Origin of the sequence: Streptomyces sp. MAR4 CNX-425 (assembly GCF_048656465.1) — a bacterium.
Lineage (GTDB): Bacteria > Actinomycetota > Actinomycetes > Streptomycetales > Streptomycetaceae > Streptomyces.
In genome coordinates, this window is record NZ_JBMDLF010000001.1 from 967,726 (window position 1) to 1,023,304 (window position 55,579).

General features: G+C 73.8%; 50 protein-coding genes and 1 pseudogene (1 of these 51 cut by a window edge). 23 read left to right on the forward strand and 28 right to left on the reverse strand.

What is annotated here, in order from left to right:
• Positions 1–83 precede the first annotated feature (83 nt).
• From ACHZ99_RS04200 to ACHZ99_RS04215, 4 genes are all read right to left on the reverse strand, one after another.
• A complete protein-coding gene (locus tag ACHZ99_RS04200) occupies positions 84–614 on the reverse strand; it encodes a DinB family protein (RefSeq protein ID WP_420302933.1) in 531 nt (176 codons plus the stop codon).
• Between the two features lie 69 nt (positions 615–683).
• Positions 684–1,289 (reverse strand): hypothetical protein, encoded by a 606-nt coding sequence (locus tag ACHZ99_RS04205; RefSeq protein WP_420302934.1) that lies wholly within the window; start codon positions 1,287–1,289, stop codon positions 684–686.
• 64 nt (positions 1,290–1,353) lie between these two features.
• The gene (locus tag ACHZ99_RS04210) at positions 1,354–2,388 is read right to left on the reverse strand and encodes a LacI family DNA-binding transcriptional regulator (protein ID WP_420302935.1); all 1,035 of its coding nucleotides are present in this window, start codon (positions 2,386–2,388) and stop codon (positions 1,354–1,356) included.
• Positions 2,385–4,859, reverse strand: coding sequence for a glycoside hydrolase family 2 protein (locus ACHZ99_RS04215; RefSeq protein ID WP_420302936.1), 2,475 nt, complete (start codon positions 4,857–4,859; stop codon positions 2,385–2,387). The genes ACHZ99_RS04210 and ACHZ99_RS04215 overlap by 4 nt, the downstream gene beginning before the upstream one ends.
• A 194-nt stretch (positions 4,860–5,053) precedes the next feature.
• Here ACHZ99_RS04215 and ACHZ99_RS04220 point away from each other — a divergent pair, with 194 nt between their 5' ends.
• Together ACHZ99_RS04220 and ACHZ99_RS04225 are read left to right on the forward strand one after the other, a co-directional pair.
• Positions 5,054–6,376 (forward strand): ABC transporter substrate-binding protein, encoded by a 1,323-nt coding sequence (locus tag ACHZ99_RS04220; protein WP_420302937.1) that lies wholly within the window; start codon positions 5,054–5,056, stop codon positions 6,374–6,376.
• On the forward strand, positions 6,340–7,257 hold the full coding sequence (locus ACHZ99_RS04225; protein WP_420303199.1) for a carbohydrate ABC transporter permease: 918 nt from the start codon (positions 6,340–6,342) through the stop codon (positions 7,255–7,257). The genes ACHZ99_RS04220 and ACHZ99_RS04225 overlap by 37 nt, the downstream gene beginning before the upstream one ends.
• A gap of 23 nt (positions 7,258–7,280) precedes the next feature.
• Here the strand turns inward: ACHZ99_RS04225 and ACHZ99_RS04230 are convergent.
• Positions 7,281–8,483, reverse strand: a pseudogene (locus ACHZ99_RS04230) (RNA-guided endonuclease InsQ/TnpB family protein); the annotation flags it as partial.
• A 161-nt stretch (positions 8,484–8,644) separates the two neighbouring features.
• Between ACHZ99_RS04230 and ACHZ99_RS04235 the strand changes: the two are divergent.
• Both ACHZ99_RS04235 and ACHZ99_RS04240 read left to right on the forward strand, forming a co-directional pair.
• Positions 8,645–9,475: a carbohydrate ABC transporter permease gene (locus tag ACHZ99_RS04235; protein ID WP_420302938.1), complete on the forward strand. Its 831-nt coding sequence runs from the start codon at positions 8,645–8,647 to the stop codon at positions 9,473–9,475.
• Positions 9,476–9,605: 130 nt separating this feature from the next.
• Positions 9,606–10,571 carry a hypothetical protein gene (locus tag ACHZ99_RS04240; protein WP_420302939.1) on the forward strand — a complete coding sequence of 322 codons (966 nt, stop codon included), beginning with the start codon at positions 9,606–9,608 and terminating at the stop codon, positions 10,569–10,571.
• A 40-nt stretch (positions 10,572–10,611) separates the two neighbouring features.
• Here the strand turns inward: ACHZ99_RS04240 and ACHZ99_RS04245 are convergent, their stop codons facing one another.
• The 3 genes from ACHZ99_RS04245 to ACHZ99_RS04255 all read right to left on the reverse strand — a co-directional run bounded on the left by ACHZ99_RS04245 (position 10,612) and on the right by ACHZ99_RS04255 (position 16,108).
• Entirely contained in the window at positions 10,612–11,532 is a 921-nt protein-coding gene (locus ACHZ99_RS04245) for an NADP-dependent oxidoreductase (RefSeq protein WP_420303200.1), read from the reverse strand.
• A 212-nt stretch (positions 11,533–11,744) separates the two neighbouring features.
• Positions 11,745–13,676, reverse strand: coding sequence for an OmpL47-type beta-barrel domain-containing protein (locus ACHZ99_RS04250; protein WP_420302940.1), 1,932 nt, complete (start codon positions 13,674–13,676; stop codon positions 11,745–11,747).
• The gene (locus ACHZ99_RS04255) at positions 13,673–16,108 is read right to left on the reverse strand and encodes a ThuA domain-containing protein (protein WP_420302941.1); all 2,436 of its coding nucleotides are present in this window, start codon (positions 16,106–16,108) and stop codon (positions 13,673–13,675) included. Before ACHZ99_RS04255 ends, ACHZ99_RS04250 begins: the two co-directional genes overlap by 4 nt.
• Positions 16,109–16,306: 198 nt before the next feature.
• On the opposite strand from ACHZ99_RS04255, the gene ACHZ99_RS04260 reads away from it, so the two are divergent.
• Complete coding sequence (locus ACHZ99_RS04260; RefSeq protein WP_420302942.1) at positions 16,307–17,311, forward strand: multicopper oxidase domain-containing protein; 1,005 nt, start codon at positions 16,307–16,309, stop codon at positions 17,309–17,311.
• Between the two features lie 239 nt (positions 17,312–17,550).
• Positions 17,551–18,852, forward strand: a complete 1,302-nt coding sequence (locus ACHZ99_RS04265) for a hypothetical protein (protein ID WP_420302943.1) — start codon at positions 17,551–17,553, stop codon at positions 18,850–18,852.
• A gap of 60 nt (positions 18,853–18,912) precedes the next feature.
• On the opposite strand, the gene ACHZ99_RS04270 is transcribed toward ACHZ99_RS04265, so the two are convergent.
• From ACHZ99_RS04270 to ACHZ99_RS04280, 3 genes are all read right to left on the reverse strand, one after another.
• Positions 18,913–19,371, reverse strand: coding sequence for an SRPBCC family protein (locus ACHZ99_RS04270; RefSeq protein WP_420302944.1), 459 nt, complete (start codon positions 19,369–19,371; stop codon positions 18,913–18,915).
• 86 nt (positions 19,372–19,457) lie between these two features.
• Positions 19,458–19,778: an AzlD domain-containing protein gene (locus tag ACHZ99_RS04275; RefSeq protein ID WP_420302945.1), complete on the reverse strand. Its 321-nt coding sequence runs from the start codon at positions 19,776–19,778 to the stop codon at positions 19,458–19,460.
• A complete protein-coding gene (locus ACHZ99_RS04280) occupies positions 19,775–20,608 on the reverse strand; it encodes an AzlC family ABC transporter permease (protein WP_420302946.1) in 834 nt (277 codons plus the stop codon). Before ACHZ99_RS04280 ends, ACHZ99_RS04275 begins: the two co-directional genes overlap by 4 nt.
• A 91-nt stretch (positions 20,609–20,699) precedes the next feature.
• Between ACHZ99_RS04280 and ACHZ99_RS04285 the strand changes: the two genes are divergently transcribed.
• Positions 20,700–21,260 carry a helix-turn-helix domain-containing protein gene (locus ACHZ99_RS04285; protein ID WP_420302947.1) on the forward strand — a complete coding sequence of 187 codons (561 nt, stop codon included), beginning with the start codon at positions 20,700–20,702 and terminating at the stop codon, positions 21,258–21,260.
• 4 nt (positions 21,261–21,264) lie between these two features.
• Here the strand turns inward: ACHZ99_RS04285 and ACHZ99_RS04290 are convergent, their stop codons facing one another.
• Positions 21,265–22,056 carry a TNT domain-containing protein gene (locus tag ACHZ99_RS04290; protein ID WP_420302948.1) on the reverse strand — a complete coding sequence of 264 codons (792 nt, stop codon included), beginning with the start codon at positions 22,054–22,056 and terminating at the stop codon, positions 21,265–21,267.
• A 151-nt stretch (positions 22,057–22,207) separates the two neighbouring features.
• Complete coding sequence (locus tag ACHZ99_RS04295) at positions 22,208–22,870, reverse strand: arsenate reductase ArsC (protein WP_420302949.1); 663 nt, start codon at positions 22,868–22,870, stop codon at positions 22,208–22,210.
• A gap of 164 nt (positions 22,871–23,034) precedes the next feature.
• On the opposite strand from ACHZ99_RS04295, the gene ACHZ99_RS04300 reads away from it, so the two are divergent.
• Positions 23,035–23,466 carry an SseB family protein gene (locus ACHZ99_RS04300; protein ID WP_420302950.1) on the forward strand — a complete coding sequence of 144 codons (432 nt, stop codon included), beginning with the start codon at positions 23,035–23,037 and terminating at the stop codon, positions 23,464–23,466.
• Positions 23,467–23,492: 26 nt separating this feature from the next.
• Here the strand turns inward: ACHZ99_RS04300 and ACHZ99_RS04305 are convergent, their stop codons facing one another.
• From ACHZ99_RS04305 to ACHZ99_RS04320, 4 genes are all read right to left on the reverse strand, one after another.
• A complete protein-coding gene (locus ACHZ99_RS04305; RefSeq protein WP_420302951.1) occupies positions 23,493–23,939 on the reverse strand; it encodes a DUF7144 family membrane protein in 447 nt (148 codons plus the stop codon).
• Positions 23,940–24,076: 137 nt separating this feature from the next.
• Entirely contained in the window at positions 24,077–24,661 is a 585-nt protein-coding gene (locus ACHZ99_RS04310; protein WP_420302952.1) for an ion channel, read from the reverse strand.
• A complete protein-coding gene (locus tag ACHZ99_RS04315) occupies positions 24,658–25,455 on the reverse strand; it encodes a family 1 encapsulin nanocompartment shell protein (protein WP_420302953.1) in 798 nt (265 codons plus the stop codon). Before ACHZ99_RS04315 ends, ACHZ99_RS04310 begins: the two co-directional genes overlap by 4 nt.
• Positions 25,452–26,489 carry a Dyp-type peroxidase gene (locus tag ACHZ99_RS04320; protein WP_420302954.1) on the reverse strand — a complete coding sequence of 346 codons (1,038 nt, stop codon included), beginning with the start codon at positions 26,487–26,489 and terminating at the stop codon, positions 25,452–25,454. The genes ACHZ99_RS04315 and ACHZ99_RS04320 overlap by 4 nt, the downstream gene beginning before the upstream one ends.
• 271 nt (positions 26,490–26,760) lie before the next feature.
• Here ACHZ99_RS04320 and ACHZ99_RS04325 point away from each other — a divergent pair, with 271 nt between their 5' ends.
• The gene (locus ACHZ99_RS04325) at positions 26,761–27,564 is read left to right on the forward strand and encodes a mechanosensitive ion channel family protein (protein ID WP_420302955.1); all 804 of its coding nucleotides are present in this window, start codon (positions 26,761–26,763) and stop codon (positions 27,562–27,564) included.
• A 215-nt stretch (positions 27,565–27,779) separates the two neighbouring features.
• Here the strand turns inward: ACHZ99_RS04325 and ACHZ99_RS04330 are convergent, their stop codons facing one another.
• Positions 27,780–28,154 (reverse strand): DUF6401 family natural product biosynthesis protein, encoded by a 375-nt coding sequence (locus ACHZ99_RS04330; protein WP_420302956.1) that lies wholly within the window; start codon positions 28,152–28,154, stop codon positions 27,780–27,782.
• Positions 28,155–28,349: 195 nt separating this feature from the next.
• Between ACHZ99_RS04330 and ACHZ99_RS04335 the strand changes: the two genes are divergently transcribed.
• A complete protein-coding gene (locus ACHZ99_RS04335; protein WP_420302957.1) occupies positions 28,350–29,336 on the forward strand; it encodes a glycoside hydrolase family 6 protein in 987 nt (328 codons plus the stop codon).
• 60 nt (positions 29,337–29,396) lie between these two features.
• Here ACHZ99_RS04335 and ACHZ99_RS04340 read toward each other — a convergent pair whose 3' ends face one another.
• On the reverse strand, positions 29,397–31,121 hold the full coding sequence (locus ACHZ99_RS04340) for a tetratricopeptide repeat protein (protein WP_420302958.1): 1,725 nt from the start codon (positions 31,119–31,121) through the stop codon (positions 29,397–29,399).
• A 304-nt stretch (positions 31,122–31,425) separates the two neighbouring features.
• On the reverse strand, positions 31,426–32,118 hold the full coding sequence (locus ACHZ99_RS04345) for a haloacid dehalogenase type II (RefSeq protein ID WP_420302959.1): 693 nt from the start codon (positions 32,116–32,118) through the stop codon (positions 31,426–31,428).
• A gap of 265 nt (positions 32,119–32,383) precedes the next feature.
• On the opposite strand from ACHZ99_RS04345, the gene ACHZ99_RS04350 reads away from it, so the two are divergent.
• Positions 32,384–33,400, forward strand: coding sequence for a lytic polysaccharide monooxygenase auxiliary activity family 9 protein (locus ACHZ99_RS04350; RefSeq protein WP_420302960.1), 1,017 nt, complete (start codon positions 32,384–32,386; stop codon positions 33,398–33,400).
• 408 nt (positions 33,401–33,808) lie between these two features.
• Here the strand turns inward: ACHZ99_RS04350 and ACHZ99_RS04355 are convergent, their stop codons facing one another.
• Positions 33,809–34,432: a TetR/AcrR family transcriptional regulator gene (locus ACHZ99_RS04355; protein WP_420302961.1), complete on the reverse strand. Its 624-nt coding sequence runs from the start codon at positions 34,430–34,432 to the stop codon at positions 33,809–33,811.
• A 113-nt stretch (positions 34,433–34,545) separates the two neighbouring features.
• On the opposite strand from ACHZ99_RS04355, the gene ACHZ99_RS04360 reads away from it, so the two are divergent.
• Together ACHZ99_RS04360 and ACHZ99_RS04365 are read left to right on the forward strand one after the other, a co-directional pair.
• Entirely contained in the window at positions 34,546–35,034 is a 489-nt protein-coding gene (locus tag ACHZ99_RS04360; protein ID WP_420302962.1) for a nuclear transport factor 2 family protein, read from the forward strand.
• Positions 35,031–35,282: a heavy-metal-associated domain-containing protein gene (locus ACHZ99_RS04365; RefSeq protein ID WP_420302963.1), complete on the forward strand. Its 252-nt coding sequence runs from the start codon at positions 35,031–35,033 to the stop codon at positions 35,280–35,282. Before ACHZ99_RS04360 ends, ACHZ99_RS04365 begins: the two co-directional genes overlap by 4 nt.
• 153 nt (positions 35,283–35,435) lie before the next feature.
• Here ACHZ99_RS04365 and ACHZ99_RS04370 read toward each other — a convergent pair whose 3' ends face one another.
• A complete protein-coding gene (locus ACHZ99_RS04370; protein ID WP_420302964.1) occupies positions 35,436–37,055 on the reverse strand; it encodes a carbohydrate binding domain-containing protein in 1,620 nt (539 codons plus the stop codon).
• 182 nt (positions 37,056–37,237) lie between these two features.
• Complete coding sequence (locus ACHZ99_RS04375; RefSeq protein WP_420302965.1) at positions 37,238–37,780, reverse strand: MarR family winged helix-turn-helix transcriptional regulator; 543 nt, start codon at positions 37,778–37,780, stop codon at positions 37,238–37,240.
• A 96-nt stretch (positions 37,781–37,876) separates the two neighbouring features.
• Between ACHZ99_RS04375 and ACHZ99_RS04380 the strand changes: the two genes are divergently transcribed.
• The 3 genes from ACHZ99_RS04380 to ACHZ99_RS04390 are packed head-to-tail and all read left to right on the forward strand — an operon-like array spanning position 37,877 to position 40,653.
• Positions 37,877–39,310, forward strand: a complete 1,434-nt coding sequence (locus tag ACHZ99_RS04380; protein ID WP_420302966.1) for an MFS transporter — start codon at positions 37,877–37,879, stop codon at positions 39,308–39,310.
• Between the two features lie 57 nt (positions 39,311–39,367).
• Entirely contained in the window at positions 39,368–40,165 is a 798-nt protein-coding gene (locus tag ACHZ99_RS04385; protein ID WP_420302967.1) for a thymidylate synthase, read from the forward strand.
• Positions 40,162–40,653 (forward strand): dihydrofolate reductase, encoded by a 492-nt coding sequence (locus tag ACHZ99_RS04390; protein ID WP_420302968.1) that lies wholly within the window; start codon positions 40,162–40,164, stop codon positions 40,651–40,653. The genes ACHZ99_RS04385 and ACHZ99_RS04390 overlap by 4 nt, the downstream gene beginning before the upstream one ends.
• Positions 40,654–40,942: 289 nt before the next feature.
• On the opposite strand, the gene ACHZ99_RS04395 is transcribed toward ACHZ99_RS04390, so the two are convergent.
• The 3 genes from ACHZ99_RS04395 to ACHZ99_RS04405 all read right to left on the reverse strand — a co-directional run bounded on the left by ACHZ99_RS04395 (position 40,943) and on the right by ACHZ99_RS04405 (position 43,702).
• Positions 40,943–41,827, reverse strand: coding sequence for a DUF4232 domain-containing protein (locus tag ACHZ99_RS04395; RefSeq protein WP_420302969.1), 885 nt, complete (start codon positions 41,825–41,827; stop codon positions 40,943–40,945).
• Positions 41,828–42,018: 191 nt separating this feature from the next.
• On the reverse strand, positions 42,019–43,002 hold the full coding sequence (locus ACHZ99_RS04400) for a hypothetical protein (RefSeq protein WP_420302970.1): 984 nt from the start codon (positions 43,000–43,002) through the stop codon (positions 42,019–42,021).
• A gap of 85 nt (positions 43,003–43,087) precedes the next feature.
• Entirely contained in the window at positions 43,088–43,702 is a 615-nt protein-coding gene (locus ACHZ99_RS04405) for a class I SAM-dependent methyltransferase (RefSeq protein WP_420302971.1), read from the reverse strand.
• Between the two features lie 234 nt (positions 43,703–43,936).
• Here ACHZ99_RS04405 and ACHZ99_RS04410 point away from each other — a divergent pair, with 234 nt between their 5' ends.
• The 3 genes from ACHZ99_RS04410 to ACHZ99_RS04420 are packed head-to-tail and all read left to right on the forward strand — an operon-like array spanning position 43,937 to position 47,997.
• A complete protein-coding gene (locus ACHZ99_RS04410) occupies positions 43,937–45,043 on the forward strand; it encodes a DUF1996 domain-containing protein (protein WP_420302972.1) in 1,107 nt (368 codons plus the stop codon).
• Positions 45,044–45,068: 25 nt separating this feature from the next.
• Entirely contained in the window at positions 45,069–46,916 is a 1,848-nt protein-coding gene (locus tag ACHZ99_RS04415) for a discoidin domain-containing protein (protein WP_420302973.1), read from the forward strand.
• A gap of 49 nt (positions 46,917–46,965) precedes the next feature.
• Positions 46,966–47,997 (forward strand): LacI family DNA-binding transcriptional regulator, encoded by a 1,032-nt coding sequence (locus ACHZ99_RS04420; RefSeq protein WP_420302974.1) that lies wholly within the window; start codon positions 46,966–46,968, stop codon positions 47,995–47,997.
• A gap of 1,910 nt (positions 47,998–49,907) precedes the next feature.
• On the opposite strand, the gene ACHZ99_RS04425 is transcribed toward ACHZ99_RS04420, so the two are convergent.
• Entirely contained in the window at positions 49,908–50,600 is a 693-nt protein-coding gene (locus ACHZ99_RS04425) for a PadR family transcriptional regulator (protein ID WP_420302975.1), read from the reverse strand.
• A gap of 111 nt (positions 50,601–50,711) precedes the next feature.
• Here ACHZ99_RS04425 and ACHZ99_RS04430 point away from each other — a divergent pair, with 111 nt between their 5' ends.
• From ACHZ99_RS04430 to ACHZ99_RS04440, 3 genes are all read left to right on the forward strand, one after another.
• On the forward strand, positions 50,712–52,115 hold the full coding sequence (locus tag ACHZ99_RS04430) for a carotenoid oxygenase family protein (protein ID WP_420302976.1): 1,404 nt from the start codon (positions 50,712–50,714) through the stop codon (positions 52,113–52,115).
• Between the two features lie 127 nt (positions 52,116–52,242).
• Positions 52,243–53,508 carry a hypothetical protein gene (locus ACHZ99_RS04435; protein WP_420302977.1) on the forward strand — a complete coding sequence of 422 codons (1,266 nt, stop codon included), beginning with the start codon at positions 52,243–52,245 and terminating at the stop codon, positions 53,506–53,508.
• Positions 53,509–53,608: 100 nt separating this feature from the next.
• Positions 53,609–54,103 (forward strand): hypothetical protein, encoded by a 495-nt coding sequence (locus ACHZ99_RS04440; protein ID WP_420302978.1) that lies wholly within the window; start codon positions 53,609–53,611, stop codon positions 54,101–54,103.
• A 100-nt stretch (positions 54,104–54,203) separates the two neighbouring features.
• On the opposite strand, the gene ACHZ99_RS04445 is transcribed toward ACHZ99_RS04440, so the two are convergent.
• Complete coding sequence (locus ACHZ99_RS04445) at positions 54,204–54,659, reverse strand: carboxymuconolactone decarboxylase family protein (RefSeq protein WP_420302979.1); 456 nt, start codon at positions 54,657–54,659, stop codon at positions 54,204–54,206.
• A gap of 137 nt (positions 54,660–54,796) precedes the next feature.
• On the opposite strand from ACHZ99_RS04445, the gene ACHZ99_RS04450 reads away from it, so the two are divergent.
• Positions 54,797–55,579 carry the 5' portion of a sigma-70 family RNA polymerase sigma factor gene (locus ACHZ99_RS04450; RefSeq protein ID WP_420302980.1) on the forward strand. 183 nt of this gene lie beyond the right edge of the window, so 783 of the gene's 966 nt are visible here — the first part of the coding sequence; its start codon is at positions 54,797–54,799; its stop codon lies beyond the right edge, outside the window.

Here is a 55,579-nt window from a genome sequence, read left to right on the forward strand (position 1 = left end):
CGGGGCGCAGCCCCGGCAGGGCCCGGGGGCGCAGCCCCAGCGGGGCCCGGGGCCCTGCCGTCCCCCGGGCCCCCGCGGAGCGGTTACCGCACGGGTGCGCCCACGTCGTGCAGGTGGTGCACTACGTCGTGGACGACGTAGCGCGCGAAGGTGTCGACGGTGAACGCGGCGCCGTCGCCGCGGTATCCCGTGCGCTCCCACTGCGCGCCCGTCACCTCGTCGAGGTGCTCGGCCATCGTCTCGCCCCACGCGGACAGCTCGTCGGCGACCCGGCGCGGGTCCTGTTCGCCGTACCGGTCTTCGACGGCGGTGGCGTCCTGGTCCCAGTTGGGGAACGTGGGGGCGTCCTCGGTGAGCATCAGGCGCAGCCGTTCGTCGCACCGCACGAACACGTCGCGGGCGTGGCAGCCGTACTCCAGCACGGACCAGACGTCGGGCCGGGGCCGGGCGCGCAGCCGGTCCGGTTCGCCGGCCAGGATCTGTGTCCAGCGCGCGACGCTCTTCCGCATCAGTCCGGAGACGTCCGCCGCACGTGTCTCCGCCGCCGCGAACCCGCATTCGGGGCAGGGGCGTTCCAGGACCCACGTCCAGTCCTTGGTGTCCGGTGTGATCATGCGTCCAGTCTCGCCGCCCCGACTGTGCAGCACCAGCGAGAATTCGTTGAATGGACTGGTAAGCGATCCTTAATCAACGGTCCAGCGCTGCAACAGCCCCCAGGCGAACTCCGCCGTGCACGCCCGCGGTTCGCCGGCCTCGTCCGGCGCGGTGAAGGCCAGCGTGAAGCGGTGCGGGGCGGAGCCCTCGCCCGGGCGTGCGGGCGGGAACGCGCGCGCGGCCTCGCCGGCGGTGCAGCCCCAGGGCGCCAGGTCGGCGGCCGTGCGCAGTACCGGCGCGGCGGCGTCCGGGGCCCGTACCAGCCAGGCGGTGAGCGCCACCCCGCCGGTCCCGCAGGTCGCTTCGAACCGCAGGTCCGGCCAGAGCGGCACCCGCCAGCGGTGCACGTCCACGGTCGCGTCGCCGTGCGCCCGCCGCGTCACCGACTCGGCCGGGCCGAGCAGCGCGGCGAAGTCGCGGTCCCGGGCCGCGCCGGGGGCCGGGCCGCCGCGCGCCCGCAGCCGGCCCTGCCAGCGGCGGTTCGCCTCGCGCAGGGCGCCGCGGGGCACGCCGAGGTCGCGCAGCGCCTCGGCGACCAGCTCGGGCTGGAAGTCCTGCATGCGGCGCAGCAGGACGAGCTGGAACCGCACCGGGCCGGGCGGCGGGGCGGGGTCGTCGTCGAGCAGGGAGGTCACGGTGCCATTGTGGCCCCGGGCCGCCCGTGGGCGGCCCGGCGGGTGCGGCGCGCGGTCGCCGCGCTCAGGGCGGCGGCGGGCCGGTGGAGCCGCGCGGGGTGAGGGCCGGGGTCGGTACCCGGCGGGACTCGGCCGCGCCCGTGGTCATCAGGGTGAACAGGGCCCGCGCCACCTCCGCCCCGAAGCCGTGCACGTCGTGGCTCATCGCGGAGAGCGTGGGGTGGGTGAGGCGGCACAGCTGGGAGTCGTCCCAGGCGAGCAGCGAGAGGTCGGCCGGCACCGACAGGCCCATCTCGGCGGCGACCGACAGCCCGGCGACGGCCATGATGTCGTTGTCGTAGAGGATCGCGGTGGGCCGCTCCGCGGAGGCCAGCAGGGTACGGGTGGCGCGGGCGCCCGCCTCGCCGGAGAAGTCGGTGGCCGTCTGGTGGCCCCCGTCCAGGCCCAGTTCGCGGACGGCGGCGGCGAAGGCGTCGGTGCGGATCGCGCTGTGGCCCAGCTCCGCGGCGCCGCCGACGCGGGCGACGCGCCGGTGGCCGAGGGCGGCGAGGTAGCGTACGGCCTCCGTGACCGCGGTGGCGTCGTCGGTCCACAGCGACGGGAAGCCGCCGGTCAGCGCGGGGTGGCCGACGGCGACGACCGGCATGCCGAGGGCGCCGACCGCCGCGACCCGCGGGTCGTCGGTGCGGAAGTCGACCAGGATCGACCCGGCGACCTGCTTGGACCGCCACCACCGGCCCTGCTGCGCCACCTCCTCGTCGAGGTCCCGGACCAGCCGCAGCAGCAGCGAGCTCGACTGCTCGGCGAGGACGCTCTCGATGCCGGAGACGAACTCCATGTAGAACGGCTCCAGCCCGAGCAGCCGGGCCGGGCGGCAGACGGCCAGGCCCACGGCGTCGACGCGGGAGCTGGACAGCGAGCGGGCGGCGAGGTTCGGCGCCCAGCCCAGCTCGCGGGCGGCGGCGAAGATGCGGTCGCGGGTGGCGTCGGCGAGCCCGGGGCGGTTGTTGAAGGCCAGCGAGACGGCGCCTTTGGAGACGCCGGCGCGGGCGGCGACGTCCTTGATCGTCACCTTGGCCGCGGGGCCGTCGCCGCTCACCCGGGCTCCACGCAGAACAGCGCGGCGCGCACGGCGGCGACGGCGGGGTCGTCCCCGCCGGGGGCCGCTGGTGGCGCGGGCGCGCGCCAGCCGCGGACGGCGATGGTCGCGCGTTCGCCGGGCAGCAGCGTCAGCAGGCCCCGGTCCGCCGTGGCGGCCGGGTCGAGCCGGTCGGGCTGGAGCAGCAGGTCTCGTACGAAGGTGTGGGCGGTGACCACGACGTCGACCCTATCCGGGGCGGCGCCCCCGGCGCGTACCACCTCGACCCCGAACTCCGGACGGGGGTACGCGAAGTCCTTGTCCCGCGTCGGGAAGTGCAGCGCCCGCAGCCCGTCCGCCGCGGCGACCAGCAGCTCCTTCGCCGACCCGGCGGGCGGCGCCAGCCCCTCCGGCACCGGCACCACGGCGACGGCCCGCGCCGCCGCGGCGAACGGAACCTCCGCCCGCGCCGTCACCGCGCCGTCGACCGCCGTGCGGCGCAGCGCGAGGGTGCCGGACCAGGGCTCGGGGCCCTGGTTGACGACGGCCACGGCCAGGCCGCCGGAGCCGCCGCCGTCGTCCTCGCGGACGGTCAGCAGCCGGTCGGCGTAGAGACGGCGCAGCTCGTGCCAGAGCGGTTTCGCGCGGCCGTCGCCGTCGACGGCGGACCAGGAGGTGACCGGCCAGCAGTCGTTCAGCTGCCAGAGCACCGTGCCCGCGCACAGCGGCCAGTGGGACCGCCAGTGCTCGATGCCGGCGGCGATCGCCCGCGCCTGGTTGACCTGCATGAGGTAGTGCCAGCGGGCGAAGTCGGCGGTCCCGTCCGGGACGGCGAAGTGGCGGGCGAGGCCGCGGGTCAGCTTGCCGTTGCCGTCGTCGGCCTTCTGGCGGTGGCGCATGGCGGGCGAGTCGGCGGCCAGCTGTGGGCCGTCGCCGAGGGCGCGGCGCAGGGTGGCCCAGGCGGGGGGCGCCTGCCAGCCGAACTCGGCGACGAAGCGGGGGACGGCGGCGCGGTAGTCGGTGTAGTCGGCGCGGTTCCACACCTCCCAGTCGTGGTGGTTGCCGTGCGCGGGGTCGTTGGGGTGGTGCGCCCAGGAGCCGGACCATGGGCTGCCCGGCCAGTACGGGCGGGTGGGGTCCAGCTCGGCGACGACGCGCGGGAGGACGCCGAGGTAGTAGCCCTCGCCCCAGGAGTCGCCGGCGAGTTCCGGCTCCCAGTCCCAGTCGCGGAAGCCCCACAGGTTCTCGTTGTTGCCGCACCAGAGCGCCAGGGAGGGGTGGGGCATGAGCCGTTCGACGTTGTCGCGGGCCTCGGCCTCGACCTCGCCGCGCAGCGGCTGGTCCTCGGGGTAGGCGGCGCAGGCGAAGGGGAAGTCCTGCCAGACCAGGAGGCCGAGTTCGTCGCAGGCGGCGTAGAAGGCGTCGTCCTCGTAGATGCCGCCGCCCCAGACGCGTACGAGGTCGACGCCCGCGTCCGCCGCCTGCGCGAGGCGGGCGCGGTAGCGGGCGGGGGTGACGCGGGACGGGAGGGCGTCGTCGGGGATCCAGTTGACGCCGCGGGCGAAGAGGGGTTCGCCGTTGACGACGAGGGTGAAGCGGGAGCCGTGGGCGTCGGCGGCGGTGTCGAGGCGGACGGTGCGGAAGCCGACGCGGCGGGTCCAGGAGTCGAGGGCCGGGGCGGCGGCGGTGGGGCCGTCGTGGAGGGTGACGTCCAGCGCGTAGAGGGGCTGGTCGCCGTAGCCGCGGGGCCACCACAGCTCCGGGCGGTCGACGACGAGTGCGACGGCGCCCTCGGTGCCGTCGAGCACCGCCGTCGCCTCGGCGCCGCCGACGCGGGCGCGGACGGTGAGCGGGCGGCCGGCGCCCGCGGCGGTGCGCTCGACGTCGAGGCGCAGGTCGACGCGGCCGGTGCCGTCGGCGTCGACGGTCACCAGCGGGCGCACCCGGGCCAGCCGCGCGGTGCTCCAGCGCTCCAGCCGGGCGGGGCGCCAGATCCCGGCGGTGACGAGCGTCGGGCCCCAGTCCCAGCCGAAGGAGCAGGCCATCTTGCGGAGGAACGGGAACGGTTCGGGATAGGCGTTGGGCCGGTCGCCCGTGCGGGCGCGTACCGCCTCGGCCTCGGCGTAGGCGGAGGTGAAGGCGACGGTGAGCGGGCCGGACCGGCCGGTGACGTCGAAGCGGTGGCGGCGGTGCATGTTGCGGGTGCGGCCGAGCGGCCCGGTGCCGAGGGTGATTCCGGCGGCGGTGTCGAGGCCGTCGAAGACGAGGTCGGTGCGCTCGTGCGGCCCGTCGTAGGGCGCGATCTCCGTCTCGTACGTCCAGTCCCGCCGGCCGACCCAGGCGACGTCGGCCTCGTGCGTGCCGAGGTACGGGTCGGGGATGGCGCCGGCGGCGAGCAGGTCCGTGTGGACGCAGCCCGGCACCTGTGCGGGCAGCCGGTCCCCGTCGTGCCACAGGGTCCAGCCCTCGGTGAGCGGGATGACGTCCTTCATGGGTGCTCCAATCTCGGGTCTCGCGCCAACGTAGCCGCACCTCTCGACCCTGTCCATAAACCGGTCTAGTTTCTTCTGCGTCGGAGAGGTTGACGTCACTGCCGGGGTGGGGGATGGTTCCTCGTCAAGAAAAGGGGCCTCAACTCAACCGGTTAAGCACCACGGGCCGGGCTCAGCGAACGGAGATGGTGACGATGAGGGGAAGGGCGCTCGCCGGTGCGCTGCTGGCGGCCGCACTCGCGACGACCGCGGCCGGCTGCACGGGCAGCGGGGCCTCGTCCGAGAAGCAGGAGGCGAAGGCGGTCGACGACCCGGACAAGGTCTCCGGGACGATCGAGGTCATCACGCACCGCACCGACCTCGTCGAGGACGGCACGATGGACGCGTACGCGGCCGAGTTCCGCAAGACGTACCCCAACGTCACGGTCGAGTTCGACGGGGTCACCGACTACGAGGGCGAAGTCAAGACCCGGATGAACTCCGACGACTACGGCGACGTGCTCATGATCCCGGGCACGGTGAAGAAGAACGACTACCCGCGGTTCTTCGCCTCGCTGGGCAAGCAGGCGGAGCGCAGCAAGAAGTTCCGCTTCACCGACTACTCCACGGTCGACGGCGAGGTCTACGGCCTCAGCATCTACGGCAGCATCCCCGGCTTCGTCTACAACAAGCGCGTCTGGGAGCAGGCCGGCGTCACCGAGTGGCCCACCACCCCGGCGGAGTTCCTCGACAGCCTGAAGGCCGTCGAGGACGAGACCGACGCCGTCCCGTACTACACCAACTTCAAGGACGGCTGGCCGCTGGGCCAGTGGTGGCCCGCGCACGCCTCCGCCAGCTGCGACGAGCAGGCGGACGTCGAGGTGGTCGAGGGCGACCCCTTCGCCGAGGGCGGCACCGTACGCACCGTGGACACCCTCCTGTACGACATCGTGGACCGCGGCCTGGCCGAGAAGGACCCGACGACCACCAACTGGGAGGGCTCCAAGCCGCGGCTCGCCAAGGGCGAGATCGCCACGATGTTCCTCGGCTCCTGGGCCGTCGTCCAGATGCGCGACGCCGCCGAGCAGGCCGGCACGGACCCCGACGACATCGGCTTCATGCCCTTCCCGCACCGGGTCGACGGCCGGTTCTGCGCCGGCCTCTCCCCCGACTACCAGCAGGCCGTGAGCATCCACTCCGACCACAAGGAGGCCGCCCGCGCCTGGGTCGACTGGTTCGCGGAGAAGTCCGGCTACCCCGAGGACAACATGAACGTCTCCACCCTGCGCGACGCGCCGCTGCCCGGCGTGCTCGCCGAGTACGAGAAGCGGGACGTCGAGCTGCTGGAGCTGGACCAGTCGCGGGGCGCGGAGCTGAAGGAGCTGGACGACGCCTCGGAGGTCGGTATCGACGACCCCGACTACCGCCAGGAGCTCGTCGACATCGCCCGCGGCGCGCGGGACGGCAGCCCCGAGGAGCTGTTCGCGGACCTCTCCGAGCGCTGGACGGGCGCCGCGGAGGAGCTGGGGTACCGGTGAGTCCACGAGGGCGCCGGCTGCAGGGCGGCGTGGTGCCGTGGCTGTTCCTCGCCGCCCCGCTGGCGCTGCTGATCACGTTCACGTACGCGCCGGTCGCCAACATGGTCGCGTACAGCTTCACCGACTGGGACGGGCTGAGCCCCGAGCTGAACTACGTCGGCACGGAGAACTACGCCGACCTGTTCACCCGCTCCGAGCTGTTCGAGGTCTTCTTCGTCAGCGGCTACTACCTGGCCGCCTCGGCCGTGCAGATCGTGCTCGCGCTGTACTTCGCGACGGTCCTCTCCTTCAACGTCCGCTTCCGGAACCTCTTCAAGGGCATCCTCTTCTTCCCGTACCTGGTCAACGGCGTCGCCATCGGCTTCGTCTTCCTCTACTTCTTCCAGGACGGCGGCACCCTCGACGCGCTGTTCGGCCTCGTCGGCGACGAGCCCGACCGCGCCTGGCTCGGCGACTCCACCTCTGCCAACACCTCGCTCGCCGGGGTGTCGGTCTGGCGCTTCATGGGCCTGAACTTCGTGCTGTTCCTCGGCGCGATCCAGTCCGTCCCGGGCGAGCTGTACGAGGCCGCCGAGCTGGACGGCGCGAACCGCTGGCAGCAGTTCCGGCACATCATCGCGCCCGGCATCCGGCCGGTGATCAGCCTCAGCGTGATCCTGGCGATCTCCGGGTCGCTGGCGGTCTTCGAGATCCCGTACATCATGACGGGCGGCGCGACCGGCACCGAGACCTTCGTGATCCAGACGGTCGACCTGGCCTTCAAGTTCAACAAGACGGGGCTGGCCTCGGCGGCGGCCGTGGTGCTGCTGCTGATCGTGCTCGCGGTGACCTGGGTGCAGCGGACGCTCGTGCCGGACGACAAGGCGGGGGACCTGGTTTGACTTCCTCCCCCTCGTAAACCGAGGGGAATTCCTACGGCTCGCGCCGTGGGGGGTTCCTGATTCATCGCCGACTGCCCCGTCCGGGAGGACTCCCGTTGAGGTCTTACACCAGCTCCACAGGCAGCTGCGGCCAGCCCGGCCGCCCTGATGTTGCGTGCCGCGTTCACATCGCGGTCGTGCACCGCGCCGCAGGTGCACGTCCACTTGCGGACGTTCAGCGGCAGCTTCTCGCGGACCGTGCCACAGTTCCCGCACAGCTTGCTGGAGGGGAACCAGCGGTCGACCGTCACGAGTTCGCGCCCGTACCAGGCGCACTTGTACTCCAGCATGGAGCGCAGTTCCGTCCAGGATGCATCCGAGATGGCGCGCGCGATCTTGCCGTTCTTCAGCAGATTGCGGACGGTCAGGTCCTCGATCACGACCGTTTGGTTCTCACGGACGAGACGAGTCGACAGTTTGTGGAGGAAGTCCCGGCGCCGGTCGGCGATCCGCGCATGCACGCGCGCCACATTCCGACGGGCCTTGTCCCGGTTCGCCGATCCCTTCGCCTTGCGGGACAGCTCGTGCTGCGCGCGGGTCATGCGGGCACGGTCACGGCGCTCGTGCCGGGGGTTGTCGATCTTCTCCCCAGTGGACAGGGTCACGAGGGACGTGAGCCCGGCGTCGATACCGACCGCCGCGTCCGTGGCAGGAGCCGGAGCGATCGCGTCCTGGCACAGCAGAGCGACGAACCAACGCCCGGCGCTGTCCCGGGACACCGTCACCGTGCTCGGCTCCGCACCCGCAGGCAGGGGGCGCGACCAGCGAATGTCCAATGGATCCGCCATCTTCGCCAGCGTCAGCTTCCCTTCCCGCCACTTAAAGGCGCTGCGGGTGTACTCGGCCGACGCACGGGACCCCTTCCGGCTCTTGTAGCGCGGGTATCTCGCACGCCGGGCGAAGAAGTTCGCGAACGCGGCCTGAAGATGACGCAGCGCCTGCTGCAGCGGAACAGAGGAAACCTTGGCCAGGAACGCCAGCTCCTCGGACTTCTTCCATTCCGTCAGAGCGGCGGACGACTGCGCATAGGAGATCCGGCGCTGTTCGACGTACCAGGCCCGGGTGCGCTCCTGGAGCGCTTTGTTGTACACGAGCCGGACGCAACCGAACGTGCGCGCCAGCTCCGCCGCCTGCACGTCCGTGGGGTAGAAGCGGTACTTGAACGCCCGCTTGACCTGCCGACCCATAACTCACATTCTATCAAGTTCTGTGTGAGTTCCGCGCGTTGGCCGATGGCCGGCAGACGCCGAATCGTCTCGGCGGTCATCCGGCCGCCCTCCCCGTCCCGCCCGGTCGGAGCCCTTTTCCTCCCCGGCCCGAACGCCGGGGCATCCACGGAGGAATCCCGATGAGAACGGCCGTCGTCTCGCGCGCGCTGACGTATCTGTCGCTGGTCGTGGCCGCGCTGGTGGTGGTGCTGCCGCTGCTGGTGGTCCTCCTCACCTCGCTGAAGACCCCGGAGGAGATGGCCGGCGACGGCGGGGCGCTCTCCCTGCCCGGCAACGTACTCAACTTCGACAACTACGCGACCGCCTTCGAGGACGGCCGGATGCTGTCCGCGTTCACGAACACCGCGGTCATCCTGGTCTTCGCGATCGCCGGCACGGTGCTCATCGGCTCGATGACGGCGTACGCGATCGACCGCTTCCGGTTCCGCTTCCGGAGGCTGGTGGTGGGGCTGTTCCTGGTGGCGGCGATGGTTCCCGGGGTGACGACGCAGGTGGCGACGTTCCAGATCGTCGACAGCTTCGGGATGGTCAACAGCCGGCTCGCGCCCATCGTGCTCTACATGGGCACGGACATCGTCTCGATCTACATCTTCCTGCAGTTCATCCGGTCCATCCCGATCTCGCTCGACGAGTCGGCGCGGCTGGAGGGCGCCAACTCCTTCACGATCTACCGGAAGATCATCTTTCCGCTGCTGAAGCCGGCGATCGCGACGGTCGTCATCGTCAAGGGCGTCACGGTCTACAACGACTTCTACATCCCCTTCCTCTACATGCCCTCCGACGACCTCGGGACGATGTCCACCGCGCTGTTCCGCTTCAAGGGCCCGTACGGGGCGCACTGGGAGACGATCTCGGCCGGCACGATCCTGGTCATCCTGCCGACCCTCGCCGTTTTCCTCTTCCTCCAGCGCTACATCTACAACGGGTTCATGAGGGGGGCGACGAAGTGAGCTGACGCTCCTCCGATGAGTTCGGGCGGCGCGGGCGGTCCACCCACACGACGGCAGCGGCGAGTTGCGGACAGGATCTGACCGCAAGGCCCCGTACCGTCGGAGGACACGCTCGACCACCGGAGGGGACATGAACGGCATGAACGGCCTCGCGGCAGCACTGGTGCTGGCCGTCGCGTCCGCCGCCGCGTACGCGGGGGCCGCCGTGCTGCAGGAGCGGGTCGCGGACGCGGGCCGGGAGGGCGGATCCGGGGTGTGGGCGGCGCTCACGCGGGGCTCGTGGTGGCTGTCGGTGGGGCTCAACGCGACCGGCGCGGCGCTGCACGTGCTCGCGCTGCGGTACGGGCCGCTGACCCTGATACAGCCGCTCGGCGCGCTGACCCTGGTCCTGGCGCTGCCGTTGCAGGCGGCGGTACGGCGCCGCGCGGGCGGCGCGGGACGGGTCGGCGCGGGACGGGTCGGCGCCCAGCGGTGGCGGGGCGCGGCGCTGACGGTGGCGGGGCTGGCGGGGGTGCTGGTGCTGGTCCGCGGCGGCGGGCACATCGAGGTCCTCGCTCCCGCGCAGGTCCTCGGCACGGTCGCGGCCACCGCCGCGGCGCTGGCCGCGCTCACCGCGGCGGCCCGCGGCGCCGGACCGCGGGCGGGCGGCATCGCGTACGCCACGGCCGCCGGGATCGCCTTCGGCGCCGGCTCGGTGCTGACCCAGACGGTCGCGGTCCGGCCCGGCCCGGACGCCTTCACGGTGCTGACGGGCCTGGCGGTGGCGGCCCTCGCGCCGGCCGGTCTGATGCTCTCCCAGGCCGCCTACCGCGGCGGCCTCGGCGCCCCGCTGGCCACCGCGACGCTGGTCAACCCGGCGGTGTCGGCGGCGGTGGGCCTGACGCTGCTGGGCGAGAGCCTGGCCGGCGGCGCGCTGGGCGCGGCGGTGGCCCTGGCCGCCACGGCGGTGGCCGCCCGCGGCGTGGTCCTGCTGTCCCGCCCGGAGGCCGGGGTGGAGCAGGCCGCGGCGTCCGCGCCGCATCCGCTGTCCGCCGCCTCGGCGGCAGAGCCGCGGCGGGCGGCACGCCGGACGACGGCCTTCGGTCTCGCCCGCTGACCCCGCCGCCCACGGAACCCGCCGCGCCGCCCGCGGGGCGCTAGTCGTCCGCGACCAGCACGATCTTGCCGCGCAGGTGGCCCTCCTCGCTCGCCCGGTGCGCGTCCGCCGCCTCCGCCAGCGGCAGCGCCCGCCACACCGGCAGGTGCAGCCGCCCGTCGCGGTACAGCGCCAGCGCCCGCTCGATGCCCGCCACATGCTGGTCCTCGCCGTCCGCCGCCCGCGAGAACCGCACCCCGAGGGCCGCCGCACCCGCCGCGTCCGCGATCGTCAGCACCCGCTCCGGCCCGCCCGCCAGCTCCACCGACTCCGGCAGCACCCCGCGCCCGGCGGCGTCCAGCACCGCGTCGACCCCGGGGCTCAGCTGTCGTACCCGGGCGCCCACGCCCTCCCCGTACGCGACCGGCTCCGCGCCCAGCGAGCGCAGGTAGTCGTGGTTGGCCGGGCTCGCCGTGCCGATCACCCGCACCCCCGCCGAGACCGCGAACTGCACCGCCAGGCTGCCCACTCCGCCCGCGGCGCCGTGCACCAGCAGCGTGTCGTCCTTCGCCACCCGCAGCGCCGTCAGCGTGCGGAACGCCGTCTCCGCCGCCGTCGGCAGGCCGCCGGCCAGCTCCCACGGCAGCCCCGGCGGCTTCGCGACCAGCCGGTCCGCGCGGGCCAGCGTCCGCACCGCGTACCCCGCGTGCACCGGCCCCAGCACCTCGTCGCCCGTCCGCCACCCGCCCGCGCCCGTACCGACGGCCTCCACCACGCCCGCGGCCTCGCTCCCCGGGACGCACGGGAACGCCGGCGGCCGGAGGGCGGCCATCCGCCCGCTGCGCAGCTTCCAGTCCAGCGGGCTCACCCCCGCGCACCGGACGCGGATCCGCACCTCGCCGGCGGCCGGCTCCGGCACCTCGACGTCGAGGCGGCGCAGCACCTCGGGGCCCCCGTACGCGGAGAATCCCATGGCGAACACCACGCGCCATCACCTTCCTTCGGGACCGTGGACACCGAACGGGACCGACTATCCCACCGAGACGGCGGGGGCGGCGCGGATTCGATCCCGTGGCGAACAGGCGTTTCGACCCCCGCGCGCGTTGGAACACCCCCGGCGTGCCTGATGGGAGGCGGTGTGTGTCACCGCCTCCCACCGGGCCCTGCGCTGTCAGCCGACCGTATACGTATACGTCACAGCGGCTTGATCCGGATGTCGCGGTACGAGACCACGTCCGTGGTGCTGTGCACCTGCAGGCCGATGTAGCCCTGCGCGTGCTGCCTGCCGTCGGTCCCCGGGTCGTCCGCACGCGGCGGCTCGAAGACCTGGCCGGGGGTGTTGTCGAACTCGTTGATGAGCACGCCGTTGCGGTAGACCTCGTAGTGCTGGTCCACCACCCGGATCTCGTAGTCGTTCCACGTGCCCTTCGGCGTCACCCCGGCCGCGCCGTGGCCGACGCGGTCGAAGCCGTAGACCGAGCCCGTCTTGTACTGGTCGCCGGCCTCCGAGTCGAAGATCTGGATCTCGTGCCCGTACTTGATGGCCACCCACTCCGGCCGCGACTCGTCCGGGTGGTCGCGCACGTCCGGGAAGCGGACGAAGACGCCGCCGTTGGTGCGCGCGTCCCCCGGCGCGTCGTCCCGCCACTGGAGCTTGAGCGAGAAGTCGCCGTACTGCTGCTGCGGGTACCACAGCATGCCCATGCCCTCGACGGTCGGATCGCTGGTCATCGACCCGTCGCCGTTGAGGTTGAAGCTGCCGCCGCCGACCTGCTCCCACTTCGAGAAGGAGTTCTCGGTGCCGGTGAAGAGCGACGTGTAGCCGTCGTTGTGGCCCGGCTTGCCGATGTCCGTCGCCTTCGCGGTGTCGCGGATCGTCTCGCGCTCCTCGCCGTTGATCACGGCGTCCGTGTACAGCTCGTCCGTGATCTCGTCGATGTGCCTGAGGAAGGGCCGCCGCTTCTCCCACGCCCTCTCGTCCTCGATCACCTCGTTGATCGTGCAGCCGCTCGCGGTGACGCGGTTGGGCACGTGGGTGTCGTACTCGCCGATGAAGACGATGGGACGGGAGTCCAGCTCCGGGCAGACCGGGTCCGGGTTGGGGTACTTCTCGACCACCGTGAAGGTGGCCGTCCCGGGCTCGGAGGAGTTCCCCGCCTTGTCGGTGGCGCGGTAGGTGACGGTGTGCTCGCCGATGGTGTGGACCTGCACCGGCTCGGTGTACGCGCGGAAGTCGCCGCCGCCCACCGCGTACTCGACCTTGTCGAGGCCGGAGCCGCCGGTGTCGGCCGCCTCCAGGGTGACCACGGCCACGTCGAGGTACGCGCCGTCGTCGTTCTGCTCGCCGCTGACCGAGGCGGTGACCGTGGGCGGCGCCGTGTCGTCGGCCTCGACGACCGAGAAGGTCACCGACTTCTCCTCGGACGTGTTGCCCGCCTTGTCGGTGGCCCGGTAGCGGAGGGTGTGCTCGCCGGGCACGTTGACCACGACGGGCGCCTCGTACGCGGTCCACCCCGTAGCCCCGTCCAGGGCGTAGTCGATGCGGTCGACCCCCGACATGTCGTCGGTGGCGGACAGCTCGGCCGTCGCGCTGCCCAGGTACGCGCCGTCCGCGTTCTGCTCGCCGGTGACCTCGGCCGTGGCCTCGGGCGCCGTGGTGTCCGTACCGCCGCCGTCGGTGACGACCAGCTCGCCGCTCATCGCGGTGTGGCCGGGGATCGCGCAGAAGTAGCGGTACGTGCCCGGCGTGAGGGTGACGGTCGCCTCGTACCTGCCGCCGTTCGTGTCGTTCGGCGACGCCTGGATGTTGAGGTCGACGTCCTTGTTGTATCCGTCGGTGAACGTGTCGAACGTGAGCGTGTGCACCATGCCGGTGGTGTTGCCGGTGGCGGCGCTGTTCTCGAAGACGATGGTCGTCTCCCCGGCCACCGCCGTCGTGGGCGCGGACGTGTACTCCGTCATGCTGTCGCCCGCGGTCCAGGTCAGTGTCTGCGCCGCCGCGGCCTCCTCGGGCGCCGCCGCGTCGGCGGCGGGGAGGCCGCCCGGCGCGAGGAGCGCCAGGCAGACCGCCACCACGGTGATCAGCGCCCGCCGCAGTGTTCCCGCGGCCAGAGCTCCGGATCTCATCGACTCCCCTTCTTGATCAGGTTCTCGGGCAGGGGCGTCGGCGGCCCGCCCTTGTACGTGACCCGCCACAGGGCGGACGCCGAGTCGGCGTTGAAGAAGCCGCGGCCGTAGTCGAGCACGTAGAGCGCGCCGTCCGGGCCGAACTTCCAGTCCATCAGGTTGCGGATGCCGCCGTCGCCCGCCGGGACGATGTCGTCGAGCGACTCGGCGTGCACGGGCAGCCCGCCGTCGCCGGCGTTGTCCGGGTCCATGACCACGGCGTGCCGCGGCTGGTCCTGGTCGTAGAAGTCGCCGACGAACCACTTGTCGTCCCAGTACTCCGGCCACTTGACATCGCTGTCGGAGGAGGCGTCGTAGCGGTAGACGGGGCCGGTCATGGCCGCCTGGCCGCCGCCCTTGAGCCACGGCAGCCGGTACTGCGCCTCGTCGATGTTGTAGCTGGGCAGCCCGTCCGCGTTGCGCGGGTAGTCGGGGGCGCCGCCCTGGGGCGAGTACCAGATGTTGTTGTCGCGGGCCGGCGGGATGTCCGTCAGGCCGTCGTTGTTGGGCGAGGTGTTCTTGAGGTTGTCGCAGTCGTACCAGTCGAGCGGCTGCGTCGGGTCGGGCAGGTTGCGGTCGCGGTACGGCTGCTTGTTGCCCATGCAGTACGGCCAGCCCTGGTTGCCCGCGCTGGTGATGACGGCGAAGGTGTCGTACTTCGCCGGTCCCCAGGTGGTGCTGGGCTGTCCGGCGTCCGGGCCGACCCAGCCGGCGTAGAGCCAGTCGCGCTCGTCGATCTCGATGCGGGACGGGTTGCGCACGCCCATCACGTAGATCTCCGGCCGGGCCTGGTCGCCGTTGCCCTCGTCACCGGTGAAGAGGTTGCCCTCCGGGATGGTGTACGTGCCGTCGGGCTCGGGGTGGATCCGCAGGATCTTGCCGTTGAGGTTGTTGGTGTTGCCCGCGGTGCGGCGGGCGTCGGCGAAGGACACGCCGCCGAAGTTCGGCTCGGGGTTGTTGCCCGAGTAGCCGTCGCTGAACCGCGAGGAGTTGTTGTCGCCGGTGGCGATGTACAGGTTGCCCTTCGAGTCCCACTCCATGTCGCCGCCCGCGTGGCAGCAGCTGTGCACCTGGACGGGCCAGGACAGCAGCACCTTCTCGGAGGAGGTGTCGAGCTTCTGCGTCGCCGGGTCGATGGTGAAGCGGGAGACCCGCCGCTCGGCCATGCGGGCGTCGCGGTCGATGCCGGAGTGCGGCGTGTAGTGCAGGTACACGTGGCCGTTGGCGGCGAAGTCCGGGTCGAGGGCGATGCCGAGCAGGCCCTCCTCGACCTTGATCAGCTCGTCGCCGCCGCCCTTGTTGCCGAAGACGTCGAGGGTGCCGACCTCGGTGACCTGTTCGGTCTCCGGGTCCCACATGTGGAGGGTGCCGGGGCCCTTGCCGATCTCCGGGCTGTTCCAGTCGGTGTCGACGGGCGCGCCGGACCAGCGGCCGCCGCGGCCGATGTAGTAGACCTTGCCGTCCTCGGCGATGTCGATGCCGTGCGGCTCGCCGATCTGGTCGAGCTGCTCGGGCTGGTTGGGCTGGGTCAGCCGCGTCGCCTCGTAGTTGCCGGTGATGCTCGCCTGGCAGTCGGCGCGCGCCTGGCGGGTGGTCCACAGCAGGGCGCCGCGCAGGTGGCTGCGGAAGTTCTCCTCGGCGAAGCCGGCGGCGGTGCCGCCCATGCCGGTGTAGAAGGAGCGGCCGCCCTCGTAGTCGCGGCACCAGGAGATCGGGTGGTCCCAGCCGTCGGCGCTCGGGCCCGGCTCGTACGACCTCTCCCGGACCCGGGCGACGGTGTGCACGCTGCCGGACGGGTTGTTCTCCCAGTTCGTCCAGACGTCGCTGCGTGACCACGTGAGCGGCAGGTCCCTGGTGGCCGGGTTGAGCCGGTCGCCGACCTCGACGACGGCCTCCTGGGCGTCGCCGGAGTTGCCGGCGGGGCGGGCGCCGATGAGGCCCGTGAACCAGTCGGACTCCGGCTCGGAGCGGGCCGCGCCGTGGATCCCGAGGAACCCGCCGCCGGCCTCGACGTAGCGCTGGAACGACCGCTCCTGCATGGTGTTGAGCCGGTCGCTCCCCGGTGAGAGGAAGACGACCGCGTTGTACTTGGCCAGATTCTTGTCGGTGAAGGCCGTCACCCTGTCGGTGGCGGTCACCGTGAACGTCTCCGGCCCCTGGGCCCCGATGGCCTCGATGGCCTCGACACCCGCCTGGGTCACCGGGTGCTGGTGACCGTCCGTCCTGGTGAACACCAGTACCTTGGCCGCCGACTGGCCCGGCGGCTTGCCCGCCGCGAGCGGTCCGCCGCCCGGCGGCCCGGCCACGGCCTGAGCTCCGGCCAGTAGCGTTGCCGTCATCGCCACGGCAGATGTGCCGGCCGCCCAGCGTAGGGCGTTTCCCCTGCGTCGCATGGTCCTCCCACCTCGTCCCGGGATGCTGCGGGATAGCTGCGCCGCCGTAGGAAGCTAGACCTCTTTTGGCGAACTGCCAATGCCTACAGCCGGATTCGGTTCGAACTTTGTCCTGAGGATGGGCAAAGCTCCGACAAGCCCTTACCATCGACGGCTGTCAGGGACGAGTCAGAAACGCGCGAGAAGGCGGGGGCCACCATGCCGCGCAGTGTCTTTACCAGAAGGTCGTTCACCAGTGGTGCGGCCGCGGCCGCACTGGCGACCCCGGTAGCGCTCTCCACCTCGGGAGCGACGGTCACCGGAGCGAACGACAAACCCCAACCCCAACCCCTGGGCGAGATCAAGCGGATCACCATGTACGCCGAGGCCATGCCGGACGGGCAGCTCGGCTACGGACTCGAACCGGGCAAGCCCTCCATCCCCGGCCCGCTGCTGGAGATGTACGAGGGCGACAGCATGATGATCAAGCTGGTCAACAACCTCGACGTCGAGGCCAGCCTGCACGTCCACGGCGTCGACTACGACATCGACAACGACGGCACGCCGATGACGAACAGCGCGGTGCCGCCCGGCGGTTCGCGCGACTACGTCTGGCACTCGCACACCGCCGGCACCCGCCGCGACGGGACCATCCAGCCGGGCAGCGCCGGCTACTGGCACTACCACGACCACGCGGTCGGCACCCCGCACGGCTCCGGCGGCGTCAAGGCCGGGCTGTACGGCGGGCTGATCGTCCGGCGGCGCGGCGACAAGCTGCCCGACAAGCAGTTCGTCATCGTCTTCAACGACAACACCATCAACAACCTCTCCGGCCACGGGCCCGACTTCACGGCCACCCTCGGCGACCGCTGCGAGGTCATCATGATCACGCACGGCGAGTTCTACCACACGTTCCACATGCACGGTCACCGCTGGGCGGACAACCGGACGGGCATGCTGACCAGCGTGGACGACCCGACGCGGATCATCGACAACAAGATCTGCGGGCCGGGCGACTCGTTCGGCTTCCAGTTCATCGCGGGCGAACTGGTCGGCTCGGGGCGGTGGATGTACCACTGCCACGTCCAGAGCCACGCGGACATGGGCATGGCGGGGCTGCTGGTGGTGACGAACCCGGACGGCACGGTGGCCGGGGAGCACGACGCGGAGGCGATGAAGCCGACCCGCGACGCACCGGCGCACGGGAGCCACGAGACGCACTGAGCCGTAGGACGCGCTGAGCCGCGGCGCGAAGGGAGCCACGGCGCGCCGAGCCGCGAGACCGGCCGGCGGCCCCGCTGGGTGGGGTCGCCGGTCTTCGCGTGCCCGCGTACGCGCACCCCCCGCACCCGTACATCCGCAGGTCCGCGCCTCCCCGCGCCCGCGCCTCCGGGCGCCGGCACCCCCGGTCCCGTACCCCCCGGCGGCAGACGTCCGCGCACACTCCTGCTATCGTCATGAAAATGATTGTCATTACGAAGAGCAGGAAGACACTGGCGGCGGGTGTGGCGGCGATAGCCCTCGTGCTCACCGCCGGGTGTGCGGAGAACGAGGACGACGACCCGGGCGGCGGAAAGCCCGGCGCCGGCAGCCCGCCGCAGGCGTCCCGCGCCGACCGGTCCGGCTGGCCCGCCGAGAAGGTCCCGCACGGCGCCCCCGAACTGCGCGCCGTCGTCACCGAGCAGGGCTCGGGCAAGGTCCGCGTGATCGGCCTCGCCGACGGCGGCACGGTGCGGACGCTCGACGTCGAGGGCCAGTCCCGGCCCGTACGCACCGAGGACGGCACCCACGTGCTGCTGCCGCAGGGCGAGCAGGGCGTGACCCACCTCGTCGACGCCGGCATCCGCTGGGAGGACCACGGCGGGCACCGGGACCCGCACCACGAACGCCCCCGCGTCCTCGGCTCGCTGGAGGGCGAGTACCCCTCCCACGCCGTGCCGCACGGCGAGCACGTCACCGTCTTCGACGACGGCACCGGCACGGCACAGGTCCTGCACGTCGGCGCGGAGCACGCGAGCACCGACCCCGAGCGGGAGCTGACGGCCGCGGGCCCGCACCACGGCGTGGCCGTGACGCTGGAGACCGGCGAGATGGTCGTCACCGTCCCCGGGAAGACGGAGGAGGACCTGCCCGTGGGCGTACGCGTCCACGACAAGCACAACCGCGAGGTCGAGACCTTCCGCGACTGCCCCGGGCTCCACGGCGAACACGCCGTCGACGACGGCCTGCTGCTCTTCGGCTGCCTGGACGGCGTGCTGGTGCTGGAGCGCGGCGACGGCGGCTGGACCGCCGACAAGATCCCCAACCCGGCCGGCGCGGGCGCGGAGGAGCGCGTCAGCTCCTTCGCCGGGCACAGCGGGAACGCGGTCCTCGGCACCTTCGGCGACGAGGCGATGGCCGCGATCGACCTCGACAAGCGCACCATGCGCCGCGTCGAGCTGCCGGCCCCGCGCGCCGCGTACGCCTGGGACCCGTACTGGGACCAGGGGCTCGCGCTCACCGCGGACGGCAGTCTGCACGGCGTCGACCCGGAGCGCGCGGAGGTCGTGACCTCCTCCGAGGTGACCGAGCCGTTCGAGGTCTCCGACGACTGGACGAAGAACCAGGCGGCGCTGGCCCCGGGCGAGGAGTCGGTGTACGTGACCGACCCGTTCACCGGGTCGCTGATCGAGGCGGAGGTGTCGCGGGACGGGTTCGAGGTGACGCGGTCGATGGAGCTGGGCTTCACGCCGTACTCGCTGACCGTGCTCGGCATGGCGGACTGAGGAGACCCCCGGGACCACGGCGGCGGGACGTGCGAGACGGCGCGTCGTCCCGTCGCCGTGTCACGTGAGGGTGTTCAGGAGCGCCTCCAGGTTGTCGAACGACGTGGTCCAGGTGGCGCGGGCCGTGGGGCGGCGGTCCGGGGGGTAGGGGCGGGTGAAGGTCAGCCGGGTGCCGGGCGGGGCGGGGGCCAGGTGGACGCGGGTGGTGACGGGGGTGGAGGTGCCGTACTCCGGCACGGGGTCGGAGGTGAGGACGAGCAGCCCGGGGGCGGCGAGTTCGGTGACGCGGCCGCGGAGCCAGTAGCGGGCGCCGTCGGCGGAGTCGACCAGACAGTAGTCGTAGCGCCCGCCGACGTGCGGTTCGACGGTGACGGTGTCGCGCGGGACGGTGTGGCCCCGCGGGCCGATCCAGCGCGCCAGCAGGTCCGCGTCGGTCCACGCCCGGTGGACCAGCGGGGGCGGAGCGGGCAGGTGGCGCACGACGAGGGGGGCGGCGGATTCGGCGGGCGGTGCGGGCATGGGGCCTCCGCTTGGTGGCCGACGGCTGGCCGACGGCTGGCCGACGGTACAACCGGCGCGGCGCGCTGAAGCTTCCCCTCCCCCGCTCAGTCCACCCCGAGCAGCCGCAGCGCCGCCGCCGTGCCCGCCGCCGCGACCACCACGACGACGAACGGCGCCCGCCGCCACGCCAGCACGCCGCCGACCGCGACGCCCGCCGGCCGCGCGACCCCCGCGAAGCCGCCGTCGTCGAGCACCGCCTGGGTGCCGACCAGGGCGGTGAGCAGCACGATGGCCGCGACCGTCATCAGCCGCTCCACCCGCGGCTCCAGCCGCACGCGGGTGCGCAGCGCGGGGCCGGCGAAGCGGAACGCGAACGTGCCCACGGCGAGCACGAGGACGGCGGGCACCAGGGTCGTCGCGGTCACGGGACACGCTCCTCGTCGTACGGATCGTCGTGCGGGCCGTCGCACGGACCGCCGTGTGGATCGCCGTACGGACCGGCCTCCGGCCCGTCGCCGACGGAGCGCCGGTCCCCGGCTCCCGGCGCCTCCCCGGCGGTCGCGGTTCCGGCCCCCGCCGTTCCGGTCCCCGCCACCGCCAGCCCCGCCAGCGCCAGCAGCACCGGCACCCCCGCCGGCAGGAACGGCGCCGCCGCCAGCGCGACCGCCAGGCCCGCCAGCGCCGCCCGCCGCGTACCCCTCTCGCGCAGCGACGGCAGCACCAGCGCCAGCAGCACCGCGGGGAACGCCGCGTCCAGCCCGAAGGCGTCGGTGTCGCTCACCGCCGAACCGCCGAGCGCGCCGAGCGCCACCCCCGCGTTCCAGCACACGAACAGCCCGACGCCGCACGCCCAGTACGCCGCCCGCCGCCGCGCCGGGTCCCGCTGGGCCAGCGCGAAGGCCACGGTCTCGTCGATCATCAGGTGGCTGCCGACGAGCCGGCGCAGCCGCCCGCCGCCCAGCGCGTCGCCGACGGTGAAGCCGAACGGCACGTGCCGCGCGTTCACCAGCAGCCCCGCCGCCACGGCCGCCAGCGCGGTGCCGCCGGAGGCGACGATGCCGACGAACATGAACTGCGCCGCCCCCGCGAAGACCACCACCGACAGCAGCACCGGCAGCCACAGCGGCAGCCCCTCGCCGACCGCGATGGCTCCGAACGAGACGCCGACCAGGGTGTCCGCGGCGCAGACCAGCGCGATGTCGCGGACGAGGTCGCGGGGGAGGCCGCCGCGGCGGGTTCGCCATATCGAACGCATGACTGCCATGCTGAACATCCGCTAGGCTGTTCGTCAAGCCGAATAAAGGTCCGACAGAACGAACGCAGCCGTGGAGCGAACGGAGCGTGCCATGCCCCAGAGCGGCGGAGCCCCCCTCGACGCCATCGCCGCGTCGCTCCAGCGCGAGCGCCGCCGCACCGGGCTCACCCTCACCGAGCTGGCCCGCCGGGCGGGCATCGCCAAGTCGACGCTCTCCCAGCTGGAGTCCGGCACGGGCAACCCGAGCGTGGAGACGCTCTGGGCGCTCAGCGTCGCGCTCGACGTGCCGTTCGCCCGGCTCGTCGAGCCGCCCCGCCCGCGCGTGCAGGTCATCCGGCGCGGCGAGGGGCCGTCCGTGCCCTCCGAGCGCGCCGACTACGCCGCCACGCTGCTGGCCTCATCCCCCGCCCACGCGCGCCGCGACATCTACCTCGTCACCGTCCAGCCCGGCACCCCGCGCCGCTCCGACCCGCACTCCCCCGGCGTCATCGAGCACGTCGTGGTCGGCACCGGCCGGGCCCGGGTGGGGGTGGCGGAGGAGCCGGCCGTCCTGGAGCCGGGCGACTACGCCTGCTACCCCGCCGACGTACCGCACGTCTTCGAGGCGCTGGCGCCGGACACGGTCGCCGTCCTCGTCTCCGAGCACGACTGAGGGGTCAGGCGGGCGCCAGGTAGCCGTGCTCCACCAGCCAGTTGACGTTGAGGCGCTGCCCCTCGCCCGGATCGAGGAAGACCGGGTCCAGCTTGATCTGCTCGCCCCCGCCGGGCTGCTCGAACCACGGCGCGACCGCGCCCTGCCAGGCCCGGAACGGCTTGGTGACCTGGTAGACGTGGTAGTTGCAGGGGGCGTCGGGGTCGTGGGTGTGGAGGTTCTGCGGGGGCAGCGCGCGCTCGGCGTAGCGGTCGCCGGCGGGGGCCAGATAGCCGCCGGACTCCGAGCCGAAGCGGTCGAGGAGCTGGCCCGGGACCAGGCGGGTCGCCTCCCGGTCCACGGTGCCGTTGACCTCGGCGAAGCCGTCGTTCGGCGGGTACTTCCAGCCGCCGCCGTCGGCCGGGCCCGTCCAGTACTTCTCCAGGAACGCGGCGGGGGTGAGGGAGCCGGTGGGCCGCCAGCCCTGGAGCAGCGGGCCGACCCGCGGCTCCCACCGGCCCGGCAGGTGCTCGGGGCCCAGCCGGGCGTCGCCGAGGTGCTCGCCGGTGCAGACGGGCTCGTCCCGTACGGCGGCGGGCGCGCCGGGCGCGGCGGCGGAAGGAGCGGACGCGGCGGACGCGGCGGGTACGGCGGCGGGCTCGCGGGCGTCCGGGACGTGGCGTACGAGCGGGGGGCGGGCCGCGGGGCCGGGGTGCCCGGCGTCCTCGGCGGCGGCGGGGACGGCGCCGGTGAAGCCGGTGAGGCCGGCGGCGGCGAGCACGGCAAGTGCCGTACGTACGGTGCGGGTTCGCGGCACGGTGGGGGTCCTTCACGCTCTGCGGACGGCGGCCTCACCATGATCCGCAGGGCGGGCGGCGGCCCCGCCGACCAACACGCGCGCCGCCACCCGCCCTTCGGGTGAAGCGGGAACGCCGCGGCCGGCCGGCCGCCCCGCCGCCCCCGTGCCGTCAGTCCCGCGGCGGTATCCCCAGCTCCGTGAGCAGTCCGCGGACGCGGTGCTCGATCTCGTTCCGTAACGGCCGCACCTCCGCCACCGGCCGCCCCCGCGGGTCGGCCAGGGGCCAGTCCACGTACCGCTTGCCGGGGATCACCGGGCAGGCGTCCCCGCAGCCCATCGTGACGATCACGTCCGCCGCCCGGACCATCTCGTCCGTCCACGCCGTAGGGAACTCGGCCGAGACGTCGATGCCGCGCTCCTCCATCGCCGTCACCGCGGCCGCGTCGACCGCGTCGCCCGGGGCGGACCCGGCCGACCAGGCCACCGCGCCGCCCCGCGCCAGCCGGGCGGTCAGGCCCATGGCCATGATGCTGCGCCCGGCGTTGTGCACGCAGAGGTAGAGCACGACCGGCGGCCCGTCGCGCCCCACCCCCTCGGGCCGGGCCAGCGCGTGCAGCCGGCGACGCGCGTAGCGCTCGGTCAGCCGCGGCCAGGCGTCCGGTACGTCGCCGCGCACCGAGATGTCGCCGTACGCGCCGTACAGGAACCGCTCGATGGTCTCCTCGCCGAACACCCCGCGGAACTCCGCCCGTAACCTCTTGGCGGCGGTGTGCAACGCGAGTCGGTGACCGGCTCTGGGTTCGCTCTGTGTGTAGCCCCCGAGGTCGTCCATCGCCCGGATTATGGGCCCTTGCGGGCCCGCGCACACCCGGAACGACACGGTCACCACCCTCCCGGGAGTGACAGCGCGGGCACGTTCGGCGCTGTACGAGGTAGTGCAATGCCGCGGGCGGTCCCATGGCCGCGCACGCGGCACACCGGAGGAAGCGAAGGACCATGACCGAGGCACCGCAGGGGAACGACCCCTCGACTACTCAGCGGGCGCTGGAGGCGCTGGCGACCGACGCCAAGGACCCGGCGGCGCTGCACGCGCTGGCCCACAGCGAGGTACTCGTACCCGTGCCGGACGAGAGACCGGACCCGCCCGGTGAGGTCACGGAGCCGGGGCCGGCGGGCGCCGAGGAGAGCATGATGCTGCCGGTGATGGAGCAGCCGAACGGGGACCGGCTGGTGCCCGTCTTCACCTCCGAGTCGCGGATGGGGTACGCGCTGCCCTCCGTCGACAGGTACCGCAAGCTGCCGCTGGTGCTGCTGGCCAACGCCTGGCCGTCGGAGGAGGTGTACCTCACCATCGACACCGGCAGCCCGGGCGCGCTGACGCTGAGCGCGGCGGGGGTACGCACCCTCCTCGGCCGCTCCGGCGGGTAGGCCCCCCCCGCGGGCGGTGCCGCTCCTCAGATGAGCGACCGGGAGCGGTCGGTGCACAGCGCCCAGATCACGAAGACGCCGATGGCGATGTTCACGATCGCCCACACCGGCTGGTACGGCAGCCACAGGAAGTTCGCGATCACCGCCAGGGACGCCAGCCCGACGCCCAGCAGCCGCCCCCACTCGGCGCCCTGGAGGATGCCGATGCCGGTGAGGGCGAGGACGGCGCCGAGGATGAGGTGGATCCAGCCCCAGGTCGTCAGGTCGAACTTGTAGACGTAGTCGCCGATCGAGGCGTACACGTCGTTGTCGACGAGGCTCGCGACGCCCTGGAGCACGGCGAGGATGCCGTACACGAACATCAGCACCCCGGCGAACACCGTGCCGCCCGTCGCCCACGGGCTGCCGCCGCCGCTCGGCGGGGCGGAGCTCGTCGGGGTGGTGGGGTGGGAGGAGCTGGTGGGGGTGGTCATCGGCGCACACTCCTTACCGAGGGCCGCCAGAGGGGCCGGCCAGGGTTCTCAGCATCGCGCCGGGGCAGCGTCCGGACGACTTAGTGCGGGCCGTTCGGGTGAACGCCCGGGCGCGCCCGGGCCCCCGTCCCGCCCGCTCACCCGCCCCGCCCGGCGCCCTCGTCCTGCCGCTCGCCGAGCGTCCGGCGCAGCCGCCGGCTCAGCGCCGTCGCCGCAGCGGTCAGGAAGACGAAGCTGTACGTGATCTGCCCCATGACCAGGACCCGGGCCGTCTGCCCGTGCGCGGTGATGTCCCCATAGCCGACGGTCGCCACGGTGGCAGCCGTGAAGTACAACGCGTCGACCCGGGTCCGCAGCCCGCTGAACTCCCCCGGCTCCTGGGCGATCTGATTGTACGCGGCGGCGAAGACGAGGATCGAGGCGATCATCAGCAGCGGGATGGTGACCCCGGGGCGGGCCTGCGGCACCTCCATCAGCACCGCCCGGATCTCGCGGAGCAGCAGCACGGTGACCGCGCCGAGCGCCAGCACGAAGAGCGCCCAGCCCAGCTCGGGGCTGCGCGTGCGCACCAGGTGCAGGGGGATCAGGAAGTAGGCGACGAGCATGAACGCCACGGGTACGCTCGTGCGCAGCCAGCCGAGCAGAGGTTCCCGCTGGTGCTCCGGGCCGGGGTCCGGGGAGCCGTCTTTTCCGCCCCGGCCGTCGTTGCGTCGGCCCGTCATGCCCGCAGGGCGACGATCGCCTCGTCCGTGTACGTCAGGAACGTCAGCGTCTCGTGCAGGTACAGCTGCACGGTCTTCGCGTCGTGCACCGTGTAGCCGATCGACAGGTCCTCCCCGAGCCGCAGCTCGAAGTCGCCCCCGCGGGTGGACAGCGCCAGGCCCCCGCTCATGGCCGGCGCCCAGATCAGCTCGCCGTCCAGGAGCCGCGCGATGTGCTGGGCGACCGGGTAGCCGTGGTCCGCGGTCTCGCTCACCGCGGTGTACGCCTCCGCGCCGAGCAGCAGCGAGTACGGGCCGTCGACGCCGGCCAGCCGCAGCGCGGACAGCGCCCGGCTGACGGTGTCCGGGTAGTCGCGCACCTCCGCGGGCAGGCTCAGCTCCGGCAGCGACGAGCGCGTCCGCAGGCCGTCGACGCCGGCGGCGGCGTACCCGTCGGCGATCATCCGGTCCTCGGCGAAGGCGGCGGTGCGTGCGGCGTCCTTGACCGGCTGCCAGTCGGAGTCCCGCGCCCCGCGCTCCACGTCGTCCACGGCGTCGCGGCTCACGGTGAACGGCACCCGCAGCTCGATCAGCCGCTGCGCCGCGCGCAGCCGCGCCGTCGCGCCGGGCGCGGGCGGCGCGATCTCCTCCAGGTGCCCGGTGCCGACGGCGGCCAGCTCCGGTCCCTCCGGGCCGGTGACGTCCACGACGCGGCGGCCGGCGACGTGGCGGCGGAAGGTGCGCCGGGCCTCCTCCTCGATCTCCGCCCACGCCGCCCGGGTGACCGGGGCGAGTTCTCGGTGCAGGTTGTTCATCGTGCCGTGGCTCCTTCGAGGCCGCCGATCCCCAGGGAGCCGTCTCCGGCGGCCGGAGGGTCGGGTACGGGGTCGGGGCCGGCGGTGGCCGCCGGGCCAAGGGCGGTGGGCAGGTCCGGGAGGTCGTCGAGGAAGCCGGCCGCCGGGGCGAAGAACAGGCAGCCGGTCACAGCCGTGGAGAAGTCCAGGATCCGGTCGTACGCGGCCGGGGGCCGGCCGAGGAACATGTTCTCCAGCATCTCCTCCAGCACCCCGGGCTCGCGCGCGTAGCCGATGAAGTACGTGCCGAACTCGCCCTCGCCGACGGAGCCGAACGGCATGTTGTCCCGTACGACCTCGCGCTCCTCGCCGTCCGCGCCGGTGACCGTGTTCAGCGCGACGTGCGAGTCGTCGGGCTGGACGCCCTCCGGCAGCTCGGTGTTGCCCAGCTTGGTGCGCCCGATGACCCGCTCCTGCTCCTCGGTGCTCAGCGCCTCCCAGGCGTCGAGGTCGTGCAGGTACTTCTGCACCATCACGTAAGCGCCGCCGGCGAACCGCGGGTCCTCGGCGCCGGTGAACACCGCCGCGCCGGCCGCCCGCCCCTCCGGGTTCTCCGTGCCGTCCACGAAGCCCAGCAGGTCGCGCATGTCGTAGTACTTGAAGCCGTGCACCTCGTCGGCCACCTCGACCGCGTCGCCCAGCTCCGCGCAGAGCCGTCTGGCCAGCTCGAAGCAGAGGTCCATGCGCCGGGAGCGGACGTGGAAGAGCACGTCCCCGGGGGTGGCGACGGCGCGGTGCCGCGCGCCGGCCAGCTCGCGGAACGGGTGCAGACCGGCCGGGCGCGGGCCCTGGAAGAGGCGGCCCCAGACGGTGGCGCCGATGCCCGCGACGCACGTCAGCCGGTCGTCGGGGGCGCCGAAGCCCACGGCGCGCTGGAGCGCCGGAAGGTCCGCGAGGACGTCGCGGACGGCCTTCTCGCCGCCGGGCGCGACGGTGACGACGAGGAAGACGGCCGCGGTCGCGGGCGGGGCCAGCACGGGCTGGGGTTCGGGCACGGTCGGCACGGTCCCTCCTGGTCACCGGGGCATTCGTGACGATACGGGACGTCACCGGCGCCGCAATCCGGCGGCGGCCCGCGTTCACCCGGCCGTACCGGAAGGCCCCCCGCGCGTGTCGCCCGGCGCGGCACCCGCGGGCCGGGACATGTCACCCGACCGGCGCACACCGCGCGGCGGTGGCCGGGTGGGGCGGCGGCGCGGGTGCTACGACGGAGATCAGGCCCACGGCACAGCGGCCCGGGTCCTACATCCACGAAAGAGGCCCACCATGTCGCAGCAACTCGCCCTCTCGATCGACTTCGGAGGAGGCTTCAGCGACGCGTTCTCGAAGCTGATCGGCTTTATCCCGAAGCTGATCGCCTTCCTCCTCGTCCTGGTCGTCGGCTGGTTCGTGGTCAAGCTGATAGCCAAGGCGCTGGGCAAAGTCCTGCACAGCGCCGGTTTCAGCAGGCTCGCGGACCGCAGCGGCGTCGGCCGCGCGCTGGAGAACTCGAAGTACGACGCGACCGGGATCGTCGTCAAGATCATCTACTACACGCTGATGCTGGTCGTGCTCCAGCTCGCGCTGAGCGCCTTCGGCCCGAACCCCGTCAGCACGCTGCTCAGCCAGCTTGTCGCCTGGCTGCCGAAGCTGCTGGTCGCGGTGGTGATCATGATGGTCGCCATGGCGGTGGCGACGGCGGTGCGCGACATCGTCGGCAACGCCCTGAGCGCCACCTCGTACGGCCGGACGATGGCGACGATCGCGTGGGCGTTCATCATCGGCCTCGGCGCGGTCGCCGCGCTCGGCCAGGCGCAGATCGCCACGGCGATCACCGGCCCGCTGCTGATCGCGGTGCTCGCCGCGGCGGCCGGCGTCGTCATCGTGGGCGTCGGCGGCGGCCTGGTCATGCCGATGCGGCAGCGCTGGGAGCGCTGGCTGACCGCGGCCGAGCGGGAGTCGGCCCACGCGCGGGACAGCGTCTCGGCATACCAGCGGGGCCGCGCGGACGCGGCGGCCGGGCAGCCGGTGGGGCAGGAGTACTCGGGTACGGTGCCGCCGCGGCCGGACGAGCGCGACGACCTGCGGTGACCCACGCCGGCACGCGCTGAACCGCGGCGCCCGGAAACGGGCCCGCCGGCCGGAGAGGCGTCGAGGCTCCGGCCGGCGGGCCGTCACGGCGGGGGCGTCACGAGGGCGGGCGTCACCCAGGGAGCGTGACGGGGGGTGTGAGGCAGGGGTGCGCAGAGGCGGGGGGCGTCACGCCGGGGGCGGGGTGAGCCGCGGGGGTACGGCCGGGGCGCCGCTCAGCCGGAGAGCAGGTCGTACTCGCGGATCAGCCAGCAGACCGCCGTCAGCCGCAGCACCGCGAAGTCGTACCCGACGGGCTCGCGCCAGTCACTCTCGGCCAGCACGTCGGTGAAGCCGACCACGTAGTCCGTGAGGTCCTCGCGCCGCATGCGCCGCGGCGCGCAGACGCGTTCGATCCGCTGCGGCAGGAGGTCGTGCCAGGGGCGGCGCTGCCGGGGCACCAACGCGTCGCGTACGGCAGCCGCGTGCTGGTCGACGGCCGCGACCAGCCCCGGTTCGAAAGCGAACTCCGACAGCCGGGGCAGGTACCTGGCGGCGACGGCGGTCAGCGGGCAGCCGACGGCCTCGTCCTCGGGTCCTCCCACGTTCACCGCACGACTGTAACCCGGATCCAGCGGGCCGCCGGCCGTGACGTACGTCCCACGCCCGCCCCTCCGCCGTGCGCGCGGTGTTTCCAACCCGGCGGCGCGGCACTATGCTCCGGCATCGCATGGGAGCGCTCCCATTCGCCCACCTCCCACCCGGAGGCCACCGGTCTCCGGCAGACGCGACAAGGACGGACCACCATGCGCGCACGCATCCTGCGCCGATTGCACCGCACCGCCCTGACCGGCCTCCTCGGCGCCGGCCTCGCCCTCGCGGGGCTGGCCACCGCCGCCCCGGCGACGGAGACCTCCGGAGGCGCCGTCGCCGACGCCGCCGCCCAGCTGCCCGGCCCGCTGTACGTCGACCCCGACTCCCAGGTCCGGCGGTGGACCGCCGCCAACCCCGGCGACTCCCGGCAGCCGGTCATCGCCGACCGGATCGCCTCCCAGCCGCAGGCCCGCTGGCTCGCCCAGTACAACCCCGGCACCGTGCAGCAGGAGGTCGCCGGCTACATGTCCGCGGCCGGCGACGCGCTGCCCGTGCTCTCCGTCTACGGCATCCCCAACCGCGACTGCGGCGGCGCCAGCTCCGGCGGCGCCCCCGACCTGCCCTCGTACCAGAACTGGATCGAGCTGATCGCCGCCGGCCTCGGCGACCACCCGGTCGTGATCATCCTGGAGACCGACGCGCTCGCCCTGGAGGACTGCCTCGACCAGTCCGGCCGCGACGCCCGGCACGCCGCCCTGCGGCAGGCCGTCACCACCCTGAAGTCCGCCGACCCGCAGGCCCACGTCTACCTCGACGGCGGCCACTCCGGCTGGCACGCCCCCGCCGACCAGGCCGCCCGGCTGTCGGCCTCCGGGGTCAGCGAGGCGGACGGCGTGTTCACCAACGTCTCCAACTTCCACACCACCGCCGACGAACTCGCCTACGGCAAGCAGATACTCTCCGCCATCGGCGACCCCGACCTGAACCTGGTCGTGGACACCAGCCGCAACGGCAACGGCTCCAACGGCGAGTGGTGCGACCCGCCCGGCCGCGCGCTGGGCGAGAACCCGACGCTGTCGCCCGGCGACGACGCCGTGGACGCGCTGCTGTGGGTCAAGCCCCCGGGCGAGGCGGACGGCTGCGCGGCGTCGGCGGGGCAGTTCGTCCCGGACCTGGCGTACGCGCTGGCGACCAACTGAGCGGCCCGCGCCGCGGGCCGGTCCGGGACGGCCGCCACCGTCCCGGACCGGCCCCGGCTCTCAGGGGTGGATCAGCGACTCGTAGCCGGCGCGCACGTCGGACGCGGAGGACGTGACGTACATGCTGGACGGCGGGCCGGTGTCGATGCCGTAGTACGTGTACGGCAGCGTGGCCGGGCAGCTGGAGCCGCCGATCTCCACGCGCGTCTTCTTCACCAGCTTGCCGGTGCGCAGCTCGTACACCCGCACCGGGACCTCCCGGTTCTTGAACGACACGTACGCGACCTTGTCGTAGTTCTTGCCGTACTCGTAGGGGCAGGTCTGGACCGTGCTGCCCTTCTGGGACCCGCCCGCGCAGATCACCACCACCGCGTCCTTCGCGTCCTTCGCCTTCCAGGAGGACGGGAGCTTGGACCGGTGCTTGTTCTGCCCGTAGAGCATCGCGCGGTGCGGGCCGCCGCCGCGGTAGGGCTCGGCGCCGCGGTACGGGGCCGGGTTGTCGCAGTACTCGGGCTTGCCGCCGCCGTCGGTGGACAGCAGTCCGCGTACGTTGTCGAGCTGGATGGCCAGCGTCGCGCGCTCGACGCCGTCCTCGGCCGCGTCGGTCAGCTCGTGCGAGGGGTACTCGTCGAGCAGCTCGCGGTACCGCGCACGGGCCTCCTCCCAGGTGTCCTCGGCCATCAGCGCGTCGCCGCAGTCGACCATCGCGGCGGGCGCGACCTCGGGGACGACGTCGGCGGCGCGGTCCAGCCCGTCGCCGCCGCCCTCGCGCTGCGCGAGCCAGTCGGTGACCTGCTCGGTCTGGCACGGGTCGTCGGTCGGCAGCGCGCCGAGGAAGCCGTCCAGCGCCTTGTCCACGTCGCCGCTGCGGTCCGGGGCGCCGTGCTCGCCCGTGAACTCGTCGAGGACGCTGCCGAGGTGGCCGAAACCCGCGCCGAGCGCGTCGGTGTCGCCGGTCAGCCCGAGGTTCAGCTCGTCCTTCGCCTGGCCGAGGAGCAGGTCCGCCCGGCGGTTGTCGGCGCCCTGCCAGACGGCGGCCGGGTGTTCCGCGTACACCTGGAGGGTGCGGGCGGCGCGTACCCGGTCCGAGCCGGACTGGCGGTCGGCCTTCAGCAGCAGCTCGCACGCCTCGGTGCTGTCGTCCGCGCGGGCGGTCAGCGGGGCGTCGGCGAGGCGGTGGCCGAGCCAGAGGCCGTCGAGGTCGGAGACGGCCTGCGCGCAGTCGCCGGCGCGGTGGGCGTCGGCGGCGTTGTCCTCGATGCGGGAGGCGTCGAGGCGGAGGGCGGTGCAGGCGAGGAGGACGGGGGCGGCGACGGCGAGGGCGACGAGCCGGTCCCGGCGGGCGCCCGGGGGCGGGGTGTCATCGGAGGGTGGGGCGGGAGGCGCGGCGGCTCCGCGGCGCGGCAGGCGACCGCCGGCGAGGTACCAGCCGTGCACCGTGACGCCGATCCACCACGCCAGCACGACGCCCTGGAACCACGCGTTGCGCCCGGCGGTCGCCAGCACGACGACGAGCACGACGGACACGACCGCCGCGCCGGCGGCGATGCGGGGGCGCCGGAGCATCGCGTAACCGATGCCCAGGAGGGAGGCGTTGGCGAGCCCGACGGCGTACGGGTCCCGGGGCCGGGCGGGCACGGGGGGCGGGGGCGGCGGCGGTCCGTACAGCGGCTCCAGCGGCCCGAACCCCAGCTCGTCGGCGGACGGCGGCTGCCCGTCGCCGGACGCGGGCTGCCCGTCGCCGGACGGCGGCTGCCCGGGCCGGGAGGGCGGCTCGCCGGGCATTGGAGGAAACGCTTCCATCGTGGTCCCTTTCTCGGGCGAGCCACTTGCGGCCGTCTCCTATCCTCGGCACCGCGGGCCGGGAGGGGTCCCGGAACAACCGCCCCCGGGCGGGCACTTCGGCCATCAAGAGGATCCTGACCGACCGAAGCTCCCCCGACCAGGCAGAAGTCGGCCGCGTGTACGACCACGGGAGCGCAGGCCGAGGCCGCACGCCCCACGGCACCGGCCCGCGCGGCCCCACCGCTCACGTTCCGCCACTCGCCCCACCACGGCCCCCCGGCCCCACCCTCCTTTCCCGCGTCGACTACTTCCGCGTCAGCACCGCCACCAGCTCGTCCAGGCTCTCCACCCGCAGGTCGAAGTCGTCCGCCTCCCCGGGCGGATCGCCCACCGGGCGCGGGACGTACGCCGTCCGCAGGCCGTACTCCCGCGCCGCCCGCAGGTCCCACGCGTGGGCGGCCACCATCAGCACCCGCTCCGGCGGGCAGCCCGCCGCCTCGGCGGCGAGCCGGTACACCTCCGGCGCCGGCTTGTAGGCCCGTACCGCCGCGCCGGACAGCGCCTGGTGCCAGCGCAGCCCGCCGTGTGCGGCCAGGCGCAGCAGCGTGGGGCCGGAGGCGTTCGAGAGCCCGGCCACGGGGAAGTGCCGCGCGACGGCGTCGAGCCCGGCGGCGGAGTCCGGCCACGGGGGCAGCCGCCGGGTCGCGGTGGCCAGCCGGTCGCGGGTCTCCAAGTCGGTGACGCCGGCGCGCTCGGCGACGAGTTCGGCGGCCTCGCGGTCGACGGTGTCGCTGTCGGCGTACGGGCGTTCCCCCCGCGCCATCCGGCCCTGCTCGGCCGCGACGTGGTCCTGCCAGAGGGCGAGCAGTTCGCCGGCGGCGGTGTCGTCGGCCGCGGGTGCGGCGGCGCGGATCTCGGCGCGGAGCCCGCCGGGTTCGTCGACGAGCGTGCCGAGGACGTCGAAGACGACGAGCTCGGTCTCGCGGCCTGGGGACATGTGTTTCTCCTGTTCACGGCGTAGCTGTCGGGACGGACAACAACGCCGCCGCCCGGCTCATGCCCGTAGCCCCGTCGAGAGCCATTTACAGCCGGGAAATCCCGCGCTAACGTCGATGGGAGCGCTCCCATTGACCTGTCCACGACGAACGTGAGACCCCCTGCCAGGTCGTCGGCCGCCGATCCCGGGACGGCTCGGCGGCCCGCCACGCGGACCGAGGTCGCGGGCTCTCGCGTCAGCGCTCAGGGAGAACCCGAAGGAGACCATGACCATGGCTGTCCAACGACTCGTCCGCGCCGGCAGATCGCTCCGCCTCCGGCGCACGCTCGCACTCGCCGGGGTCGCGGGCATCGCGACCGCGGCGCTGGCGGTGCCGACGCCCGCCGCGGCCCACGGCGTCGCGATGGCGCCCGGCTCGCGCACGTTCCTGTGCTACAAGGACCTGCTCGCGAACGGCTCCACGCAGATGCCGCAGAACCCCGCGTGCGCGGCCGCGGTGCAGGCCGCCGGCACGACACCGCTGTACAACTGGTTCGCCGTGCTGGACTCCAACGCCGGCGGGCGCGGCCAGGGCTACGTGCCGGACGGCACGCTCTGCAGCGCCGGCGACCGCAGCCCGTACAACTTCTCGCCGTACAACGCGGCCCGCACCGACTGGCCGGTCACCCACCTGACCTCCGGCTCGACCATCAACCTCGAATACAGCAACTGGGCGCACCACCCGGGCAAGTTCGAGGTGTACATCACCAGGAGCGGCTGGAGCCCGTCCAGGACGCTGGCCTGGGGCGACCTGGAGCACCTGCGGACGGTCACCAACCCGCCGCAGGCGGGCGGCGCGGGCTCGGACGGCGGGCACTACTACTGGGACCTGCAACTGCCGCAGCGCAGCGGGCAGCACATGCTGTTCATCCAGTGGATCCGCTCGGACAGCCAGGAGAACTTCTTCTCCTGCTCGGACATCGTCTTCGACGGCGGCAACGGCGAGGTCACCGGGCTGACGCCGGGCGCCATGTCGGCGGACGAGGTGCGGGCGCTGGGCGCGGGCCAGGAGAACAGCAAGGCCGACCCCCTGCACGGCGACCACGGCGACCACGCCGCCGAGGGCAGCCGGACGCAGGCGGTGGAGACGCTGGACGCGGGCGAGTCGAACCTCGCCGCCGCCTCGGAGGAGTCGTCGGCGGTGCTGCCGGCGGCCCTGGCGGGCGCGGGCGCGGTGATCTTCGCGGGCGGTGCGCTGGTGTACAACCAGCGGCGGAACGCGGCGGGGAGGCAGCAGAGCTGACCGCGCGTTCGACAGTGTCGACGGCGGTGGTCACGGGGTTGTCCACGGCGGCGTAGCCGGCGGCGTTCAGGAAGGCGCCGCACGGAGAACGCCGCCGGGGACCGCCACCGGGCGCCGCCGGGCGGGGCGGGCGTGACGCGGCGCCCGGCCCCCGCGAAGGGGCCCGCGGGCCGGGCCGGTGGGCCGGGGCCGCGGGCTCCGTTCGCGTACCCGCGGGCGGCGTCGCCGGGGCGGGCCGGGCGGTGGCCGGGGGTGCGCCTTCGGGGCGCGGCCCCGCGGTGCCCGCCCCGGGGACGCGCCCCTGGGACGCGCCGCGTCGTCATGCCCCGGGTCCGGCCGGAGTGGGGTTCGGTCGGACCCGGACCTGGTCCGTGCGCGTGCCCGTGCCCGGTCCCGGCCCGCGGGGCGCTAGACGTCCGGCGGCGCCTCGGTCCCGTACAGCCGCAGCACCCCCGTGCGCAGGGCGTCCGCCGCCGCGGCGGGGGTCATCCGCCCGGCGGCGACCTCCGCGCCCGCCGCGTGGCCGAGGGCGACGGTGGCGGCGGCCAGCCAGTGCGGCTCGGCGCCCCGGTCGAACTCCCCCGACTCCTGCCCGCGGCGGGCGACCCGCTCCAGCCGCTCGGTGATCGGGCGGTGCTGGTCACGCTCCTGCCGGCGGTCCGCGGGGGGCGGCTCGGCGTGCCGGAGGCCGGGGTAGCGGTCGGCGATCTCCCAGCTGACGTCGAGGAGCCGCAAGAGCCCGGCGGCGGCGGGGAGTTCGTCGAGGCGGGCGGAGTCCAGCGCGGCGTCGGTCTCGGCGGTGACGCGGTCGTAGACGGCGGTGAGGACCTCGTCGCGGGAGGGGTAGTGGGCGTAGACGGTCTGGCGGGTGACGCCCGCGGCGGCGGCGATGGCCTCGACGCTGACCTCCGGCCGCTCGCCGAGCAGGCGGACGGCGGCGTCGACGATGGCGGACCGGCTGCGCTCGGCGTCGGCGCGGCGGCGGCGCGGGGACCCCGCGGGTTGCCTGGCTCCCTGGGAGGGCAAAGTCATACACCTTGTCAAAGTTAGATCGGGCGTTATATCTTACGGAGTGTAAGAGATAGCGCCTCCGGGTGCTAGCTCACCGATGCGCGCGGGCAGGTCCCGCGAGGGGGGAGAGCGACATGGCAGCCCGCGAGGCGACCGATGAGACGACCGGCACGGCGGCCGGTGCGGCGGCCGCCAGGACGGCCGGCGAGCAGCCCAGGCAGTTCATTGCCGAGCTCTTCACCTCCTTCACGCGCGAGATCGTGGCGGACGACGGCGACCCGGGCCCGGTCATCGACCGCTACTACACCCCGGATGTCGTGCAGATCGCCGACGGGATCCGGCTCGACCGGGACCGGCTGGTGGCCCACGTCCGCCCGGTCCGGAAGAACCTGGCGGACTTCGCGTTCGAGGTGCACGAGGCGCTGCGGGACGGGGAGCGGATAGCGGCCCGCTTCACCATCCGCGCCACCGACCGCAAGGGCCGGCGCACCGCCACGGAGGTCCATCTCTTCGGCGAGCTGGCGCCGGACGGCCGGATATGCCGTACGCACCAGATCAGCCGGACCCTCAAGGACCCGGGAGCGCCCGGGGAAGTAGCAGGCGGGAAGGAGGAGGGCTCGTGATCGAGTCCCGTCACACCGTGCTGGGCATGGTGTGCGCTCACTGCGCGGGGATCGTCGGGGAGGAGATCGGCCAGGTCCCGGGGGTCACGGACGTGCGGGTGGACATAGCGGCCGAGACCGTGGTCGTACGGGCCGACCGCCCGGTTCCGCAGGCGCTCATCCACGCCGCCGTCGAGGAGGCGGGCTACACGCCCGGCCCCCCGCCCACGGGCCAGCCCGCGGAACCGCCCGCGAAACCCGGCAGTTGACGCGTCCGGCCGCGCGCCCCGCGCGCTCGCGCCTCCGGGGAGCGCGCGGCGGCCCCCGGGGAGCGCGGCGGCCTCCGGGACGGCGCGGCACCCCCGGGGCAGGGCCCGGGGGTGCCGGCGTACCCGTAGCGGTGTGCGGGTGGTGGTCGGCGGTCAGCCGGTGAAGCCGGCGGTGATGCGGGTGAACTCCCAGTTCGGGCGGTCGCGGTTGACCGACCAGAAGGCCAGCCGGCCGATGTGGTGGGAGTTGGCCCAGTCGCGGATCTGGGTCCAGATCTGCGGCGTGGTGACCTCGCCGACGTCACTGGTGTTGTTCATGCCCGAGATGCCGATGTGGGCGTACGCCTCCGCGTCGGTCCAGCCGAAGACGGAGACGAGTTTGTCCTTCAGCCCCTCGGTGGCATTGACGGTGCTCCCGTACATGTCCGAGTGGCCGCCGAAGTTGAACGGCATGATCGTGAAGTTGTCGATGTCCGCCTGGAGCGCGTGCGCCCGCTCGATCAGGCGGTCGCCCCAGGAGTTGGGGCCGGTGTTGAGAGTGGGGAAGGTGAGGATGGTCCGCAGCCCGGGGTTGTTCTGCTTGACGATCTTCAGCGCGTTCAGGATACGGTCCTGGACCGCCGGGTTCTCGAACTCGTCGGTGTTCTCGATGTCGACGTCGATCGCCTTCAGGTCGTAGGCGTCGATCACCTTCTGGTAGGCGCCGGCGAGCGCCTGGGCCGTGGAGCAGTTGGGGCCGAGCTTGTTGCCGCTCCAGCCGCCGATGGACGGGACGATGTCGCCGCCGGCCGCGCGGATGGCGTTGATGGTGGCCTCGTCGACGCCGCCGGTGAGCGGACGCTGGCTGTCCCAGGCGGGGTTGCAGCCGTTCTGGGCGAGGATGAACGCCATCGTGTACCACTTGATGCCGGTCGCGCTCATCACCTCGGTCGGGCTCGGCGGGTTGCCCCAGCCCAGGTAGAGGTAGGGCGCGGCCTGGACGAAGCCGGGGCTGCCGCCGCCGTCCTTGTCGGTCGTGGCGCGCACCTCGGCGGTGCGCGGCGAGGCGTTGCCGGCCCGGTCCCGGGCGCGGATGCTGAAGGCGTACTCGGTCTCCGGCGTGAGGCCGGTGACGGTGGCGCTGGTGCCGGTCACCGTGGTGGCGAGGGTGCCGTCGCGGTAGACGTCGTAGCCGGTGACGCCGACGTTGTCGGTGGCGGCGTCCCAGGCGAGCGAGACGGAGGTGGCGGAGGTGCCGGTGGCCCGGGGGGTGCCCGGGGTGCCGGGGGCCTCGGTGTCGGGCTGGCCGCCGGGGCCGTCGAGGCTGATGTCGTCGGCGTAGTAGGTGCCCTGCCCGTACCAGCCGTGGACGTAGACCTCGGCGCTGGTCTGGTTGGCGCCGGTGGTGAACGACGTGGTCAGCTCGGTGTAGTCGGCGGCTGACGCCGTCCAGGTGGCGTTGCCGCCGGTCACGCCGAGGTAGACGTAGCCGCCGCGCACCCAGCCGGACAGCGTGTAGGTGGTACCGGGCTGGACGGCGACGGTCTGGGAGCAGCGGGCGTTGCTGCTTCCGCTCGCGGCGCCGGCCAGCGCCTTGGTGCCGCCGTGGACGGGGCTGCTCACCACGGAGCCGGCGTCGTCGGCGCAGCTCCAGCTCGACAGGCCGCCGGACTCGAAGCCGGGGTCGTTCAGCAGGTTGGCGGCCTGCGCCGCCGGGGCGGGCAGGGCCACCGCGCCGGCGCCGGCGAGCAGCGCGGCGCTCAGGTAGGCGGCTAGGCGGTTTCGGATACGCACGGGTCCTCCCAGTGCGGTGGGGTGGGTGCCCGGATCAGAGGAGGGCGGCGCTGACGCGGGCGCAATGTCGTGGGCATGACAGTTCTACGGGCGACCGGGGATCGGACCGCCCGAAGGGGGTGCGTTATTGGTCTGGACCTATTGGGCCTTGCCTCGGATTGAAGCGAAGCCCTCCGGCGCCGTCAAGCCCCCGCCCCGGCCGAGTCCGCCCCGCCGGAAGGGCCGGCCCCCTCCCCCTCGGCCGCCCGGCCCTCCCCGAACGCGACGAAGTCGTCGACCATCCGGTGAAACAGCTCCGCGAGCCGCCGCAGCTCCTCCGGCGACCACTCCCCCAGCGCCACCTGCATCCCCTGGCACGCCACCGCGCGGATACGCGCGATCGCCTCCCGCCCCTCCCCGGTGAGCTGGATGAGCTGCGCCCGGCGGTCGTCCGGGTCCGGGACCCGGCTGACATACCCGGCCTTCTGCAACTGCTGCACCTGGCGCGTCACGTGCGACGCCTCCACGCCCAGCTGCCCCGCCAGCTCGCCGAGGCGCAGCGGTTCGGCGCCCTCCACCTGCCGCAGCAGCGCCACCGCCGCCCGGTCCAGCGACACCCCGGCCGTCGCCATCAGCCGGTCGTGCTGCCGGACCCGGCTGCTCAGATACGCGATGCGGCTGAGGGCGCGCTCGATCTCGACCACGTCCGGGGAGACGTCGACGGCCGCTGGTGACCGGAAAGACATGGGCATCACTTTACAAGAAGTTTGCTTGACTCAACTAACTACCACATGCTTGCGTAAGTCAAGTAAAGTCCCTTCCCGTCGCAGGAGTCCACCCCGATGACAGACACCGCCGCCCCGGCAGCCGAGAAGCGCCACGCCGACCGGCCCGGCGACGCCGGTCCCGGCCTGACGCTGCTGGCGCTGGGCAGCGCCGGCCTCGTCGTCTCGCTACAGCAGACGCTGGTGCTGCCCATGCTCCCCCAGCTCATGCGGGCGTTCGACATCTCGGTCGCCGCCGTCTCGTGGGTCTTCACCGCGACGCTGCTCGCCGGGGCGGTCGCCACGCCGCTGCTCTCCCGCTTCGGCGACATGTACGGCAAGAAGAAGATGATCTCGGTGACGATGTCGCTGCTCGTCGCCGGCTCCGTAATCTGCGCGGTATCCGACTCCCTCGCCGTACTCATCGCCGGCCGCGCGCTCCAGGGCACCGCCGCGGCCGTGATCCCGCTGGCCATCGGGATGATCCGCGACTCCTACCCGCGCGAGCGGGTCACCACCGCCATCGGCGTCGTCAGCGCCACCCTCGGCGTCGGCGGCGCCGTCGGCATGCTCGTCACCGGGCTCATCGCCGACCACACCGACTCCCACCAGCCGGTCTTCTGGATAGCCGCCGCCATGGCCGCGGTCGGCCTGCTGTTCGTGCTGTTCTGCACCCGCGACTCCGGCCGCCGCGCCGGCGGCCGCCCCGACCTCCCGGGCGCGGGCCTGCTCGGCGGCTGGCTGGTCAGCCTGCTGCTCGGCATCAGCCAGGGCAACGCCTGGGGCTGGACCGACGCCCGCATCCTCGGCCTGTTCGCCGCCGCGGTCGTGCTGTGCGCGGCGTGGGTGGCCGTCGAGCTGAAGGTGCGCGAGCCGCTGGTGCGGCTGCAGATCCTCGTCGGCCCCAAGTCGCTCTCGGCCAACCTGGCCTCGCTCCTCCTCGGCTTCTCCATGTTCGCGGCCTTCACGTTGATCGCGAACTTCATCCAGACCCCGGAGGACCGGGTGGGCTACGGGCTCACCGGCTCGGTGCTGGACGTCGGCCTCTACATGCTGCCCAGCACCTTCACCATGCTGATCTTCTCCGCGCTCTCCGGCCGGCTGGAGGCCCGCCTCGGCGCCGCCTGGACCCTGGCCCTCGGCTCGGTCGTCGCGGGCGCCGCGTACATCTGGCTGGCGCTCATGCACGACACCGCCCTGGACGTCATGATCTTCAGCGGCATCCAGGGCCTCGGCATCGGCATCGCCTACGCGGCCCTCGGCACCCTCGCCGTGCAGCACGTGCCGATGGACCAGAGCGGCATCGCCAGCGGCATCAACTCCCTCGTCCGCACCGCCGGCGGCAGCATCGCCAGCGCGGCCACCGCGGCGGTGCTGGCGGCGCAGGTCATCGACGGCACCGAGGTGCCCACCGTGGACGCGTACGTCCTCTGCTTCGTCATCGCCGGCGTGTCGGCGGGCGTGGCGGCGGTCATCGCCGCGGTGAACGGGGTGCGGCACCGGGCAACGTAGACGGGCCGGCGGTCCCGGTTCGCGGCCCGCCCGGCCGGCGGCAGTAGACTCGCCGCCGTGGCGGACACCCAGTACGAAGACCTGTTGCGGCTGGTGCTCACCTCCGGGACGGCCAAGGCCGACCGGACGGGCACCGGCACCCGGAGTGTCTTCGGGCACCAGCTGCGGTACGACCTCTCCCGCGGGTTCCCGCTGGTCACCACCAAGAAGGTGCATCTCAAGTCGATCGTGTACGAGCTGCTGTGGTTCCTCCGCGGCGACTCGAACGTCGGCTGGCTGCAGGAGCACGGCGTCACCATCTGGGACGAGTGGGCCGGGCCGGACGGCGAGCTGGGCCCCGTCTACGGCGTGCAGTGGCGCTCCTGGCCGACGCCGGACGGCCGACACGTCGACCAGATCAGCGAGGTGCTCGACACCCTCCGCCGCAACCCCGACTCCCGCCGCATGATCGTCTCCGCCTGGAACGTCGCCGAGCTGGAGAACATGGCGCTGCCGCCGTGCCACGCCTTCTTCCAGTTCTACGTCGCCGAAGGCCGCCTCTCCTGCCAGCTCTACCAGCGCAGCGCGGACCTGTTCCTCGGCGTCCCGTTCAACATCGCCAGCTACGCCCTCCTCACGCACATGGTGGCGCAGCAGACCGGCCTCGAACCGGGCGATTTCATCTGGACCGGCGGCGACTGCCACATCTACGACAACCACGTCGAGCAGGTGACGGAGCAGCTGTCGCGCAGCCCGTACGAGTTCCCGGAGCTGCGGCTCCGCCGGGCGGACTCGCTCTTCGGCTACGCCCACGCGGACGTGGAGATCCTCGGCTACCGGCACCACCCGGCCATCAAGGCCCCGGTCGCCGTGTGAACACGGGGCTGATCTGGGCGCAGGCCCGCGACGGCGTGATCGGCGCGGACAACGGGATCCCGTGGCGGCTGCCCGAGGACATGGCGCACTTCAAGGCGACCACGCTGGGGCACCCGGTGGTGATGGGGCGCAGGACGTGGGACTCGCTGCCGCCGCGGTTCCGCCCGCTGCCGGGCAGGCGGAACGTCGTGGTCACGCGCGACCCGCGGTGGACGGCCGAGGGCGCCGTACGCGCCGGGTCCGTGACCGAGGCCCTGGAGCTGGCCGCCGGCGCCGGTACCGGCACGGTGTGGGTGATCGGCGGCGGGGAGATCTACCGGGCCGCGCTGGAACATGCGACGACCCTGTCGGTGACGGAGATCGACACGACGGTCGCCGGCGACACGTACGCGCCGGTGCCGGGCCCGGAGTGGCGGGTCGAGGAGGACGGCGGCTGGCAGGACTCCCGGTCGGGGCTGAGGTACCGGATCCGTAGATACACCCGGTGAGCAGCAGAAACGTACGACCGCCCCACCCGGCCGGACCCCGACGGCCCGGCGCGGCCACCCCGGCCAGCGGCCCAGCCCGGTCACCGCACCAACATCAACCCCGCACCCCCGCCCAAGGGTAGGCGCCCCCTCGGACATCCGAGGCGGCCCCGCGCCCTCCGAAACCGGGGCGGCCGGGGGGGTGCGGCAGAGCCCGGGAGGGACGCGGCCGCGGCCCCGACTCGATGTCACAGGGCGGGCCTACCCTTGGGTGGGAGTGCGGGGTTGGTTGGGCGGGCGGCTGGAGGGGTCAGGCGGGGGGCTGCTGCCAGGCGCCGACGCCGAGTTCGCCCGTCGTGCCGAGGTCCAGTTCCGGCGTGACCGTCACCGGTGCCGCGCCGGGCTTCGCCCACACCCGCACGTACGGGGCGTTGACCGCCTCGCCGGCCAGGACGGTGTTGCGCCACACCAGTTGGGTCGACGCCCGCTCCCCCGGCCGCAGCGCCAGCGCGCGCGGCGGCGCGTCCGCGCCGGTGCCGGAGGCGATGGCGGCGCCGCCGCGGTGGATACGTATGCCGGTGACGACCTCGTGGTCCTCGTCGAGGAGTTGGAGGCGCGGGTAGCCGTCGAGCCGGAGCACGCCGGTGCCGCAGTTCTCCAGGTGCAGTCCGACGACGCGCAGCCCCATCGCCGCGTCGCCCCGGTCCGCGTACAGCCGCACCCCGGTCGGCGGACACGGCCCGCCCGTGGACGGCGCCTCGTCCGCGGGGACGCTGCGCACCTTGCCGACCTGCACGTCCGCCCCGTCGCCGCGCGCCATCGGCTCGGCGATGTCGATCTCCGCCGGCACGGTACGGCCCGCCGGCACGGACTCCACGGCCGTCTCGGGGGACGACAGCACCTCGCCGGACGGCGTCCGCACCTGGAAGGCGACGGTGTACGTCATCGCCTCCGACCCGCGGTTGGCGATCTCGAACTCCACCCGCTCCGGCTCCCCCGTGCCCGCCTTCGTGTGGACCCGGGTGATGGACACCCCGTCGACCTCGGCCGGCGACGCCTCGCCGACCGCGCTCGGCCCCCTGGCGCCGACGCGCGCGTCGGCGGTCTCGGTACCGCACGCGGCGAGCAGCAGCACGGCGAGGAGGGCGAGGGGGCGGGTGCGGCGTACGCGGGTCAGACGGGTGGCGGGGCGCATCCGCCCAGTCGACCAGGGCGGGTACGCCTCGGCTGTGACCGGCGTCACTCGGCCGGATACAGCACGGTCACAGTTGCGCGGTTCAGCACAGGCGGTTCACCGCCCGCGGGCTCAAGGCACGCCGTTCAAGGCACGCCGTTCAGGTGACGCGCGCTCAGAGCATGCCGTTCAGGGAACGCAGCGCGCGCCGTTCAGCGTACGGGGACGCGCGCCAGCCGGAGTTCGTGCGCGCCGTCCACCCGGGCGGCCTCGAAGTAGATGTGCCACGTGCCGTCCGCGACGACGGCGTCGACGTAGCGCAGCGAGCCCGTCCCGTACGGGACCGTTGCCCACGGTCCCTCCGTGCTGAGCCGGTGCCAGGTGCGCAGGTCGTGGGAGAGCGCGAGGCCGCAGCGCTCCTCGTAGTTCTCCTCGTGGGAGGCGGCGCCGTCGTAGAAGGCGAGCCACCCGGCGCCGGGCCCCAGCGGGACGGCGCAGTTGAGCCGGGTCTGGAAGGCGTCCCAGCCGCCGCCGGTGGGCATGACCTCGCCCTGCCAGGCGAAGGTCGCGCCGCCGTCGGTGGAGACGGCGAGGCCGGTGGGGTGGGTGGTGACGCCGGTGTTGTAGATGTCCGCGGTGGCGTGCGCGCGGGCGGCGTCGGCGCCGGCGAGCCCGGCGCGCGCGTAGCTGGCGAAGAGGTAGGTCAGCGGGCCGTGCCGGAGGGTGTACGGGTCCTTGACGCCCTCGGTGCCGGTGCCGGCGGCGGTGAGCGCGGGGCGCGCCGCGGCGAGGTCGAAGGCGTCGGGCGCGGCGGCGTCGACGACGTCGACGCGCCAGCGGGAGTCGGCGGGGTCGACGTAGCTGAGGTAGAGCTGGTAGCCGCCGGGGGTGGGCAGCAGGCTGAAGCGCTCCATGGAGGCGGTTCCCAGCTCGCGGCTCTCCACGGCCCACACGTCGGTGAAGTCCACGCCGTCGTCGCTGACGGCGACCGCGCAGCGCCAGCCGCGCTCGCCGCCCGGGTGCCCGCGGGGGCGCCGGCGGCGGTACGTGAGCAGCCAGCGGCCCCGCTCCGGCTCGTGCAGCACCCCGGGGCAGCCGGTCCAGTAGCCGGCTTCGGGGGCCTCGGGGGGCATCACGACCTCTGCCTCCGCGGGGTCGAAGGGAGGCAGGGGCGCGCTGGTGCGGTGGGTCGGCATACCGGTCAGCCTAGGAGCGGGGCCGCCGTGGGCGTAGCCCGCGGCGGGTGAAGGGCGGGTGAACTCGCCCGGGGGCGGGGGCCGGTCACGCCGGCGGCGCCCGCCAGGTGAGGGTGTAGCGGCGCAGGACGTGGCGGCGGTAGCGGACGCCGGGGAGCAGCCGGCGGGCTTCGGCGCGCACCTCGCCGTAGCTCATCCGCGGGTCGGCGGCCGGCATGCCGGGCGGGCCGCCGGCGCGGCGCAGGACCTTCGTGACCCGTACGACGGGTGCGGCGGCGGCCGTGGCGGCCCAGTCCGCGGCCGTCGCCTCCCGCGCCAGACCGGCGACGACGAGGACGCCGCCGGGGCGCAGGAGGTCGCGCATGCGGACGAGGGCGGCGGTGAAGTCCATGTGGTGCACGGCGGAGACCGAGCAGACGAAGTCGTAGCCCGCGGCGGGCAGGTCGGCGGCGAGGAAGTCGGCCTCGACGAAGTCGGTCCCGGGGCGGCCGGCGGACAGTTCGCGGGCGCGGGCGACCATCCGCGGGGAGCTGTCGACGCCGGTGACGTGCCGGGCGCGGGCGGCGAGCTTGCGTACGAGGAGGCCGTCGCCGCAGCCGACGTCGAGGGCGTCGCGGCAGCCGTCGGGGACGGCGCGCAGGATGCCCGGGTGGCGGGCGACGTTGGTGTTCCAGTACGGCGTGAGGTCGGAGCCCTGCATCGGTGCATGGTACGGACGCGGCCGTACGCGACGGGACGGGGCGGGGTCAGCGGATCACGGGCGCGGAGCGCGCCGCGCAACCGCGGTACCCGGCAGGACATTTGACGCGTTCTCGCTTATCGGGGCACCGGTCCTTGCGCGCTCCCTTGACGCGCCCTCCCCGGGAGCGCAACCATCCAGCGCAACGGGAGAGCGCTCTCCCGACTCTCCCTCCCCCCACCCAGGAGGCCCCCGATGAGAAGGAGATCGCGCCTCTCCACCGTGCTCCTGCCGGCCCTGGCCCTGTGCGTCACCGCACTCGGCGCCACCGCCGTCACCGGAGAGACGGCCAGCGCGCGCACCGCCCCGACCGCGTCCGACGACCGGACGGACAGGGCGCACCACTCCGCCCCCGCCCGCCACGCCGAGCCCCGCCCCCTCGCCTCCGGCGACGACCCGGACGGCGACGGCTACATCCCCGCCGTCCCGCCCGTCACCGGCGTCGAGCCGTCCGACAAGGAGCCGCCCCACCGCTACTTCCACGAGTTCCAGGCCAACTGCTCCGTCAGCCACACCAAGCCCGACGACCCCATCGTCTACCCCGGCCAGCCCGGCAGGTCCCACGACCACACCTTCATGGGCAACGTCACCACCGACGCCCACAGCACCACCGCCTCGCTCGACGCCGGCGGCACCGAGTGCAAGGCGCCCGGCGACAGGTCCGCCTACTGGATGCCCACGCTCTCCAACGCCGGCGAGCCCGTGCTGCCGGTCGGCGACCAGACCATCTACTACAAGGCCGGCGTCACCGACTACACCAGCGTCCGCCCGTTCCCCAAGGGCCTGCGCTTCGTCGTCGGCAGCCCGATGCAGAGCGCCGAGGAGTTCCGCAACCACCCGGGCTTCGTGGAGGGCTGGGAGTGCGGCGAGAGCTACTTCAACGTCGACTTCCCCGCCACCTGCCCCGACACCCGGGACACCCAGCTGAACATCCGGATGCAGGCGCCCAGCTGCTGGGACGGCACGTACCTGGACACGCCGGACCACCGCAGCCACATGGCGTACCCCGTGGTCAAGGCCGGGACCAACAACAACGTCTGCCCGGAGTCGCACCCGGTCGCGCTGCCGATGATCGAGTTCAAGATGGCGTTCCCCGTGAACGGCGACATGTCGCAGGTCGAACTCGCCAGCGGGCGCGGCTACTCCTTCCACTACGACTTCCTCAACGTCTGGGACGACGCGACCCTCAAGGCGCTCGTCGACCACTGCGTCGTCGGCGCGCTCCAGTGCGACGCGCGCGGCTACGACCAGACCCACCCGGAAGCGGGCGCGGCCCTCAACGAGGACTACGAGCTTCCCTGACCCCCCACCGCTGGAGGACCCTCCCATGCACCCTCAACCCCCCGCAGCCCCCGGCGCGGCAAGACCCCCGGGCGGCACCGGCCCCGGAGCCCGGCCGCGGCGCGCCGCGTCCCGCGGCCTCCCGGCCGTCCTCGCCGCCGGCGCCGTGCTGGCCGGTCTGACGGTCGCCCTGCCCGCCTCCGCCCAGCCCGCCCCGGAATCCGACCCCGCCCCCGAACCGGCCGCCGCCGCGAGCGTCGTCGAGGTCACCGGCGGGCAGGGCGACTGGCAGCTCACCGTCGACGGCCAGCCGTACACCGTCAAGGGCCTCACCTGGGGCCCGCCCGTCGCCGAGGCCGCCGACTACATGCCCGACGTCGCGTCCCTCGGCGCCAACACCGTACGCACCTGGGGCACCGACGCCACCACCCGACCGCTGCTCGACGCCGCCGCCGCCAACGGCGTCAAGGTCATCGCCGGCTTCTGGCTCCAGCCCGGCGGCGGCCCGGGCAGCGGCGGCTGCGTCGACTACGTCGACGACGAGCAGTACAAGAACGACATGCTCGCCGAGTTCCCCAGGTGGGTCGAGGAGTACAAGGACCACAGCGGCGTGCTGATGTGGAACGTCGGCAACGAGTCCGTCCTCGGGCTGCAGAACTGCTACGAGGGCGACGAGCTGGAGCGCCAGCGCGACGCGTACACCACCTTCGTCAACGACGTCGCGAAGAAGATCCACGAGGTCGACCCGAACCACCCCGTGACCTCCACCGACGCCTGGGTCGGCGCCTGGCCGTACTACCAGGAGAACGCCCCCGACCTCGACCTGTACGCCGTCAACGCGTACGCCGCCGTCTGCGACATACGCGCCGCCTGGGAGGCCGGAGGCTACGACAAGCCGTACATCGTCACCGAGGGCGGCCCGCCCGGCGAGTGGGAGGTCGACGACGACGCCAACGGCGTGCCCGAGGAGCCGACCGACGTCGCCAAGGCCGCGGGCTACGGCCGCGCGTGGGACTGCGTCACCGGCCACGAGGGCGTCGCGCTCGGCGCGACCCTCTTCCACTACGGCATCGAGAACGACTTCGGCGGCGTGTGGTTCAACCTCACGCCCGACAAGAAGCGGCGGCTGTCGTACTACGCGGTCAAGGAAGCGTACGGCGGCGACACGTCCGGCGACAACACCCCGCCGGTGATCTCCGGCCTGACCGCGCAGAACGCGGGTGCCGTGCCGGCGGGGCGGGAGTTCACGCTCTCCGCGGACGTCGCCGACCCGGACGGGGACGCGGTGACGTACGAGGTGCTCGTCAACAGCAACTACATAGACGGGAACAAGGCTCTGCGGCCCGCGGAGTTCCGGGAGACGGGCGACGGGACGTTCGCGGTCACGGCGCCGGACCGGCTGGGCGTGTGGAAGGTGTACCTGCGCGCCGAGGACGGCAACGGCAACGTCGGCATCGAGACGCTGTCGGTGAAGGCCGTCCCGCCGCCGGTCGACGGCACCAACGTCGCCGAGGGCAGGCCCGCCACGGCGTCCACCGAGCAGACCGACGCCTACGGCGACTGCCCCTGCCTGGCCGGCGACGCCACGGACGGCGACTTCTCGACCCGGTGGGCCAGCTCGTGGGCCGATCCGCAGTGGGTCAGCGTCGACCTCGGCGAGCGTACGGCGTTCAAGCACGTCCAGCTCGCGTGGGAGGCCGCCCACGCGACGTCGTACGCGATCCAGGTCTCCGACGACGGCCAGAGCTGGCGGACGGTGTACGAGACCGCCGAGGGCAACGGCGGGATCGACGACCTGGAGGTCTCCGGCACCGGCCGCTACGTGCGCATGAACGGCACCGCGCGCGGCACCGGATACGGGTACTCGCTCTACGAGTTCGGCGTGTACAGCTGACGGATCAGCGGTCGGAGAGCGGTTTCCCGGGCGTGCTATAAAGGCGCCTATGAGCCGACCGCCGACGCTGGAGGACGTGGCCCGGGTCGCCGGAGTGTCCCGGGCCACGGTCTCGCGCGTGATCAACGGCACCCGCAACGTGGACCCCGCGATCCAGGAGACCGTCCGCGCGGCCGTACACACCACCGGCTACGCCCCCAACAGCGCCGCCCGCTCCCTCGTCACCCGCCACACCGGCGCGGTGGGCCTGGTCATCTCGGGCGCCGGCGAGGGCGGCGACGAGTCCGCGTACCGGCGCTACGTCTTCTCCGACCCCTTCTTCGGCCGCGTCGTCGACGGCGTGATGGGCGCGCTGCGCCCCCGCGGCATGCACCCGATGCTGATGCTCGCCGAGTCCGCGGACGCCCGCGAACAGGTCGTCGCCCACCTGCGGCAGGGCATCGCGGACGGCGCCCTGCTGGTCTCCACCCACGGCGAGGACCCGCTGCCGGGGATGCTCACGGCCGCGGGCGTCCCGACCGTCCTCTTCGCCCGCCCACCCCGCCCCGTCCCCGCCGGCTACGTCGACCTCGCCCACCGCGACGGCGCCCGCCTGGCCGCCGAGCACCTCCTCGCCCGCGGCTGCCGCCGCCCGGTGACGATCAGCGGCCCCCTGGACGTCCTGGCCGGGCAGGAGCGCCTCGACGGCTTCGGCCAGGCGATGGCCCGCCACGGCCACGCGTACGTGCCGTGCGCGGAGGGCAACTTCACGGCGGAGAGCGGCGAGCAGGCGATGACCCGGCTGCTGCGCGAACACCCCGACCTGGACGGCGTCTTCGCGGCGAACGACCTGATGGCGCGAGCCGCCGCGCAGGTGCTCCAGGAGCAGGGGAAGCGGGTGCCGCAGGACGTGGCCGTGGTCGGCTTCGACGACAGCAGCGCGGCGACTTCCGCCCGGCCGGGGCTGACGACGGTGCGGCAGCCGGTGGAGGACATGGCGGGCGAGATGGTACGGCTGCTGCTGGCGGCCCTGGAGTCCCCGACGGCCCCGCCGGCGTCGGTGATCTTCGAACCGGAACTGGTGATCCGGGACTCGGCGTAACGCCGCCCCGGCGCGGAAGCCGGTGATCCGGGGCGGCGAAGCGCCCGTCCCGGCGCCGGAACCGGCGACCCGGGACTCGGAGCAGAGCCGCCCCGGCGCGGGACCGGTGATCCGGGACTCGGCGAAACGCCGCCCCAGCGCCGGAACTGCGATCCGGGACTCAGGACAGCGCCGCCCCGGCACCGGAACTGCGATCCGAGACTCGGCACAGCACCGCCTCGGCGGACGCCGGGCCAACCCGCGCTAGGCCGGCCCGCGCCGGGCCGACCCACGCCCCCACCCGCCCCGCAGGACCAACCCCGCACTCCCGCCCTAGGGTATGCGGCCCCTCTGACGATCGCGTCCCGCCTGGTGGTGGAGCCGGTATCGGCGGAGTCGACTCGGCCGGTGACCAGCCGCTTGACGGTGCCACGGGGGGGCGGGTGCGGGCGGGGTCGGGGTGGGGTCGGGATGGGCGGCCGGCGTACGGGGGCGCGGCGACGGGGGGCTCGTCGGCGGCAGCCGGTGGCGGCGGGGGCGCGGTGACGGGGTGGAGGCCGTGCCGGGGTAGGCGGCCGTGCGGGGCGGACGCGGCGACGGGGGCCTGCGTCGGGGACGGCCAGGTCGGCGGGTGGCACCGCGTCGGGGGAACGGGCGGTGCCGGGGTGAGCGGCGGTACGTGACGGACGCGGCGACAGACGGCCCGCGTCGGGGACGGCCGGGGGCGGCGGGTGACCCGGCGTCGGGGGAGGGGGCGGTGTCGGGGCGGTCGGGAACGATTGGGCGGCCCGGTGCCGGGGGAGGGGGCGGTGTCGGGGCGGTCGGGAACGGTAGGCGGCCCCGGTGCCGGGGGAGGGGGCGGTGTCGGGGCGGTCGGGAACGGTAGGCAGCCCGGCGCCGGGGTGGGTGGCGCGGTGTCGGGGCTGGTGGCCGTGCGTACGGCGGCGCGGCGACGGGGGTGTGGAGCATTTGTCCCCCGGGGCCCCGCCGCCCAGCGTGTCAGGAGTGCGGGGCGTCGGGCCTGGTCGGCGATTGGCACGGAGCTGGCGGCGATCGGCCCTCGTATCCCGCCCGCGCCGCCGCCCGGGCCCCGCTCCCTGCCTCGCGCCGCCCGCTTGCACCGCCCTCCGGGGACCACACGGGGCCCGGCGCGGCCAGGGCCCGCCGGGGCGTACGTCGGCGGGCGAAACCCGCCCCCCGTGGTCGATTTGGTCAGGTTTGGCGGGCGAGTTACCCCGGGTTCGTCACCGCCACGTGCGCACCGAGGGCCCGCACGCACGTAACTGGTCAAAACTCGGTCCCGGTGGGCGATTCGGGCCCGTTTGACGGGTGAGTTACCGCGGGTTCGTCACCGCCACGTGCGCGCCGAGCGCCCGCACGCACGTAAGTGGTCAAAACTTGGCCCCGGTGGGCGATTTGCCCGGGTTCGGGAAGGGGGTTACCGCAGGTTGTGACACGCGGCGCGTCCCCTCCCGGGGGCGGCGAGCAGCAGCAAGCGCATCGCCGCAGAGCGCCAACGCCAGTGGGGCGCCCTGCGGTACGGACACGATACGAGAGCCGATCGCCGCCCAGCTCCGCCACATCGCCGGCCACACCCCGACGCCCCGCACTCCTGACACACCGGGCAGCGGGGCCCCGGGGGACAAATGCTCCAACCCCCCGACGCCGCGCCCCAGCACGCACGCCCACCCACCCCGACACCGCCCCACCCCAGCCCCGCCCCACCCCGCCTCGCCGCCAACCCCGTCGACGTACCGGGGGCCCACAAACCCGGCGGGTCACGTGCCCACCCTCGCCCGCGCGGGCCGCCCCGCCGCTCGCCGACCTCGTCAGCGCCGTAACAACGGACCGGTTCGCGCGAGCAGCGCCCGGACCGGAACTGACCAAGGGGCCGCCCACCAAAGCCGCCGCCCCTTCGCCGTAACGCTCCTTCAGCCACGCCCCGGCCGGGGATCCACCGAGCCCATGCCGCGCTCCGCGACCTCGGTCCAGTAGGCCACCGCCAGTTCCTCGAACCGCAGCCCGAACGCCAGCGCGGCCGCCTGCGGCGCGCCGAACCGCGGGCCCGCACCGACCACCCCGCCACCGGCCCCCACCCCACCCGTCGCACCCGCTGCACCCGCCGCCCCCACCGAACCCGCCCCGGCACCGGCATCCGCCGCCCCCGCACCCGCCACCCCCCGCGCGCGCCGCGGCGGGGCCGTCGCCAAAATCGCCTCGTACTCGGCCAGCTTGCGCCGGTGCGCCTCCACCTGCGCCTCCGCCAGCCGCCTCACCTCGCCCGCGTCCGACACCCCGTCCCGCTGGAAGTACAGCCGCAGCAGGCCCTCGTCGCGGACGTCCGTGGCGCGTTCCGCCGGGCCGGTGAGCCAGTCGGCGAGCGTGTCCCGCCCCTGCTGCGTCAGCGACAGCGTCCGCCGCCGGCGGCCGGTGGCCTCCCGGTCCTCGGTGACGAGCCCGCGGCGTGCGAGCCGCGCCGCCTCCGCGTAGATCTGCGACCGGGGGAAGTCCCAGAAGTGCCCGACGCTCTGCTGGATTTCGCGATCGAGCGCGTACGGGGTGGTGGGGCCCATCTGCTCCAGAAGGCCGAGTACGACGTAGGCGCTGGCGGAGAGCGTTGGCATGTCATCTCCCGGTCTGGACGGTCTGAACCTCGGCGTTGCAGGCCCGGCGGGCGCACCGGACCATCGAGACAGTACAGGTTGCACGTTTCAATGTGACGATCGGAGTCCTCGATGGCTACCGCGACCCGCGCCGACAACCCCTACCTGGCGGGCAACTTCGCCCCCCTCTCCGACGAGGTCAGCGTCGCCGACCTGCCGGTGACCGGCACCCTGCCGCCCGAGCTGAACGGCCGCTACCTGCGCATCGGCCCCAACCCCGCCGGGCACGAAACCGGCCCCGGCCACCACTGGTTCACCGGGCAGGGCATGGTGCACGGTGTCCGCCTGCGCGCCGGGCGGGCCGAGTGGTACCGGAACCGGTTCGTCCGGGGCGACGTTCCCGAGGACTCGCCCAACACCAACGTCCTCGCCCACGGCGGTCGGCTCCTCGCCCTCGTCGAAGGCGGCGGGGCGCCCGTGTCGATCGCCCCCGACCTGAACGGGATGCGTACCTGGGACGCGGACGGCGCGCTGCGCCTCGGCTTCACCGCGCACCCGAAGGTCGATCCGGCCTGCGGCGAGATGCACGCCGTCAGCTACCTGATCGACCCCCGGTCGGAGCACCTGCGCTACGACGTCGTCGACGCCACCGGGAAGGTGACGCACAGCGCCGAACTGCCCGTCGCCGGGGTGCCGATGGTTCACGACATGGCGTTGACCGGGACCCGGGTCGTGGTGTTCGACCTGCCGGTGACGCTGTCGGCGGAGGCCGCGGGCCGCCTCGCCGCGGGACGGCCGCAGGCCGGGGACGCGCTGCCGATGCGCTGGAACGACGAGCATCCGGCCCGCGTGGGCGTGCTGCCGCGCGGCGGCACGGCGGACCGGCTCAGGTGGTTCGACGCGCCGCGCTGCTACGTGTTCCACGTCCTCAACGCGTACGACGCGCCGGACGGTTCGATCGTCATGGACGTCGTACGCTACGACTCGGTGTTCCGCGACTCGTTCCGCGGCCCCGCCGACGCGCTGCCCTCCCTGGCCCGGTGGACCATCTCACCGCACCGCGGCACCGTCTCCGAGCAGATCATGTCCGACCACAGCATCGAGTGGCCCCGGATCAACCAGGACCGGGCCGGGCGCGCCCACCGCTACGGCTGGTTCGGCGCGGTCGGTCCCGCGAGCCTGCGCCTGTCCGACGACGTCGCGCGCGACAGGGGCGGCAGCTTCGAACCCGGCCCGCTGGTCAAGTTCGACACCGCGACCGGCGAGGCGGCGACCCACCACTTCGGCGCCGGGCGGGTGACGCAGGAACCGGCGTTCGTGCCCCGGCCGGGCACCGGGGCGGGGACCGGCACCGGGGCCGAGGACGACGGCTGGATCCTCACCGTCGTCTACGACGGCAACACCGACCGCAGCGAACTGGTCGTGCTCGACGCCGCCGACGTCGCGGCCGCCCCTCTCGCGCGCGTACACCTTCCCCGACGCGTCCCCTTCGGCTTCCACGGCAACTGGGTATCCGACACCGAGATCGGCGCATAGCCGCCGAGTAGCGCAGGGCCCGGCAGGGCGTGAACTCGCCCTGTCCGGCTGCGCGGTCGATCGTTTCTCTCTTATCCTTCTGGCCACTGCCACTGTCCGGTTTCCGGTGTCCGGCCGAGGGGTGCGCGTGTACTCATCCGATGCCGATCTGTCCGTCGAGAGTTTTCTGTCCCTGCCTTTCCGCACCCTGAGCCAGGGCGGTTACGCCGGAATGGTGTTCCTGCTCGCCCGCACCGCCGACGCGCCGGAGCTGCAACGGGGTTTCTTCCAGCACTGGAGCGACATCGACGATCTGACGGGCCGCCCCCTCGCCGTCTTCTCCCCCTCGCCCGAGGGCCTTCACCTGTCCGCCGAGCACCCGCACGGGTTCTACGAACCCGAGACCATCTCGGTGCGGGGCGTGGCGGAGGCGGGCGGCCACAGCGGGCGGCTGTTCATGTCGTCCCGCGAGTCGCCGGGGTCGGTACGGATGGGGACCGCGTTGCGGGGCGGGAGGGTACGGGCGGACGGGGACGCCGCGGCGCCGGCGGGCCCGGGCCCGCGGCTGGTCGCCGAGGCGACCGGCGTCCGGCCGTACGGCCTGGAGAGGCACCAGCGCGCCCTCACGCTCGCGGTCTCCGCCATGCAGCGCTTCTTCGGGATCCCCGAGTCCCTCGTGCCGTGCGCCGTGATCGTCGACCTGGAGCAACGGAGCGCGTCCGCCGTCACCCTGGCGGACGTCGGCAGCGTGTACGACCTCTTGAAGAAGATCATGACGCGCATCGAGCACGTCCTCCCCCGCATCGACGCGGCGGACGCGGAACTCGTCGCGGCGCTCGAAGCCCGCCACCGCCTCCGCGACCTCGTGGGACGGTCGCGCGCGCCCGCCGCCAACGCCCGGGCGAGCTGGGCGGCGCAGAAGCGCCGCCTCGGCGCCGACCTGGAGGCGTTCGCCGGACGGCTCGCGCCGGCCGAGGCCGGGCTGTGCCTGCGGATGGCGGAGCGCGTCGAACGGGACGACCCGGTCGCCGACGACGAGCGGGCCTGGGTACGGGCGGTGCTGGCCGCCCTCGTCGCGACGGGGGCGGCCGGCAGGCTGCCGCGCCGGCTGCGCCGGACGCTGGCCGGGATGAACGGCGGCCGCCCCGGGCAGGACGAGGCGCCGCGACGGCTGGCGGCGGCCATGGCCGAGGCGGCGGCCAACGAGGACCGGATCGGCCGGGTGAAGAGCCGGCTCGACGCGCTCGGCCGGGAGCTGCGGCTCGGCGAGGCCGTCGCCGGCGCCGCCGCGGAGTTCGGGCTGACCGGGCTGCGGGACCCCGGCCTCCGCGAGCCGCGGGGGCTGGCCTGGCCGCTGACGGTCCTGGGCGAGCCGCCGCCGCACGCCCTGAGCCACGGGTACGAGCGGTCGTGACGGCCGCCGACCCGGCCGCCACCGGCCCCGCCACCGTCCACGACCCCGGCACCAGCCCCGCCACCGCACGGGCCACCGCGACCCCAGGGCGGGTGCGCCCGTGAACCAGGAGACGCACCTCGGACACGTGTCCGCGCTGCTGGCCGAGCAACTGGCCGAGGAGCGCGCCAAGAAGACCTCCTTCGAAGCCCGCGGCATGGCCGTCATCTCGGCCGCGGGCACCCTCGTCGGCATCACCACCGGCGCGGTGGCGCTGGCCGCGAGCGGCCGGTCCGTGACGTTCCCCGGGACGGCTCAGCGCCTGCTCGTGGCGGCCCTGGTCATGCTGGTGCTCGCCGCGGTGCTGGGGCTGCTCGTCAACGTACCGGTACGGCTGCCGCACGCCGGCGCGGCGGACCTCACCCGGCTGCTGGAGCCCCACGTCCGCTCCGGCCCGGAGGAGTGGAACCGCGCGAAGGTGGACACGATCCTCGCCCTGCGGCGGGTCAACCGCGGGCGGGCGTGGGCGCTGACCGCCGCCCTGCTGCTCGTGGTGGTCGCCCTGGTCCTGATGATGGCGAGTGCCGCCGTGGCCCTGGGGCCGCTGCCCGGCTGACTCCCCCGGCTCCACGGCACCGCTCCCTTCTCCGGCCGCCGGCCGGCGGCCGGCCCGGTCCGCCGCACCGCGGACCGGGACGGCGCCTGGGAGCACCCGGTCAGGAGCCCCAGTCCTGGGGGATCTGCTTGGTGGTCGCGTTCAGCCGGTTGAACATGTTCGTCACGGCTATCGTGAGGACGACGGCCGCGAGGCCCTTCTCGTCGAAGTGCCGGGCGGCCTCGTTCCAGATGTCGTCGGGCACCGGGTCGCTGCGGTCGGCCATCCTGGTGGTGGCCTCCGCCAGCGCCAGCGCGGCACGCTCCTCGTCGGTGAAATACGGCGTGTCCCGCCAGGCGGCGACCGCGGAAAGCCGTTCGTCGGTCTCGCCGCTCTTACGCGCATTGCGGGAGCCGGCGTCGACGCACGCACTGCATCCGTTGATCTGGCTGGTGCGCAGATGTACGAGGTCGAGCGTGGTCTTCGGCACCCCGCCGGAATAGGTGGCCTTGTAGACGTCCCCGACGGACTGCATAGCATCGAGAACCATGGCCGGGTTCGGCATTCGCGGTTGCATGGGAAAATCGCTCCTTCTGGGAATAACGTGGCACCGGATTCCGACGTGCACACCCCTACGACGTCCGCCGCGGCGGTGATGTGACCGGCGGTGCCCGCACCGCGCGCCGGCACCGGGAGAGAAGACGGAGAGTGGTCATGCACGACAGCGAGCAGCTGGCCCGCAGCTTCGAGGAGCGGCGGCCGCGGCTGCAGGCCGTGGCCCACCGCATGCTCGGCTCCGCGGAAGAGGCCGAGGACGCCGTGCAGGAGGTGTGGATCAGGCTGCACCGCAACGGCGCGGAGTCCGTCGACAACCTCGACGCCTGGCTCACCACCGTCGTCGGCCGCGTCTGTCTCGACGTGCTGCGCGCCCGCAACCGCCGCGCGGTGCTGTTCGACGACCACACCGACCCCGTGCCCGCCGCCCCGGCGGACGAGAGCGCCGACCCCGAGCAGGCCGCGCTGCTGGCCGACTCGGTGGGGATGGCCCTGCTCGTCGTCCTGGACACGCTGGAGCCGGACGAGCGGCTGGCCTTCGTGCTGCACGACATGTTCGCGGTGCCGTTCTCCGACATCGCCGCGGTCATCGAACGCAGCCCGGCGGCGACGCGGAAGCTCGCCAGCCGCGCCCGCCGCCGCGTCCAGGACACGTCGCCGCTGCCGGACCTGCGCCGCCAGCACGAGGTGGTGAGCGCGTTCCTCACGGCGGCCCGCAAGGGCGAGTTCGCGCGGCTGCTGGAGCTGCTGGCGCCGGACGTCGCGATGCACGCCGACGCGGCCGCCGTGCGCATCGGCGCGGCGCCGGGCACGCTGGGCGCGCAGGCGGTGGCGGAGACCTTCTCCGGCGGTGCGCAGGCGGCGCAGCTCGCGCTGGTCGGCGGGGACGTGGGCGCGGTCTGGCGGCGGAAGTCCCGTACGGTCGTCGCGTTCCGGTTCACC

What these genes read in the sequence shown, in the direction of transcription:
- ACHZ99_RS04200 (WP_420302933.1), bottom strand. Translation starts at nt 614, where the DNA reads ATGATCACACCGGACACCAAGGACTGGACGTGGGTCCTGGAACGCCCC.
- ACHZ99_RS04215 (WP_420302936.1), bottom strand. Translation starts at nt 4,859, where the DNA reads ATGAAGGACGTCATCCCGCTCACCGAGGGCTGGACCCTGTGGCACGAC.
- ACHZ99_RS04220 (WP_420302937.1), top strand. Translation starts at nt 5,054, where the DNA reads ATGAGGGGAAGGGCGCTCGCCGGTGCGCTGCTGGCGGCCGCACTCGCG.
- ACHZ99_RS04235 (WP_420302938.1), top strand. Translation starts at nt 8,645, where the DNA reads ATGAGAACGGCCGTCGTCTCGCGCGCGCTGACGTATCTGTCGCTGGTC.
- ACHZ99_RS04240 (WP_420302939.1), top strand. Translation starts at nt 9,606, where the DNA reads ATGAACGGCATGAACGGCCTCGCGGCAGCACTGGTGCTGGCCGTCGCG.
- ACHZ99_RS04250 (WP_420302940.1), bottom strand. Translation starts at nt 13,676, where the DNA reads ATGAGATCCGGAGCTCTGGCCGCGGGAACACTGCGGCGGGCGCTGATC.
- ACHZ99_RS04255 (WP_420302941.1), bottom strand. Translation starts at nt 16,108, where the DNA reads ATGCGACGCAGGGGAAACGCCCTACGCTGGGCGGCCGGCACATCTGCC.
- ACHZ99_RS04260 (WP_420302942.1), top strand. Translation starts at nt 16,307, where the DNA reads ATGCCGCGCAGTGTCTTTACCAGAAGGTCGTTCACCAGTGGTGCGGCC.
- ACHZ99_RS04265 (WP_420302943.1), top strand. Translation starts at nt 17,551, where the DNA reads ATGATTGTCATTACGAAGAGCAGGAAGACACTGGCGGCGGGTGTGGCG.
- ACHZ99_RS04270 (WP_420302944.1), bottom strand. Translation starts at nt 19,371, where the DNA reads ATGCCCGCACCGCCCGCCGAATCCGCCGCCCCCCTCGTCGTGCGCCAC.
- ACHZ99_RS04280 (WP_420302946.1), bottom strand. Translation starts at nt 20,608, where the DNA reads ATGCGTTCGATATGGCGAACCCGCCGCGGCGGCCTCCCCCGCGACCTC.
- ACHZ99_RS04285 (WP_420302947.1), top strand. Translation starts at nt 20,700, where the DNA reads ATGCCCCAGAGCGGCGGAGCCCCCCTCGACGCCATCGCCGCGTCGCTC.
- ACHZ99_RS04295 (WP_420302949.1), bottom strand. Translation starts at nt 22,870, where the DNA reads ATGGACGACCTCGGGGGCTACACACAGAGCGAACCCAGAGCCGGTCAC.
- ACHZ99_RS04300 (WP_420302950.1), top strand. Translation starts at nt 23,035, where the DNA reads ATGACCGAGGCACCGCAGGGGAACGACCCCTCGACTACTCAGCGGGCG.
- ACHZ99_RS04305 (WP_420302951.1), bottom strand. Translation starts at nt 23,939, where the DNA reads ATGACCACCCCCACCAGCTCCTCCCACCCCACCACCCCGACGAGCTCC.
- ACHZ99_RS04310 (WP_420302952.1), bottom strand. Translation starts at nt 24,661, where the DNA reads ATGACGGGCCGACGCAACGACGGCCGGGGCGGAAAAGACGGCTCCCCG.
- ACHZ99_RS04315 (WP_420302953.1), bottom strand. Translation starts at nt 25,455, where the DNA reads ATGAACAACCTGCACCGAGAACTCGCCCCGGTCACCCGGGCGGCGTGG.
- ACHZ99_RS04325 (WP_420302955.1), top strand. Translation starts at nt 26,761, where the DNA reads ATGTCGCAGCAACTCGCCCTCTCGATCGACTTCGGAGGAGGCTTCAGC.
- ACHZ99_RS04335 (WP_420302957.1), top strand. Translation starts at nt 28,350, where the DNA reads ATGCGCGCACGCATCCTGCGCCGATTGCACCGCACCGCCCTGACCGGC.
- ACHZ99_RS04340 (WP_420302958.1), bottom strand. Translation starts at nt 31,121, where the DNA reads ATGCCCGGCGAGCCGCCCTCCCGGCCCGGGCAGCCGCCGTCCGGCGAC.
- ACHZ99_RS04345 (WP_420302959.1), bottom strand. Translation starts at nt 32,118, where the DNA reads ATGTCCCCAGGCCGCGAGACCGAGCTCGTCGTCTTCGACGTCCTCGGC.
- ACHZ99_RS04350 (WP_420302960.1), top strand. Translation starts at nt 32,384, where the DNA reads ATGACCATGGCTGTCCAACGACTCGTCCGCGCCGGCAGATCGCTCCGC.
- ACHZ99_RS04355 (WP_420302961.1), bottom strand. Translation starts at nt 34,432, where the DNA reads ATGACTTTGCCCTCCCAGGGAGCCAGGCAACCCGCGGGGTCCCCGCGC.
- ACHZ99_RS04360 (WP_420302962.1), top strand. Translation starts at nt 34,546, where the DNA reads ATGGCAGCCCGCGAGGCGACCGATGAGACGACCGGCACGGCGGCCGGT.
- ACHZ99_RS04375 (WP_420302965.1), bottom strand. Translation starts at nt 37,780, where the DNA reads ATGTCTTTCCGGTCACCAGCGGCCGTCGACGTCTCCCCGGACGTGGTC.
- ACHZ99_RS04380 (WP_420302966.1), top strand. Translation starts at nt 37,877, where the DNA reads ATGACAGACACCGCCGCCCCGGCAGCCGAGAAGCGCCACGCCGACCGG.
- ACHZ99_RS04395 (WP_420302969.1), bottom strand. Translation starts at nt 41,827, where the DNA reads ATGCGCCCCGCCACCCGTCTGACCCGCGTACGCCGCACCCGCCCCCTC.
- ACHZ99_RS04400 (WP_420302970.1), bottom strand. Translation starts at nt 43,002, where the DNA reads ATGCCGACCCACCGCACCAGCGCGCCCCTGCCTCCCTTCGACCCCGCG.
- ACHZ99_RS04405 (WP_420302971.1), bottom strand. Translation starts at nt 43,702, where the DNA reads ATGCAGGGCTCCGACCTCACGCCGTACTGGAACACCAACGTCGCCCGC.
- ACHZ99_RS04410 (WP_420302972.1), top strand. Translation starts at nt 43,937, where the DNA reads ATGAGAAGGAGATCGCGCCTCTCCACCGTGCTCCTGCCGGCCCTGGCC.
- ACHZ99_RS04415 (WP_420302973.1), top strand. Translation starts at nt 45,069, where the DNA reads ATGCACCCTCAACCCCCCGCAGCCCCCGGCGCGGCAAGACCCCCGGGC.
- ACHZ99_RS04420 (WP_420302974.1), top strand. Translation starts at nt 46,966, where the DNA reads ATGAGCCGACCGCCGACGCTGGAGGACGTGGCCCGGGTCGCCGGAGTG.
- ACHZ99_RS04425 (WP_420302975.1), bottom strand. Translation starts at nt 50,600, where the DNA reads ATGCCAACGCTCTCCGCCAGCGCCTACGTCGTACTCGGCCTTCTGGAG.
- ACHZ99_RS04430 (WP_420302976.1), top strand. Translation starts at nt 50,712, where the DNA reads ATGGCTACCGCGACCCGCGCCGACAACCCCTACCTGGCGGGCAACTTC.
- ACHZ99_RS04445 (WP_420302979.1), bottom strand. Translation starts at nt 54,659, where the DNA reads ATGCAACCGCGAATGCCGAACCCGGCCATGGTTCTCGATGCTATGCAG.